The organism is Mucilaginibacter myungsuensis, from assembly GCF_015222005.1.
Lineage (GTDB): Bacteria > Bacteroidota > Bacteroidia > Sphingobacteriales > Sphingobacteriaceae > Mucilaginibacter > Mucilaginibacter myungsuensis.
Map to the genome: position 1 here is coordinate 115,343 of NZ_JADFFL010000009.1, position 57,671 is coordinate 173,013.

40 protein-coding genes and 2 tRNA genes (2 of these 42 running past the window's edge) are annotated in these 57,671 nt (G+C 47.0%); 20 read left to right on the top strand and 22 right to left on the bottom strand.

The genetic code is table 11. The annotated features are described in order from the left end of the window. Positions 1–182, top strand: partial view of a S9 family peptidase gene (locus IRJ16_RS19475; RefSeq protein ID WP_194113318.1) — the end only. 1,972 nt of this gene lie to the left of the window's left edge; the window shows 182 of its 2,154 coding nt (coding positions 1,973–2,154); its start codon lies off the left edge, out of view; the stop codon is at positions 180–182. 179 nt (positions 183–361) lie between these two features. Here IRJ16_RS19475 and IRJ16_RS19480 read toward each other — a convergent pair whose 3' ends face one another. Then, positions 362–1,570 (bottom strand): hypothetical protein, encoded by a 1,209-nt coding sequence (locus IRJ16_RS19480; RefSeq protein WP_194113319.1) that lies wholly within the window; start codon positions 1,568–1,570, stop codon positions 362–364. 328 nt (positions 1,571–1,898) lie between these two features. Here IRJ16_RS19480 and IRJ16_RS19485 point away from each other — a divergent pair, with 328 nt between their 5' ends. After that, complete coding sequence (locus IRJ16_RS19485) at positions 1,899–3,275, top strand: alpha-L-fucosidase (RefSeq protein WP_194113320.1); 1,377 nt, start codon at positions 1,899–1,901, stop codon at positions 3,273–3,275. Between the two features lie 93 nt (positions 3,276–3,368). On the opposite strand, the gene IRJ16_RS19490 is transcribed toward IRJ16_RS19485, so the two are convergent. Then, a complete protein-coding gene (locus IRJ16_RS19490) occupies positions 3,369–3,788 on the bottom strand; it encodes a single-stranded DNA-binding protein (RefSeq protein ID WP_228080336.1) in 420 nt (139 codons plus the stop codon). A gap of 39 nt (positions 3,789–3,827) precedes the next feature. Further along, positions 3,828–4,871: an A/G-specific adenine glycosylase gene (mutY, locus tag IRJ16_RS19495; protein WP_194113321.1), complete on the bottom strand. Its 1,044-nt coding sequence runs from the start codon at positions 4,869–4,871 to the stop codon at positions 3,828–3,830. Between the two features lie 156 nt (positions 4,872–5,027). Between mutY and IRJ16_RS19500 the strand changes: the two genes are divergently transcribed. From IRJ16_RS19500 to IRJ16_RS19520, 5 genes are all read left to right on the top strand, one after another. Continuing rightward, positions 5,028–5,327 (top strand): HU family DNA-binding protein, encoded by a 300-nt coding sequence (locus IRJ16_RS19500; RefSeq protein ID WP_194113322.1) that lies wholly within the window; start codon positions 5,028–5,030, stop codon positions 5,325–5,327. A gap of 15 nt (positions 5,328–5,342) precedes the next feature. Continuing rightward, positions 5,343–6,200, top strand: coding sequence for a tetratricopeptide repeat protein (locus IRJ16_RS19505; protein WP_194113323.1), 858 nt, complete (start codon positions 5,343–5,345; stop codon positions 6,198–6,200). 215 nt (positions 6,201–6,415) lie between these two features. Beyond that, entirely contained in the window at positions 6,416–7,966 is a 1,551-nt protein-coding gene (locus IRJ16_RS19510) for an Rne/Rng family ribonuclease (RefSeq protein ID WP_194113324.1), read from the top strand. Positions 7,967–8,058: 92 nt separating this feature from the next. Then, positions 8,059–8,355: a hypothetical protein gene (locus IRJ16_RS19515; protein WP_194113325.1), complete on the top strand. Its 297-nt coding sequence runs from the start codon at positions 8,059–8,061 to the stop codon at positions 8,353–8,355. Between the two features lie 159 nt (positions 8,356–8,514). Next, complete coding sequence (locus tag IRJ16_RS19520) at positions 8,515–11,382, top strand: M16 family metallopeptidase (RefSeq protein ID WP_194113326.1); 2,868 nt, start codon at positions 8,515–8,517, stop codon at positions 11,380–11,382. 70 nt (positions 11,383–11,452) lie between these two features. Here IRJ16_RS19520 and IRJ16_RS19525 read toward each other — a convergent pair whose 3' ends face one another. Both IRJ16_RS19525 and IRJ16_RS19530 read right to left on the bottom strand, forming a co-directional pair. Beyond that, on the bottom strand, positions 11,453–13,774 hold the full coding sequence (locus IRJ16_RS19525) for a T9SS type B sorting domain-containing protein (RefSeq protein ID WP_194113327.1): 2,322 nt from the start codon (positions 13,772–13,774) through the stop codon (positions 11,453–11,455). A 181-nt stretch (positions 13,775–13,955) separates the two neighbouring features. Next, positions 13,956–14,675: a PKD domain-containing protein gene (locus tag IRJ16_RS19530; RefSeq protein ID WP_194113328.1), complete on the bottom strand. Its 720-nt coding sequence runs from the start codon at positions 14,673–14,675 to the stop codon at positions 13,956–13,958. A 118-nt stretch (positions 14,676–14,793) separates the two neighbouring features. On the opposite strand from IRJ16_RS19530, the gene IRJ16_RS19535 reads away from it, so the two are divergent. Further along, complete coding sequence (locus IRJ16_RS19535; protein WP_194113329.1) at positions 14,794–16,206, top strand: sensor histidine kinase; 1,413 nt, start codon at positions 14,794–14,796, stop codon at positions 16,204–16,206. Here the strand turns inward: IRJ16_RS19535 and IRJ16_RS19540 are convergent. Next, positions 16,178–16,248: transfer RNA gene (locus IRJ16_RS19540), tRNA-Cys, on the bottom strand. The two genes, IRJ16_RS19535 and IRJ16_RS19540, sit on opposite strands and share 29 nt — an antisense overlap. 192 nt (positions 16,249–16,440) lie before the next feature. After that, a tRNA-Ile gene (locus tag IRJ16_RS19545) sits at positions 16,441–16,514 on the bottom strand. Positions 16,515–16,972: 458 nt separating this feature from the next. On the opposite strand from IRJ16_RS19545, the gene IRJ16_RS19550 reads away from it, so the two are divergent. From IRJ16_RS19550 to IRJ16_RS19560, 3 genes are read left to right on the top strand one after another with little or no spacing between them, the layout of a single operon-like run. Then, the gene (locus IRJ16_RS19550; RefSeq protein WP_194113330.1) at positions 16,973–17,329 is read left to right on the top strand and encodes a DUF6249 domain-containing protein; all 357 of its coding nucleotides are present in this window, start codon (positions 16,973–16,975) and stop codon (positions 17,327–17,329) included. A gap of 4 nt (positions 17,330–17,333) precedes the next feature. Then, positions 17,334–17,882 carry an RNA polymerase sigma factor gene (locus tag IRJ16_RS19555; RefSeq protein WP_194113331.1) on the top strand — a complete coding sequence of 183 codons (549 nt, stop codon included), beginning with the start codon at positions 17,334–17,336 and terminating at the stop codon, positions 17,880–17,882. Then, a complete protein-coding gene (locus IRJ16_RS19560; protein WP_194113332.1) occupies positions 17,879–18,220 on the top strand; it encodes a hypothetical protein in 342 nt (113 codons plus the stop codon). The genes IRJ16_RS19555 and IRJ16_RS19560 overlap by 4 nt, the downstream gene beginning before the upstream one ends. 1 nt (position 18,221) lies before the next feature. Here the strand turns inward: IRJ16_RS19560 and IRJ16_RS23070 are convergent, their stop codons facing one another. Further along, positions 18,222–18,944: a PKD domain-containing protein gene (locus IRJ16_RS23070; protein ID WP_194113333.1), complete on the bottom strand. Its 723-nt coding sequence runs from the start codon at positions 18,942–18,944 to the stop codon at positions 18,222–18,224. Between the two features lie 203 nt (positions 18,945–19,147). On the opposite strand from IRJ16_RS23070, the gene IRJ16_RS19570 reads away from it, so the two are divergent. The 4 genes from IRJ16_RS19570 to IRJ16_RS19585 are packed head-to-tail and all read left to right on the top strand — an operon-like array spanning position 19,148 to position 26,199. Continuing rightward, entirely contained in the window at positions 19,148–19,816 is a 669-nt protein-coding gene (locus IRJ16_RS19570) for a hypothetical protein (protein ID WP_194113334.1), read from the top strand. 7 nt (positions 19,817–19,823) lie between these two features. Continuing rightward, positions 19,824–22,598 carry a TonB-dependent receptor gene (locus IRJ16_RS19575; RefSeq protein ID WP_194113335.1) on the top strand — a complete coding sequence of 925 codons (2,775 nt, stop codon included), beginning with the start codon at positions 19,824–19,826 and terminating at the stop codon, positions 22,596–22,598. Between the two features lie 2 nt (positions 22,599–22,600). After that, positions 22,601–23,803, top strand: coding sequence for a DUF4249 domain-containing protein (locus IRJ16_RS19580; RefSeq protein WP_194113336.1), 1,203 nt, complete (start codon positions 22,601–22,603; stop codon positions 23,801–23,803). A 2-nt stretch (positions 23,804–23,805) separates the two neighbouring features. After that, positions 23,806–26,199: a hypothetical protein gene (locus IRJ16_RS19585; protein WP_194113337.1), complete on the top strand. Its 2,394-nt coding sequence runs from the start codon at positions 23,806–23,808 to the stop codon at positions 26,197–26,199. 372 nt (positions 26,200–26,571) lie between these two features. Here the strand turns inward: IRJ16_RS19585 and IRJ16_RS19590 are convergent, their stop codons facing one another. The 12 genes from IRJ16_RS19590 to IRJ16_RS19645 all read right to left on the bottom strand — a co-directional run bounded on the left by IRJ16_RS19590 (position 26,572) and on the right by IRJ16_RS19645 (position 48,687). Next, positions 26,572–29,028, bottom strand: a complete 2,457-nt coding sequence (locus tag IRJ16_RS19590) for a glutaminase family protein (protein WP_194113338.1) — start codon at positions 29,026–29,028, stop codon at positions 26,572–26,574. Positions 29,029–29,284: 256 nt separating this feature from the next. Continuing rightward, positions 29,285–30,295 carry a hypothetical protein gene (locus IRJ16_RS19595; RefSeq protein ID WP_194113339.1) on the bottom strand — a complete coding sequence of 337 codons (1,011 nt, stop codon included), beginning with the start codon at positions 30,293–30,295 and terminating at the stop codon, positions 29,285–29,287. Positions 30,296–30,331: 36 nt separating this feature from the next. After that, entirely contained in the window at positions 30,332–32,122 is a 1,791-nt protein-coding gene (locus tag IRJ16_RS19600) for a hypothetical protein (RefSeq protein WP_194113340.1), read from the bottom strand. A 241-nt stretch (positions 32,123–32,363) separates the two neighbouring features. Beyond that, positions 32,364–33,011, bottom strand: coding sequence for a response regulator transcription factor (locus tag IRJ16_RS19605; RefSeq protein WP_194113341.1), 648 nt, complete (start codon positions 33,009–33,011; stop codon positions 32,364–32,366). Between the two features lie 62 nt (positions 33,012–33,073). Further along, the gene (locus tag IRJ16_RS19610; protein WP_194113342.1) at positions 33,074–35,116 is read right to left on the bottom strand and encodes an ATP-binding protein; all 2,043 of its coding nucleotides are present in this window, start codon (positions 35,114–35,116) and stop codon (positions 33,074–33,076) included. A 168-nt stretch (positions 35,117–35,284) separates the two neighbouring features. After that, a complete protein-coding gene (locus tag IRJ16_RS19615) occupies positions 35,285–37,195 on the bottom strand; it encodes an alpha-amylase family glycosyl hydrolase (protein ID WP_194113343.1) in 1,911 nt (636 codons plus the stop codon). A 149-nt stretch (positions 37,196–37,344) separates the two neighbouring features. Further along, positions 37,345–39,318: a type I pullulanase gene (gene pulA / locus IRJ16_RS19620; RefSeq protein WP_194113344.1), complete on the bottom strand. Its 1,974-nt coding sequence runs from the start codon at positions 39,316–39,318 to the stop codon at positions 37,345–37,347. Positions 39,319–39,334: 16 nt separating this feature from the next. Further along, positions 39,335–40,726, bottom strand: a complete 1,392-nt coding sequence (locus IRJ16_RS19625) for an MFS transporter (protein WP_228080337.1) — start codon at positions 40,724–40,726, stop codon at positions 39,335–39,337. Next, positions 40,723–42,582: a glycoside hydrolase family 13 protein gene (locus tag IRJ16_RS19630; RefSeq protein WP_228080338.1), complete on the bottom strand. Its 1,860-nt coding sequence runs from the start codon at positions 42,580–42,582 to the stop codon at positions 40,723–40,725. Before IRJ16_RS19630 ends, IRJ16_RS19625 begins: the two co-directional genes overlap by 4 nt. Positions 42,583–42,905: 323 nt before the next feature. Further along, positions 42,906–43,982: a SusE domain-containing protein gene (locus IRJ16_RS19635; RefSeq protein WP_194113345.1), complete on the bottom strand. Its 1,077-nt coding sequence runs from the start codon at positions 43,980–43,982 to the stop codon at positions 42,906–42,908. Positions 43,983–44,058: 76 nt separating this feature from the next. Further along, on the bottom strand, positions 44,059–45,645 hold the full coding sequence (locus IRJ16_RS19640; RefSeq protein WP_194113346.1) for a RagB/SusD family nutrient uptake outer membrane protein: 1,587 nt from the start codon (positions 45,643–45,645) through the stop codon (positions 44,059–44,061). Positions 45,646–45,684: 39 nt separating this feature from the next. Beyond that, entirely contained in the window at positions 45,685–48,687 is a 3,003-nt protein-coding gene (locus tag IRJ16_RS19645) for a SusC/RagA family TonB-linked outer membrane protein (RefSeq protein WP_194113347.1), read from the bottom strand. Between the two features lie 236 nt (positions 48,688–48,923). Between IRJ16_RS19645 and IRJ16_RS19650 the strand changes: the two genes are divergently transcribed. Beyond that, positions 48,924–49,139 carry a hypothetical protein gene (locus IRJ16_RS19650; protein WP_194113348.1) on the top strand — a complete coding sequence of 72 codons (216 nt, stop codon included), beginning with the start codon at positions 48,924–48,926 and terminating at the stop codon, positions 49,137–49,139. Positions 49,140–49,534: 395 nt separating this feature from the next. On the opposite strand, the gene IRJ16_RS19655 is transcribed toward IRJ16_RS19650, so the two are convergent. Further along, the gene (locus IRJ16_RS19655; protein ID WP_194113349.1) at positions 49,535–51,997 is read right to left on the bottom strand and encodes a glutaminase family protein; all 2,463 of its coding nucleotides are present in this window, start codon (positions 51,995–51,997) and stop codon (positions 49,535–49,537) included. Positions 51,998–52,319: 322 nt separating this feature from the next. Here IRJ16_RS19655 and IRJ16_RS19660 point away from each other — a divergent pair, with 322 nt between their 5' ends. After that, complete coding sequence (locus IRJ16_RS19660; RefSeq protein ID WP_194113350.1) at positions 52,320–52,880, top strand: dihydrofolate reductase family protein; 561 nt, start codon at positions 52,320–52,322, stop codon at positions 52,878–52,880. Between the two features lie 41 nt (positions 52,881–52,921). Continuing rightward, on the top strand, positions 52,922–54,493 hold the full coding sequence (locus IRJ16_RS19665; RefSeq protein WP_194113351.1) for a L,D-transpeptidase family protein: 1,572 nt from the start codon (positions 52,922–52,924) through the stop codon (positions 54,491–54,493). A 5-nt stretch (positions 54,494–54,498) separates the two neighbouring features. On the opposite strand, the gene IRJ16_RS19670 is transcribed toward IRJ16_RS19665, so the two are convergent. Next, positions 54,499–55,776, bottom strand: coding sequence for a cation:proton antiporter (locus IRJ16_RS19670; RefSeq protein WP_194113352.1), 1,278 nt, complete (start codon positions 55,774–55,776; stop codon positions 54,499–54,501). Positions 55,777–55,906: 130 nt separating this feature from the next. Between IRJ16_RS19670 and IRJ16_RS19675 the strand changes: the two genes are divergently transcribed. Further along, positions 55,907–57,127, top strand: a complete 1,221-nt coding sequence (locus IRJ16_RS19675) for a right-handed parallel beta-helix repeat-containing protein (protein WP_194113353.1) — start codon at positions 55,907–55,909, stop codon at positions 57,125–57,127. A 36-nt stretch (positions 57,128–57,163) separates the two neighbouring features. After that, on the top strand, positions 57,164–57,671 hold the 5' portion of the coding sequence (locus tag IRJ16_RS19680) for a Crp/Fnr family transcriptional regulator (RefSeq protein ID WP_194113354.1). It continues 59 nt past the right edge of the window; the window shows 508 of its 567 coding nt (coding positions 1–508); the start codon lies at positions 57,164–57,166; its stop codon lies off the right edge, out of view.

Here is a 57,671-nt window from a genome sequence, read left to right on the forward strand (position 1 = left end):
ACGTACACTACAACAACGCCGAAATGCTGATCAACGAGCTGATCAAGTATAACAAGCAATTTCAGGTGATGCCGTATCCTAACCGTACGCACGGTATTTATGAAGGTGCGGGCACATCATTGCACTTACGTACGCTGTTCACCAATTATTTAAAACAGTATTGCCCGCCGGGTGGCAGGTAGAATGTTTCTTGGAGTTTTCCATATCCCTTCTTGGGGAGGGGCGCGCCGGGAATGAGCAAAAGCAGGGAGGGGTTAGCCACGATGCATCGTGGCTAACCCCTCCCTGCCATTTCAACACAAGGCCACTTTACCCCTCTCCAAGGAGGGATTTAAACCAATACACTTGGATCGCACCCTCCCTACTTTTGCTGCCCTGCCGGCTCGTAATGATACACCACCTGATATTCCTGCTTTTGATATTTGGCCGATAGCTGACCAATGGGCAGATCATCGGGTTGCAAGGTAGGCTCGCAAACGGAGTAGGCTTTGCCCTGGTAAATGATGGAGTTGCCGACAGGCTTATCGAATTGTACCGCCATGGTGATATGCGTAGGATATAGCATGGCGATCATCGGCAGATCGTATATCTCTTTCACCAAATAAAAGAACAAAGCGGCACGGTCGTCGCAATCGCTGTATTTGTTAAGCAAGGTCTCCCCTGGCGACATGCGGCGTTCCTTGCCGAAGGCTTGCTCATCGGTCTCGTACAGGAAGGCGTAGCGGGTGAAACGCATCAGGTAATCCACACCTTTGGTCTGGTCCATGCCTTTCATATTCTTTTTAAGCATGGGGATGAGCGAGCTATACGTTTCGCCGGTGAGCGGGATATTGAAATAGCTTTTAAAATCCACACCCGGGTAATTGGTGAACAGACTATCTACCTGACGGTTCAGCTTCACCTTAAAGCTGAAGGTCTTTTTTTGGTAGACGAAGGCCAGTTCCTTTTCGAAATATCCGGCAGGGGTAAAGTCGGGCATACGGGTAACCTCGTAAGAGAAAGCGCGGGTAGCGCCGGGTACGTCTATATTGACCGGCATTGGCGGCTCTTGATGCAGGTCGGTATTGGGATAGTCGTGTATGTTAAGGCACATGTATTTTTGCCCCTCTACCATAAAGAAGGGGATATCGGCAATGTCCTCGTCGTTATAGATATAAAAGATCACCTTATTATTGGCCATCGCCAGCCGTGCATCATAACCCGACTTGGCCATCAAGAACCATTTATATAAGGTGTATCGCGCATAGTTCTCCTGCTTAGGCGCAATGTGCTGGGCTACGCGGCGTACCAGTTGGTAATACAGCCAGTCGTTTAGCTCATGTTTTTTTTTATAGCTCACCAATGCTCGTAACAAGGACTCGTAATCGGCATCCTTTACGTTATTGTAAAATTCTTTAATAGCCTGCCTGTTAACCGGCGAATCGATAGCCGGCAACAACGAAGCGTCGGCATCAGCTTCAAAAACATCGTTATAAAGTTCAAATTTGATATGCACATTTTTCCCCTGCGCATGCACCGAAACGGCAGCACCCATCAGCAAGGCAAAAAACATGTACACGAAAGGCCTCATGGCTTGGGCTTTACAAATTGGTTATATCAAATTTACAATTACTTAACGTTAAATTTACAATGATGGTGTGGTTTTTTGATGTTAAGTTTTCAGCAACCATAAGACCACCTCCCTGTAAAACTTAACATTAGTTACATCTTGCAGATGAATAGCATGAGTAGACCTATATCGGATATTATCTCCACAGAAGGTTTATCCATCGTATCGATGCCAACATTGCTGAATAACATACCAATTGCCAATATTAAACAGCAGCGGATCTTGCGTTATTTGCAGGGAGTAAAAACCATTTATTTCGAAGATCAAATTTTCAGTCTACCCTGCTTAAATGAAAAGGATATACATTACCCTATTGTTATTATTATGCCTGCCTGTGCTTTCGATGGCCCAGAATTTGGCCAACCTACAGCAAAAATTTGTCGACCTGCGTTTTGGGATGTTCATACATTTTGGCATCCCAACTTACGCTAATGCTGATTGGCCGGATCCGGAATTGTCGCCCTCGGTATTTAATCCCACCAAATTGAATGCCGACCAATGGGCTAAAGCGGCTAAGTCGGCTAATATGAGTTATGGTTGTTTAACTACTAAGCACCACAGCGGTTTCTGTATCTGGGATACCAAAACTACCGATTACAGCGTAATGAGCAGCCCGCTTAAGCGCGATGTGGTTAAGGAGTACTGCGATGCTTTCCGTAAAAATGGTTTAAAGGTGATGCTGTATTATTCTATCCTGGATACTCACCACAAACTTCGCCCTAACCAGATCACGCCTAAACATGTGGAGATGGTTAAAGCCCAGATCACCGAGTTGCTCACAAAATACGGCAAGATCGAAGCACTGATCATTGACGGTTGGGATGCACCATGGTCGCGCATTACGTATGACGAGATTCCTTTTGAGGAGATATACCTGCTGGTGAAAAAACTACAGCCTGATTGCTTGCTGATGGACCTGAACGGTGCTAAATATCCTGCCGAAGGTTTGTTCTACACCGATATTAAAACTTACGAGATGGGTGCCGGTCAGCGGATATCTAAGGAAACCAACAAGATGCCGGCCTTGGCTTGCCTGCCACTGCAGAATTCATGGTTCTGGAAAACTGATTTCCCTACCACCGCTGTTAAAGATCCTGCCAAAACCGTAAGTGAGACCTTGGTGCCACTAAATAACGCCAGCTGTAACTACATCCTTAACGTGGCCCCTAACCGCGACGGCTTGATGGACGAGAACGCCCTGACCGCCCTGACCGAAATAGGCAAACTATGGAAGAACGAAGGCCCGGTAAAGAAACTGCCTGAGACCGGCGCGCCGATCATATCTACCAACCTGGCCAAAAACAAAGCGGCCAACTCAAGTTGGGGCGATGATATGAATATAATGGACTTTGCTAATGATGACAGCTTCCGCACTTCGTGGCAATCAAATCCCGAGGTGAAAGAACCTTGGTTAGAGGTTGACTTTAAAAAGCCTACCCTATTTAACGCCATTGCTATTACCGAGCAACGCGCTAATATACAAGGCTACAAGCTGGAGTATTTTGCGGGTGGCACCTGGAGGCAGTTATTCAGTGGCGTTACCGAAGGTAAAGTGAAGGTCCACCGTTTTAGCCGGGTCACCGGTACAAAAGTTCGCATTAAGATAGCGAGCTATGAAAGAGCACCCTCTATCGCTGAATTTGGTGTTTATAATGAGAAGCGATAATTTATAAATAGTTTTGAGGTTAACAGAAAGCCCGGCATCGCAAGATGACCGGGCTTCTGTTTGTATCGGCTATGTCTAAATTAAAAAGGTTATTCAGAAAGGGAGGTCGTTGTCGGCCGCCGGGCCAAAATCGGCAACGGCACCATCTTTAGATGGCTTTGCGTGGTTGTTGTCCTCAAAATCGCTTTTGCGGCCAAGCATGGTAAAGTTTTCGGCTACGATCTCGGTAGTATACTTTTTAGTACCCTCCCGGTCCTCGAAAGAACGGGTACGGATCTTACCTTCAATATACACCAGCTTGCCTTTTTGTAAAAATTTAGCGGCTACGTCCGCCAGGCCGCGCCACATCACAATGTTGTGCCACTCGGTCTGTTCTACCTTGCGGCCGTCTTTATTAAAGGTCTCTGAAGTTGCCAGCGGAAAACTGGCTACAGCTACCCCTCCTTCCAGGTGGCGGATCTCGGGATCCTTACCCAGGTGACCTACAAGGATAACTTTATTAATTCCAGACATAGTTTAGAAATAGGGTTGTTTTAGATGGTTTATTAGTTTTTAATTTAAAAATTTAGTTAAAAATAGAAAAATGATTTGAGGCAACGCTAAATTTTTTAAATTTTTTACTTCTGTGAAAAAGTAGCCCTCGCCATATCCGCCTGTTTTTCCATCCACTTTAGTAAAACTAACATACAGGTGCTGATGGGTGAGCACATGCTTATAAACCTGTGATACAGGGCTTAAGGAGACATTATCGGCCATAAACTGTTGCATTTGTGGCAACTCCATTAAGTTATGTAGCTCGGTAGGCCCGGCGGTCTCTATCAAGGGTAGTTGATACATGTTGGTCCATATATCTCCCGCGCCACGTTTGTGCATCAGTATCTCATCGCCGCGCATTATTAATAGATAGTTAAAATAACGTTTACGGATCTTAACCGTTTTTAGTTTGACAGGGAGCGCAATAGTAGCGTTATTTTTGAACGCGTAGCAATCCAAATGTACGGGGCAAATGCCGCAAGCAGGGTTTTTAGGCTTGCACAGCATCGCGCCAAACTCCATCATAGCCTGGTTATGCAAGGCGGGCCTATTTTTATCTAACAGACCATCTGCAAGCGATTGAAACGTCTTTTTACCACCGGTGCTGTTGATGGGTTCGTCAATACCATAATAGCGCGCCAGCACGCGGTAAACGTTGCCATCTACAACCGCTTTAGCCTCATTAGCCGAAAAGGAAGATATGGCCGCTGCCGTATACTCGCCAATGCCCTTCAGACTGATCAGCTGATCATAAGATGACGGGAACTGGCCCCGATATAGTTCCTGCACCAAACGTGCAGTGTAAAGCATGTTACGCCCGCGCGAGTAATAGCCTAAGCCCTGCCATAGGTTAAGCACTTCATCTTCGGTAGCGGCAGCAAAATGGGATACGGTGGGGTACTTTTCCAGGAAGCGGTTGAAGTACGGTAAGCCCTGCTCCACGCGGGTCTGCTGCAAAATGATCTCGGAAAGCCAGATCACGTAGGGGTCGGTGGTGTGGCGCCAGGGCAGGTCGCGTTTATTGGCCTGGTACCATTTAATAAGCTGCGCAGAAAGATCCATGTAAACCGAAATGAGGGCACAATGTAGCTACTTTGTAACGTTTTATAAGCCCCGTTGAAAAAAATGATCTTTTATTTCTCTCTTTCCATTTAAAGCGATACTTTTGCAACCCCAAATAAGTTAAGTATTTACATAAAAAATCAAGAAAGATAGGATATGACCAAGGCAGAAATAATAGCTGAGATCTCGTCTAAGACAGGCATTGAGAAAGTGGACGTGCAGGAAACCGTTGAGGCGTTCTTCAAGGTGGTTAAAACATCTATGGTTGGTGGCGAGAATGTTTATGTAAGAGGCTTCGGTAGCTTTGTAGTTAAAAAACGTGCTATGAAAACCGCTCGTAACATTTCTAAAAATACTGCCATCATTATCCCCGAGCACTTTGTACCAAGCTTTAAACCAGCTAAGACTTTTGTTGAGAAAGTTCGTACCGGTAACAAAACCAAAGCTGTTAAATAATTTACAATTACAGCGATGAAAAAAACACAGATAGCCCTTATTGCAGTGATAGCTGTTATTGTGGGCTATTTGTTTTTACAGCCCGTTAAAGGTTTAGTAAAACCTAAAGAAGAAAAAAGCAACGGGATGGTTGCAGGCGCTAAACCTGCAGAGGCAGCGGCCAATGTCAGTGTAGAGATGATATCGGCAGCGGCAAAAACAGCTATCGGTGCAGACCTGTCTGCTAAGATAGTGGACCTGGAAGGCCAGCTTAAAGCTGCCACAGGTACCGAAAAAACCAAATTGCAGCAAGAACTGGCCAAGCAGTGGGATGACGTAGCTCAGCCTGCGCCGGCCGCTTTTTATTACATGGCGCTTGCCCGCGAGGGTAACCGCTTTGACAACTGGTTAAAAGCCGGTACCCGTTTTAACGAGGCTTACCGCGCTACCCAGGATTCGAGCATACAAGGCGCCATGGTATTGAACGCGGTTGAAGCTTTGCAAGCGGCAACTAAACTACAACCATCTAACCTGGATGCTAAGGCCGGTTTAGGTGTAGCTTATGTTAACGGTGGCTCAGCCAATCCAATGGATGGTATCAGTTTACTGTTGGGCGTTGTAAAAGAGGACCCTAACAATCGTGTAGCCAACTTTAACCTGGGTATGTTCAGTTTAAAGTCGGGTCAGTTCGATAAGGCATTGCCAAGGTTCAATAAAGTGATCGAGCAGGACCCGTCTGCGCTTGAGCCCTACTTTTACCTGGCCGAGGCCCACAAGCAATTAGGACAAAAGAAAGAAGCCATTGCGGCTTACGAGAAATGTAAAGAACTGATGCGCAACAGACCAGATTTTGTTGAACGCATTGACGGCTTTATAAAAGAATTAAAAAATTAATTGAACACTTAAAAAAATTTAAAACTATGCCAAGCGGTAAAAAACGTAAGAGACATAAAATGGCCACCCACAAACGTAAAAAACGTTTAAGAAAGAACAGGCACAAAAAGAAATAAGCTATTTTAAATAGCTTATTTCTCCTGCTTTTAGGGGGTTAGTTTTATTGTTTACCTTAAGTGCCCGGCGCCTGCCGGGCGTAAGAAATGGAGTAGCAGTTGATAAAAGAATTAATTATCGATTCATCGCCCAACGGCGCTACTATTGCCTTATTACAGGATAAACAGCTTGTAGAACTACACAAAGAACACGTTAGCAACAACTATACAGTTGGTGACCTTTATCTGGGCCGGATCAAAAAGATCATGCCCGGGCTAAATGCTGCGTTCGTTGATGTAGGGTACGAGAAGGACGCTTTTTTGCATTATCTGGACCTTGGTCCGCAGGTACAAAGTTTGCTTAAACTTACTAAACAAGTTAAAAGCGGCGGGTACACGGCCAAGTTACTGGACAACTTTAAACTGGAAGCCGACATCAATAAATCAGGTAAGATATCTGATGTATTGACCAAAGGCCAGCTGGTGCCGGTACAGATCGCAAAAGAACCCATTTCAACAAAAGGGCCTCGCTTAAGCTCGGATATTTCGATAGCCGGGCGTTACGTGGTTTTGGTGCCTTTTAGCGAAGCGATATCCATATCCAAAAAAATAAAGAGCAATACGGAGCGGAACAGGCTACGTAAGGTTATTGAGAGCATAAAGCCCAAGCATTTTGGCGTGATCATCCGTACCGTATCTGAAGGTAAGGGTGTTGACGAGATGCAGAAGGACCTGCTCGACCTGATATCCAAATGGGAAACATTTATTACCCGCATGCCGGCAACGGAACCGGGTAAAAAGGTATTAGGGGAGATAGACCGTACCAGCACGTTGCTGCGCGATCTTTTAAATCCCGATTTTCAGCACGTGTACGTTAACGATCCTTCTATTTATGAAGAGATCAAATCGTACGTAAAGGAAATATCGCCCGAGATGGAGAGCATTGTGCGTTTACATAAGCACAAGGACCCCATTTTTGAGCACTACGGGATAGAGAAACAAATTAAAGGTGCATTTGGTAAAACAGTGAACCTTGCGGGTGGTGCTTACCTGGTTATAGAGCACACAGAAGCGTTGCACGTTGTGGACGTGAACAGCGGTAACCGCACAGCAAACAAAGAGAACCAGGAAGAGAACGCTTTCCTTGTAAATAAGGAAGCGGCTAAAGAAATTGTAAGGCAGTTGCGCCTGCGCGATATGGGTGGTATAGTAGTGATCGATTTTATCGATATGCACAAACCTACCAACCGTAAAGACCTGTTCGACTACCTTAAGGCTGAGATGTCTCACGACAGGGCCAAGCACACCATCTTGCCTCCAAGCAAGTTTGGGTTAGTGCAGATCACACGCCAGCGTGTGCGGCCGGAAATGAACATTGTTACCAGCGAGGTTTGCCCAACCTGTAACGGCACCGGTACTATCAGGCCAACTATTTTGCTGATGGACGATATAGAGAACAATTTCAACTTTATATTGGTAGAGCAGAACGAAAAGAACATTACCCTTTGCGTTCACCCTTATATTGAGGCTTACCTTAAAAAGGGCCTGGTAACACGCCAAATGAAATGGTACTTTAAGTACGGCCAGTGGATAAAAGTGAAGTCCAACCCGGCGTACCAGATCACCGAGTTCCGCTTCTTCTCGTCGAAAGATGAAGAGATAAAGTTATAGTCCGGAACAATAGTAAAGAATTTAGAACGAGCGATGAGGTTAGCCTTATCGCTCGTTTTGTTTTTATATGGATTTGTTGGTAGCTTTATAATATGCCTACACCCCAAAACGAAAGCATTCCGGAAAACGATCCGCAGGATCAACATTTCGAGATACCACCAGATCATCTTAAAGACATCCTTCAAGGGCAAGAGGATGTTAAAAATGGCGAGTTCTTGACCGAGGATGAGTTTAAAGAGCGATATAGAAATTATTTGAACGATACTGCCGTCTTCGTTATACCCGAAAACATGAAACAGGGCATCCGTGAAGCTAATGAGGACATCAGAAACAACGACGTCTATTCGATGAAGGACTTTGAAGAGCGTTATAAAAAATGGCTAATGTGATAGTTGCATATAACGGCATTTTCTGAAGACCGACCGAATTGTCGTTTAGCCACTCGAATTCCTATTCCCACGCACACAAAAAATATTCTCAACCCCTTTCCGTTGTAACTTCCCGTACAGTTTTGCATCTTAGTAAAGTACTTATCAAACAAAGCATCCATGAAATTTAACAGGAATTTCTCTGTCCTTGCCCTGGCCTTGTTGCTGGCGGCGGGTAATGTTATAGCGCAAACTCCGCGCAGGCCGGTGCCATCACCGTCGGACCGTGGGCCGAGCATGGTCGATCAGCTCCGTGGCGATGTGTTGCCGATAGACCCGAATGTGATCATTGGCAAACTGCCTAACGGCTTGACCTACTATATCCGCAAAAATGTTCAGCCGAAAGATCGTGCCGAACTTTACCTGGTCAATAAAGCGGGCTCTATTTTAGAGACCGACGCCCAGCAAGGTCTGGCCCACTTTACCGAGCACATGGCCTTTAACGGCACCAGGGATTTCCCTAAAAATGAGATGGTGAGCTACCTGCAAAAGTCGGGTGTAAAGTTCGGGGCCGACCTGAATGCTTATACTTCTTTTGATGAGACGGTGTACCAACTCCCCCTGCCTACCGATAGCGTAAAACTATTTGAGAAAGGTTTTGATATTTTGGCCAACTGGGCCGGCATGGTCAGCTTTGATACCAAGGAGATAAACGCCGAACGCGGTGTGATCCTGGAGGAGCAACGCTTACGCGGTAAGAACGCTGCCGAACGCATGCAGCAACAGATCTTCCCGGTGTTACTGAATAACTCGCGTTACGCTAACCGTCTGCCTATCGGTAAAGAGCAGATATTAAAAACATTTAAGCCGGAAACCATTAAGGCGTTTTACAAGGATTGGTATCGCCCCAACCTGCAGGCTGTAATTGCTGTAGGCGATTTTGACCCGAAACGTGTTGAGCAACTGATCAAACAAAAATTTTCGGGACTGAAAAATCCGGCCAACCCTAAACCACGGGCAACTTATACCCTACCGGCCTTGCCGGGCACCTCGGTAAAGATCGTGACCGATAAGGAATTCCCTTATACCGTGGCCGAGATCTATGTGAAACACCCCGAGACCCACCTGCGCACCGAGACCGACTATCTGCGCAGCATGCGGGTAGGCTTGTTCAATCAAATGCTGAGCGCTCGTTTAGGCGAGCTGATGCAAAAGCCCGAGCCTCCGTTCTTGTTCGCGCAAGCCGGTTATGGTGGCTTTTTAGCTAATCAGGATGCGTTCACTACTACGGTGTATGCCAAATCACCCGAGAAATTGCAGAGTGCTATTAAGGCTGCTTTAGACGAGGTGCAACGCGCGCAAAAATTCGGCTTTACCGAGTCTGAACTTGACCGGGCCAAGCAGAACGCTATTACTTCGATGGAGAACTCGTGGAAAGAAAAAGACAAGACCAAGTCGGCCAATTTTGTGGGCGAATACCAGCGCAACTTCCTGAACGAGGAAGGTATCCCGGGTATCGACTTTGAATATAATTTTTATAAGACCCGCATGGATGTGATCAAACTGGCCGAGATCAATGCCATGGCCGGTAAATTCATCAGCGATAAAAACCGCGTGGTGATCCTCCGTGCGCCCGAAAAAGAAAAAGCCAAACTACCTACCGAGCAAACCCTCCTTAGTTGGGTAAATGCATCAGGCAAGGGATTGACCGCTTATGTAGATAATGTAAGCAGCAAGCCATTATTAGAGAAAGAACCTGCCGGCAGCAAGATCATCAGCGAGACCAAAAACGCAACCATCGGTACCACCAGCTTAACTTTGTCCAACGGCGTAAAAGTAAACCTTAAACCGACCGACTTTAAGAACGACGAGATCCTGATCAACGCCTTCGCTTTTGGTGGCACATCATTGGCTTCCGATGCTGATTATGTATCGGCCAATATTTCTTCAGGCATCATCGGCAGCAGCGGTGTGGCCGATATGAGCGAGATACAATTAGGCAAAAAACTGAGCGGTAAGAACGTAGGTGTATCGCCATACATCAGCGAGACCACCCAGGGCATATCAGGCAGCAGCTCACCTAAAGATCTGGAGACCGCTTTCCAGCTCATCTACCTGTACTTTACGCAGCCACGCAAAGATCCGGATATTTTTGCTTCGCAGATATCACAGACCAAAGCCTTGTTACCTAACCGCAGCCTGGATCCTAACAGTGTTTATTCTGATACCACATCGGCCGTGTTGGGTAACCACCACTATCGCCGCATGCCGCTTACTTTAGAGAAACTGGCTACTGCTAACCTTGATAAAGCTTACGAGTTTTATAAAGCTCGCTTTGCCGACGCAAGCGGCTTCACCTTCACTTTTGTGGGTGCCTTTGATGTTGAGCAAATAAAACCATTGTTAGAGAAATACCTGGGTGGTCTGCCATCAACCAAAAGCAACGAGACCTTTAAAAACCTGGGCATCCACGCCCCGGCCGGTCAGCTGACCAAGTCGGTTTACAAGGGTATTGGTGACAAGAGTACTGTGCAACTGGTTTTCAGCGGCGACTATGAATTTAACTCCGCGAATCACTTACAGGTTAATGCTTTAGAGGAAATATTGAACATTAAGCTGATCGAACGTCTGCGTGAAAAAGAAGGAGGCGTTTATTCACCGGGAGTGCAGGCAGGATTTTCAAAGCTGCCTGAAAGCCGTTACAGCATTACCGTTTATTTTACTTGCGCACCTGCCAACGTGGATAAACTAATAGCAGCGACTTTGGACGAGATCAACAAGATCAAGCAAAACGGGGCCGAACTGAACGACATCGATAAGTTTAAAGCCGAAGATAAACGCGACGTTGAGGTACAGTTAAAGGAAAACTCATTTTGGGCGGCACATTTGGTGCGAGCAACGCAACACAATGATGACCCAACTAAAATATTAAATTACGCAAGCACACTTGACAAGGTGACCCCGCAAAGCACCAAAGAAGCCGCTAACAAATACCTGAGCGGCAACAACCTGATCAGGCTGATCCTGTATCCTGAAAAGAAAAAGTAATAGTCAACAAGTTTGATGTATAAGGCGCGTTCGGTTTACGGACGCGCCATTTTTGTTGGTGATCGACGCGTCATCGCACAATAGTTACGGCGCCGCTTGACCGTTCTGTCGCGCTAAACTCGATCAGATAGTAATAAGTACCCGATGGCAATGGCGAACCATTGCTGGTACCATCCCAAGGCAAGCCATATCCAGCCGAATAATATAACAGACTTCCCCGCCTGTCGAAAACGTGAACCCGGCAGGATGGGTAATATTGCAGGTCGGCGATATTCCACCGGTCGTTAATGTTATCTCCGTTAGGGGTAAAGGCGTTGGGGATAACGATGCTTTGCGCACCGCTGTAGATCGTAAAAACGCCCGCTGTGTGGGTGATGCGATAATTATCAGACGTAGCGCCAGATATACTAATCGGATATTTCCCCGCCGCCGACGTTCCCGTGGCCGTAGTGCTTATTATCGGCAGGGTGAGCAGCTGGGCAGACGTCTCGTTATTTACAAACCCGGTGTAACTGATCGTTAACGGCGGGTTGGGCTTGCCTATGGCGCGCGATATATTATTAGCTTTTATCTCCAGATCCACTTTCTCCACCATAGCATCGGCGGCGGCAGATGTTACGATGGTGTAGTTGTCCGGATCGAAGTTAGGCCCGACCGGGGTGCTGACCTTTACAGCGCTGACATAATTTTTGGCTGTGGCCGCCGGTGGCCCTGCCGGGCCGTAAGTAACGGTCACGCTGGCAATAGCGTCGGTATTTTGTAAGCCGGAGGCAGTGAAACCTTTAAAGCCCGGGCCGTCAGTCAGCGTTTGGCCATACTTTTTGGTAATGGGATGCGCCACAAGGCCCAAAGCCGCCTTTTTCACTACACCTTTGATCGGTGCTTTTGAGTTCAAGCCTCCCCCACCGGTAATGATAATATCGGCTGAGAAATAACCTGCGGGGATGTTTTTAGTAAGGCGGACATACATGGGCACATTGGTAGCCTTATGATCGCCACCGGGAGTTAGGGTAATAGTACTGCTAAAGCTGATGTTATCTAAACTTAATTCCGCACCATTGGGAGCGGTGAACACTAAAGCACCTTTCAAATACGCGCCGTTAACATTGGCTACCGCCGATGCCGAAGCACTCCCATAGGTAGTATTTAGTGACGACAGATCGCCGTTAACACTCACCTGTGGCGGCAAATTAGGCTGCACCGTAATGGTAAATGTTTGCGGCGGACAGGTTATCCCTTCAGACATGAAGTTACCGAACGAGAACGCGTTCTGAGACACGAATATGGGCTTATCTAACGTGTGCGTAGCGGTATTGATAATGCTGATCTGGCCATTGATATTCACTACATACGCTTTGGTCCCGTCGGGTGTTACCGCGATATTTACCGGCCCCTTACCGCCCGGCAGATCGATCACCTTAACAATGTTGCCTGTCTGTACATCCAGTACCGACACCGATACTTCGGCATTATTTACCATATAAAGGAACCTATCGCCGGGTGCGAACGCCATGCCCGATGGGGCGCGGCCTACCGTGATATCATCGACAGCGCCTGTGGCAGTGTTCACTCTGGAAACAGAAGTACCATCAGTATTCCCAACGTACAGCCAGCGGCCATCGCGGGTTATCGCCATCAGTGCTGGGCCCTGGCCAACAAGAATGTTATCTATCAAAGTATTGGTAGCAGCATCAATTACAGCCACTTTGTTTGCGCCACGCTGCGCTACGTAGATCCGGTTATCATCGGGGCTGATCAATACAGCATAAGGATCAGCCTCGATATCTACTTGCTTGATCGGCTTGAAAGTTTTGGCATCAACAACCCTAAGGATACCGGTGTTGTTAATGGGGTTTTTAGTGGCTATGTAAACGCGGCTATCGACGCTATTGATGGCTATGCCACGTGGCGAAGCGCCGTTACCGAATTTTATAGGATCGTTGATCAGCAGCGTACCATCCGTGGCGAACATAGCAGCGTCATTCGTAGATGAGGTGGTTACGTACAAATAATTTCCATCGTTACTGATAGCCAAACCATAATCGCCATAAGGCATACCAAAGCTCTTAATAAGTTTGGCCGCGACAGGGTCAATGATAGACAGGTTCATATCTGTACCAAAGATGTAAGCTCTGGCCCGGCGCACAGGCGTAACGGTAATAGTTGCTGTAATGTCGGCGGTGCTTTTATTAATAGCCTTAAAAGCAGGGATATTGCCGTTACCACCGGCAGCTAAACCAATAGAGGGGTTAGAGTTGGTCCACTTGTACACGCACTCGCCCGCACCAAGGTCTACAGGTCGCGTTGTGCCACCGTCGGTAACGGTCTGGTTTTGCGCCCGGGCATTGGTGATCAGTAAGAGCAGGCTTATGATCAGTAAAAGCTTCGTCATACAAGGTTTCTGCTATATTACAAAAACCATTTGGTTGTTACGCTTGGCGCCAAATATGTTAATGCGGTAATATCAGCGTGCCGGCAGTGTACCGGTACTAAAGCCAGTACGCAAAAAACAGGCAGGAGGTTGTTCGCGAAGCGACATTATTGCCTGGCCGGAGATACGATAAGCGCTATCGCTACTCCCAGGTAAGCCACATCGATATCTTATTTTGCGTAGCGCCCGAACCATTGATCAAAGATGCCCGTGCCGGGTAGTTGGTGTTTTTCTCGGTCAGCTCTACCGGTTTAAATGTAAAAGTATTAGTTCCGTTAGCACCCGCCGGGTAGCTTTTACTATCGCCCGGCAGCTTGTAAAACAGCTTAATGGTCATATCGCTATGCAAAGCGATGGTTTGCTTATAACTCCAGGCTGCCTTGGGGTAATATTTTGTGGCAGATGGCGGCAAATAATAATCGCCCAGAATGATGCTGTTCTGTTCAGAAGTGACCGATGCAAAAAAGTACATTGGGTTAGCCACCTCAACAGCCGAATCTATAGATAGCGATGTGATGGTCATTTTAGTTGGCCCTATAAGGATCTGTTTTTCAACATTGGCAGCACCACCCAAGCCGTTAGCGGTAAGCTTTACGCTGTATAAGCCTGCTTTAGCAAAGCTATGTTTAGGGTTAGCCACCCTGGATGAAGTGTTATCGCCAAAATCCCAAACATACGAGTCGGCATTGCGCGAGGCATTGGTAAAGTCAACCTCCGAAGGTAGGGATGAGGTGAGTATTTTATATTCAAAATCGGCCACCGGCGCTGGGCCTGCGTTGGTCGACTTTTTGGAGCATCCAAAAAGCATCATAGCAAAGGCACATAGCACAACAAAAAATACCGGTTTAAAAATTTTCCTCATTATGCTTAACTCTTATCGTGTTTAAATATAAATGATCTGATCTTACTCCAATAATTTAAGATCATTAACTTTAAAATAAAAGATCTACCTTGGCATACGCATTTGTTAAGCCACCCTTATGGCATCTATCTATCCACCTGGCTTTGATCGTTCAGCCGTTCACAGCCTCCGAACTTTTTGGCGGCAGCTGATCGGCGACCGGTCCGACTTTGAATTAGAGAGCCGGATCTTTCACTCTATCAGTATATGCCTGGTCTTGTTAACGGGTTTTTACGTACCCTACAATCTATCGGCCGGCCTGTACATAGCAGCCTTGTCTACACTAACGCTAAGCACTGTTTTTTCGTTCCAGTATTATTATTCCCGGTTTAAAGGGAAAAAGCACAGCACCATTTTGTTCGCAACTATGGGCTTAATATTGTTATGCGTCAACTACTTTGCCAACTCTGGCATACATGGTTCTACCGACTTGATGTGGGCATCGTACCTGCTGTTGCTTTTTGCTATATCCCCCTATCGCCAGCATTTGACCTGGCTCATAGCTTGCCTGGTCACCTTTGTGACGTTGCACCTGATCGAGTACCATTATCCTCAATTAGTGAAACATCCGTTCAACATCGGCCTTGGGCAATTGATCGATCGTACTACCGCCTTCCCGCTACCCATCATAACGATCTATATCATTATTAAGTACATCAAGCGTAGTTACGATAAGGAGAAGCGTTTGGTTGAGTCGCGCAATCAGGAAATTTTACACCAAAAGGAATTGCTGGAGCAAAGCAATGCCGAAAAGAATAAGCTGATGTCTATCATATCGCACGATATGCGGGCGCCGCTCATCAACATACAAGGTTACCTGGAATTGCTTAACGCGGATGTGATACGGCCCGAAGAGCGGCCCGCGTTAGAGAAGGAATTACTGCTGGCCAATAATAATACCATGCAAATGTTATCCAACATGCTGTATTGGACCAAAACCCAGATGGAGCAGCCGACCATCCATCTTACCGACATTGGGTTACTAAAGATCATGCAGACAACGCTGGGCATGCAACAAACGCTGGCACAAAAGAAAGGCATCACCCTTACTTACAACATTAGCCCTGATATTAACGTGCACGCCGATATTGACATGTTGCAGCTGGTTGTACGCAACCTGGTAAGTAATGCTATTAAGTTTACGCCAAAGGATGGTTCGATAACCGTTAGCGCCGAACAGGTGGGCGACGAATGCAAGATCATTGTAGCAGATAACGGTATGGGCATACAGCCCGGCCAGCAGGAAAAGCTGTTCCGCATCACTACCGAGCCTACTTATGGCACCAACCACGAGAAAGGCGTTGGCCTTGGCCTGACATTATGCAAGGAGTATATTGAACGACAAGGCGGCAGGATAGGTTACGAAAGCGTTTTTGGCCATGGTGCCAGCTTTTTTGTTTTTATACCAATGCCCGCTGCCGCAAGGCCGCGGACCGAATTTGTCCGCGACCGCGAAAATTTAGAGGTCGGTACCGGGATCGAACCGGTGTAGGCGGTTTTGCAGACCGCTCCCTAACCACTCGGGCAACCGACCATATTAAAGAATAATCTTTACCGAATTACACAACATCCCCTTACCCCAAAGCCTTGGGGCGGGTGTCGTGGCAAGCGTTTATGATGCTTGCAGTGGTATCGTTATTTCTTTGTTTTCCTGCCCGGGGTCGAACCAGGATCTGCCGGACCAAAACCGGGCGTGCTGCCATTGCACCACAGGAAAATTATTACGTGGAAATAAAAGGACTTGAACCTTTAACCGACACCGTATAAGGGTGCTGCTCTCACCAATTGAGCTATACTTCCTTAAAAAACAGTAGCGTAACCCGGACCCGACCGAGCCCCATGTATTCCAAATTGGTGATCTGGCCAATTGATATACTACGCTAAATGCCCGAAAACAAAAAGTCCCCTTAGAGGCATCTAAGAGGACTTTTATATATTTCGATATCGTTCTATCAATACATAGCTATCCCCTCCGATGTTTCGGTTGCGGTGTACAGCTTTGTATCGTTGTTGTTTTCATGCTGCAATTATACAAACATTATTTTGTAAATCAAGAAATTTTTCTTTATTTTTGTTTAAATAATTTTTCAACCTTCTTTTATCACCTTATCCGCTGCTTTCGCATTACTCCCATTTCATGTCCTGCAAATAAATATTCGGGATTTGTAACCTATTTTCTTTCGCGATAATCATATGGGTGTAAGCGATCGGCAATGGAGCTATCGCAAAATTATTTATCATTTTAATACCTTACACACATGAGTGACAACAACATTGGCAAATTCTTCGTCATCGGACTAACGTTCGCCATTATACTTTTCTTCTTTTTAGCCTGGTTCTTTTCGCACCGTGCCCGCCATCGCGAAACGATGCTGATGATAGAGAAAGGCATGAATCCGAACGATCTTAAAAGCAGCAACCGCTGGCCGTTCGCTTTACGTAAGATCGCTGTAGTGATCCTGGGATTTGCTGTCGGGTCGGTATTGTTCTGGATCTTGGATGAGATGGAAGTGAGAAGCGTTAATTCAGATCCGGGTACGCTTACCGTGTTTGCATTCGGCGTAGGCGGCGCGTTGTTTTTGGATCAGCGTTACGGATCTAAAAAAGAAGATTAACTGCATGGATGCCCTATATATACGCAAAGTGCTTGATGGGGACAGCGAGGCATTCAGGTATTTTTTAAAGGAATATAAACACATGGCCTTCACCATTGCATTAGCGGTGGTGAAGGACGAGTTTACGGCCGAGGAGGTAGTGCAGAACGCTTTTTTAAAGGCCTTCCGCAATCTGGACAAATTTCACCAGCAGGCTAAATTCAGCACCTGGTTCTACCGGATAGTGACCAACGAGGCCCTGATGATGCACAAGAAGCAAAAGCGCGACATTGTAGACCTGATACCCGAATATGAGGAGGAACTATTAGATGAAAGCGCTATCCTTACCATGCAGCAAGAAGAGCAACAACATTTGGTGAACGAGGCCTTAAAACAATTATCATCAAAAGAGGCCCTTGCGCTGCGTTTGTTCTATCTGGAAGAAGAAAGTGTAAAGTCGGTTGGCGAAATAACCGGCTGGACCACCGCCGATGTAAAGACCACCATGCACCGCGCCCGCAAAAACCTGCAAGGCGTACTTAACCAATTATTGAATAGAAGCCTAAAAGTATGAAGCCGCAACAACCAACAAATGATCTAACAAGCCACCTGCTAAAAAGCAAAGTGGTAGAAATGCCCTTCAGCGATTTTGAGGACCGAATGATGCAGCGCATTGTTCAGCAGGCCGAGGTGAGCAAACAAGCGCACAAAGACATTAAAATGTCAACGCTGTGCTTTACCATTGGGTGCTGCCTGGGCATAGTGGCTACGGCCTGGGGCTATGCCTACCAATGGCGAACCTCGTCATCGGGCGATACACCGCTATTCGTCCCAGTAGTGCTGGTGGGCATTTTAGCCTTGCTGCATTACCGCTGGCCCGAACTTAAACGGCGCCTGGGTCAGGCAAAATAGGTTATTGCCAGCTAACTGTTAGCCTTACACTATTGCCTTGTTGCCCGCTGCCATTCTGCAGTGTAATATCGGTAGGGTGCGCGTTATTACCTGTGGTAAGTTGGGCAGGCACCATCTTATAGACGCCTGCATTATCAAAGCCTACAGGTACCGGATTAGGCCTTCCGGGCAATCGATAAAACAAATTCATCTCTAACGTATCCTGCACCGGTACGCCGTAAAACCTTTCGCCACCCCACACCGCAAATGGCCTCTTTCCTCGGTCCGCTTCAGAATGTTCGTAACCTGGCAGCGTGTAGCCCCCGCCGTCATATTTAACTACGGCAAAAAAAGTGGCAATATCCGGCGCATTGGCCACCTGATCTAACGAAATATTTCTGATCAGCATGGCTTTTGCACCTACGGTAAGCTGATATTTTTCTTGCCCTGTCCCGTCAGGTCCGGTAGCATTTAAGGTTACTACGTAAGTGCCGGCCTTAGTATAAACATGCTGGGGGTTTTTCTCGGTAGATGAGGAATTATCGCCAAAATCCCATTTATAAGATGTAGCATTAGTGGCATGATTAGAGAACTCAACCCGCGACGGCGGGATAGGATCTGTTACAATGTAAGTAAAATCGGCCCCCACCTTTGGCGCAACATCTTTTTTGGTGCAGCCCCAAAAGACCATTACCATTCCTGTCATTAAAGCAGCTAATGATATTTTAACGGATCCCGTTCTCATAAAATTAAAATTGGTTGATCTAAAGTTAAACAATAAGATGATATCTTAATTCAGCAATAAAAATATATAACGATCTTATTAATTTTTAATTTGCCTGTTGTAACATTTTTTCGCGTTTTTTTGTAACTTAGGCATTACTAACTACCTGAACTATCAAAACACTATTAACTATACCCCTGTCGCTGTTAGGTTTTGTGCTCCACGTGTCTGCACAAACGGGTAATAGCATCGTATCGCCTGCTCTTAATAATAAAGCCATTACTATCTTCCAACAGTCCGTAGGCGATCAGTCTCTGCTGTATAATGGTCCCGGCTATTTTTTCCTGCGCCCCGAGTTAAAGACCAACCCTTGTTTGGATGACGCCAAGGTTCTCAGCCCGGGCAGCGTGGTTTACTATGGTTATGCATATAACAACATCCCGTTGATGCTGGATATAGAGCGCGACCTTGTTATTACCACCTGGAACGATGACGAATCGCTAATGAGCCTGCACAGCCAAAAGCTGAGCGAGTTTAAGCTGCAAGGCCGACATTTTATCCGCATAGAGGCCGACCCGGCCAATACGACCACTCCGGCTGTGGGCTTTTATGATGTGCTGCACAACGGCAAAGTGCAGTTATTGGCCAAGCGCAGCAAGATCCTGCACATTATGGATGTGCAAAAAGGCCCTGATGACCGTTACGAGTACAAAGTAAGCTATTACTTGAAAAAGGGCGGCAAGTATCTTTCGGTAAGTGGTCGTGTAGATCTGATCAGCACCCTGGGCGATCACGAGGATGAATTAAAAAAACACCTGAAGACCATCCGGTCTGACTTTGCCGAGGCCGATATGGCCAAACTGGCAAGCTATTACGATACCTTAACAAACTGAACCTGATATGAGAATATTTCTACTACTGTTTTTCGGTTTGTTAATTTCATCGGCGGTATCGGCCCAAACGGGCAACAGTACACCTGTTAGCGTAAATTACACATCGGCCGGTATAGAGGCCATAGTTACCGACCTTGAAAGCAAGACCAATTATCATTTTTATTATGATAAACCTGTTTTTGATAGCTTGAAGGTGACGTTACGTATAGAGCGGCAGTCGTTCGCGGCTGTGTTGGAGCAAATTTTTGCTAATACACCCTATCAATTCGCCATAGCGGGTACTGATGTGTTTTTGACCAAGGGAACCGCGCTGCAAACCACACTTGTCCCCGGTATTTTTGAGCCTGTCCCCGCCGACTATATTGCCCGCAAAGCGGCAGCAGCTACGGGTACGCGTAAATTCGCTACCGGTAACGAGGTTGTTCCCGTGGCTGTTATCGAGAATAAGACCTATGTTGTAGGTACTCGCACCAATACTATTGGCAAGGGCAATGCTACCATAGCCGGTTACATTAAGGAAGCAAAAAATGGCGAGCCCATTATCGGTGCGTCTATCTACGTGGTAGATACCAAGACCAGTGCAGCCACCGATCGGTTCGGGTATTATTCGCTAACACTGCCTAAGGGACAGCATACCATACTTATTAAAGCTATTGGCAGCAATGATACCCGCCGACAGTTCATATTATATGCCGATGGTAAGCTTAACATCGAAATGTCCGAGCGGATAGAAAAACTGAGAGAGGTAGAGATATCGGCAGAAAAGGTGGCCAATGTGCGTTCTACGCAAATGGGTGCGATAAAAATGAATATCAAAACCATGAAAGAGATACCGACGGTATTTGGCGAGACCGACGTATTACGCGCGGTAACATTGTTGCCCGGCGTACAAACGGTAGGCGAATCTACCACTGGTTTTAACGTACGGGGCGGCGCTGTCGATCAAAATTTGATCTTACTTAACGGAGCTACTGTATATAACCCGGCCCACTTTTTTGGTTTCTTTTCGGCCTTTAACCCCGATGTGGTAAAAGATGTAGAGTTGTATAAAAGCACCATCCCCGAAAAATTTGGGGGCAGGCTGTCATCTGTACTGGATGTTGCCGATCGCGAGGGCAATAAAAAGAAATTTACCGGTACGGCCGGCATAGGTTTGCTCACCAGCCGGGCAAGTGTTGAAGGGCCTATCGGCAGCAGCGAAAAAACCTCTTTTATTTTTGGCGGGCGGGTAACGTATTCGGACTGGCTTATCAAATCGTTGCCTAAGCTCTATAACAAAAGCTCGGCATCATTTCATGACCTTAACCTGGATATCAGCCATAAATTTAACGACAAGAATGACCTTTACATCTATAGCTACCTAAGCAAGGATGGATTTAGTTTGAACGATAGTTCTGACTACGCCTATGGGAACCGCAATGTAGCTATTAAATGGAAGCACAATTTTAACAACAAATTTTATGGTGTGGTATCGGGCGGGATGGACCATTACAACTACAGTATAGCTGATAAAGATAACGTGGTGACGGCGCAAAGGATCAAAATGAGCATTGATCAAAGCAACTTTAAGACCGACTTTACTTATTACGTAAATACCAAACACACCGTCACATTCGGAACATCGGCTATACTATATGATCTGGCCCCTGGTAGCCGCAGCCCAAGTACTTCCGGGTCGCTCATCATCCCCGACGCTGTCCCCCAACAAAAAGGCTTAGAAGCGGCGGTTTACCTCGGCGATAAATTTGATGTAACGGATAAACTGTCGCTTAGCGCCGGACTGCGCTTTTCGGGCTTTGGATCTATGGGGCCGGCGATCGTAAATAATTATATTCCGGGCTTACCAAAAAGTGAGGCCACGTTTACCGGAACTACCGTTTATGATGGTGGAAAATTTATTAAGACCTATGGTGGCCCCGAGGTGCGTTTATCCGGCCGTTATACCCTGGGCGACAATACATCCATTAAAGCGGGTTACAACACCATGCGCCAGTATATTCACCTGCTGACAAATACTACAGCGATATCGCCTACCGACGTTTACCAGTTGAGCGATGCCAATATTAAGCCTCAGTATGGCGATCAGGTGTCATTGGGGTTGTACCGAAATCTTAAGGCCAACACCGTCGAAACATCTGTAGAGGTTTATTACAAACGCCTGCGTGATTATCTGGATTATAAAGATGGCGCAACGCTGTTCCTTAATCATAACATAGAGCGTGATATTATTAGCACAACGGGCAAAGCTTATGGTGTAGAATTTTTGGTGAGGAAGACGGCAGGCACACTGACCGGGTTGGCCAGCTATGCCTACTCGCGCACATTTTTAAGGCAGGATGACCCAATGGTAGCATCGCCGGTGAACCGCGGCGAATACTATCCGGCTAACTTTGACAAACCGCACGCCTTTAATTTTACCGGCAGCTATCATATTACGCACCGTTACAGCGTAGCACTTAACATGACCTATAGTACCGGCCGCCCCATCACGGCGCCGGTAGCTAAATATTATTATGCCGGATCCGAAAGGGTGTTTTACACCGACCGTAACGCGGTCCGCATCCCCGATTATTTCCGTACCGACATTTCGGTAACGTTCGATGGTAACCACAAGATCAACCAACGGTTCCATAGTTCAGTAACGGCGGGATTATACAATGCTACCGGAAGGGCAAATCCTTATTCAACATTTTTTGTACAAGAGGCCGGCAGGGTGAACGGATATCAGATGTCCATATTTGCAACGGTGCTGCCTTTTATCAACTATAACGTGAGGTTTTGATCATGAAAAGAACTTTCTACATAAGCTCGTTTATCATTATCGCGGTAGCCGCTTTGGCTACCTGCCGCAAGCCCTTTATGCCTGATGTTGCAGATACTAATTTAAATGTACTGGTTGTAGAAGGGGTAATAAATAATGGCCTTGATTCTACCATTATTAAGTTGACCCGATCTATGGAATTGGATTACCGGCTCCCATCCTACTCTTTAACTACTTATATACCCGATAAGACGACTATCAAGCCCGAATTGAATGCTACGGTTACCGTAGAAGATGAACAGGGCGCAATTTACACGCTTACCGGTCTGGGTAAGGGCAAATACGGCGCGCCTGCCGCGGTGCTTAACGCGTCAAAAAAGTACCACCTTAAAATAGTAACGTCTGCCGGAGTAGTATATACATCAAATGCCGAGGAAGTTAAAGATGCACCGCCGATAGATACATTAAGCTATCGCATTGGCTCAGGCCTGTCTTTTTATGCCAATACGCATGATGGTACCAACAAAACAAAATATTACCGTTGGGAATATGAAGAGGCCTGGCGGTTTAGGATGCCGATCAGGTCAATGTTCGTTACAGATGGCCGCCAGATCATCCCAAGGCCCTATTCGGTCGAATTCTGCTTCGGTCATAATAACTCGGTCAACATAATGCTTGCTTCCACTGTAAAACAGACCAACGATATTATTTTAGAACAACCTATAACTACGGTTGCATCCAACGAAGAAAAGCTGACCATACGTTACAGTATTCTGGTAAAACAATACGCCCTGTCGCAAGCGGCTTACGAATTTTGGGATAATATGCGCCGCAATACCGAAAATTTAGGCGGGATATTCGACCAGCAACCTTCGGCTCCGGTCAGCAATATTCGTTGTGTTACCGACCCGGCTTTACCCGCGCTTGGCTTTGTTAGTGTAGGGGCCGTACGTACCAAACGGATTTACATTAACAAGATACAACTCCCATCATCCTGGCAATATCGCAACCCCAATACCTGCGGCACATCTGCACGCTATATATACGACCTAAGGACCAAGACAAATTCTGTTGAACAAGATCTGGTACCCTATGGCAGTTTTGATGTACCGGTAGATACCTTAAGCGATGGTTTAAAAGTTATAGGATACTCGGCCACCAGTATATTTTGTGCTGATTGCACCACCAAAGGTGTTGTTACCAGGCCTTATTTTTGGAGAGACTGATCATGAACAGACCATACCATCACATCAAAAAACTAACGTTACTGTTATGCCTGACAGTAGTATGTTCGTTTAAAACGAAAGCACAGGACCTCAGCACCATTAAGCAGGGTTTTGACAGATATACCCAGACCATACCGCACGAGAAAGTTTTTGTGCATACCGACCGCCGTTTTTACCTGGCCGGCGAGGTGATCTGGTTTAAGACCTATACCGTTGATGCCAATACCAACGCCCCTGCCGATATGAGCAAAGTGGCCTATGTAGAGGTACTTAACGATAAGAACGTACCGATACTGCAAGGCAAAATAGAACTGAAATATGGCACAGGCAACGGATCGTTCTACATCCCGGTAACGGCCGGCAACGGCAATTATAGATTACGTGCCTATACCTTATGGATGAAAAACTTTAGTCCCGACCTGTTCTTTGAGAAACAGCTGACCATTGTTAATTCTTTAGAGATACCTGAGGCCCCGTTAAAACAACCTGTGCTGAGTTATGATATCCGTTTTTTCCCCGAAGGGGGGCAGTTGGTTAACGGCGTGAACAGCACCGTTGGTTTTAAAGCGGTAGGCAGTGATGGCAAAGGTGCCGATGTTAGTGGTGTGATACTTGGTCAGGCTAACGATACGGTGGCCAGGTTCAAGTCGGGTAAGTTTGGGATGGGGCATTTTAGCTTTACCCCCGCTGCCGACCGCAGCTACAAGGCCATTGTAAAAGTGGCAAATACTACGGTTACTAAAGACCTGTCTTCGGTAGCCGCCAACGGTTACGTAATGCAGGTGACCGATGGTAAAGAACAAGTACAGATCAAGATCAGCAGCGATGCCGCCGCGGATGCCGAAAAACCGGTTTATGTGTTAGCCCATCAGGGTGCTGCTATAAGCCTTGCCCAAAACATAAAACTGAACGCCGACCACAGCTTTACCCTACAATTAGATAAGAGCAAATTAGGCGACGGCGTTAACCATATCACGCTATTCAACGCAGATCAGCGCCCGGTGGCCGAACGTTTGGTATTTAAAAGGCCATCATCGCTTAGTGTTAAGGCATCAGTGCAAACGCAATACGGTTTGCGTAAAAGAGTGAATTTAGATGTTTCCGCAACGACCGCCAACGATCAACCGCAGGTGGCCAATATGTCGTTAGCGGTGTACCGTTCGGATAGCTTTAATGGTATCCCTGATGCTGATATCAGTAGTTACTTAGGGTTGACATCGGAGTTGAAAGGCCATATCGAATCGCCCGGATATTACTTTGCCAATACCGACACTGCTACTGATGCCGCGCTCGATGATCTGCTGCTGACCCAGGGCTGGTCGCGCTTTACCTGGAACGAAGCTTTGAGCAACCTTAAGCCAACCTTCCGCTACCTGCCCGAGTATAACGGGCACCTGATCACCGGTAACGTGACCAACAGCAAAGGTTTGCCGGGGCGGTTCGCGCTGGTTTATCTGGCGGCGGTTAGCAAAAAGGTGCAATTGTATGGCGCTAATGCCGGCACAACCGGTACATTACTGTTCAACGCGGGTAACCTGTACGGCCCAGCCGACCTGGTATTGCAAACCAATCCTAAACTGGATACCAATACTTACAAGATCAACATCAATAACCCATTCTCTGAAGAGTACGGGGCTGATAAACTGCCACCATTCTATATCAACAAAACAAGTACGGCTTTAATAGAGAGCAACAGCATTGGCATGCAGGCACTAAACCTTTATCGCCCCGAAAGGTTGAATACCTTTAGTGCAGTAGATAGCACAACATTCTACCGAGAAAAATTCAGCACGTTCAAGCTGGATAATTTTGTGCGCTTTATCACGCTTGAAGAAGTTTTGCGCGAGTTCACTACCAACGCCAACGTGGCCAAACGCTCGGGCCATTTCCATGTTAAGGTAATGGATCCGCAAGGATATTATATTGACGAGGGCAAAGAAGATCCGCTGGTATTGTTAGACGGTGTACCGGTATTTGACCTTGACAAGGCCTTTAAGGTTGACCCGCTGAAACTGCAAAAAGTAGACCTTATTAACCAAAAGTATTTTTGGGGACCTATCAAAACTAACGGCATACTATCGCTTACCAGCTACAAAGGCGACCACGGCGCTATCCCGATGGACCCTAAAGCGCTGGTATTAGACTACGAAGGCCTGCAACAAACACGCGAGTTCTACTCCCCTGTTTACGACACACCCGAGCAGCAAAAAAGCCGCCTGCCCGATCAGCGCAACCTGCTATACTGGTCGCCAAACTTAAATACAGGTGCCGATGGCAAAGCGCAAGTAAGCTTCTTCACTTCAGACAAAGCGGGTAAATACATCGGCGTGGTACAGGGCTTAACTGCTAAGGGCTTGGCCGGCAGCGGTGTGTTTACTTTTGATGTGGTGAAGTAGAACTAAGTCCGATACCACAACATCATTGCAAGTTTTCTTTTGTAGAACGTTGAAGGTCAAGCTGAGGTCTTCCCGCTTGAGCGGGGATGCACTGACAGATCGTAAAGCAGAACCTTTCATAGGGGTGTCTGCTTTTGCCGACCTTGCAAACGGAGGACACACCCCTGACCCCGCTCAAGCGGGGAAGCGAAACTTTTTGCATTGTGGGTAGCATATCATGCATAGCGCGTCTCTGATCCGCATTATGATCACCATTGTACGAATAGCTACCCTATTACGGAAGTTCGTTGTATTGGCATTGACATTCTCATAATCAAAAAAGCGCCGCTCTCCATCCGGGAAGCGGCGCTTTTCATATACAAAAGATCAGAATTACTTCTTAACCATGATGTCTTTTAAAGATTTCATCCAGTAGCCACCGATAACCGAACGAGCCTGGAAACCTACCATTTTACCGGTAGTGGTCTCGTGCCAATCGTTGATCGGTACGCGGGATGGTGTCTCTACAACAAATTTGTAAACTGGAGCTAACAGGGCGTCAAAGTCGCTCTTTTTGTCGCTCATGGCGGCGGTCCACATGATCCAGTCAGATTTGGTGTAGGTTTTACGGCTATCCAAAGGCAGGCCGTATTCGTTCTGTTTTTTCAGGTAGAATGCCATCTCGGTATCATAAACCGCTTGAGGGAATAGGTTCAATTTTAATACCTTGTCCCAAACCATGTTGTATTTTTGGCTCCAGGTATTCTTGTCGTCAAAAACCAAAGCGTAGTGGTCGCCGGCATTATCTTTTTCTATCCATTTGTTGGCATAATCTTTAGCCATAGCGCCATATTTAGCAGCCGCTTTGGTATCGCCTAAAGCCTGTGCCATTTGCGCGTATGATCCAATAGCCACAATAGCCTTTACAGATAGATTAGCGTTATGCGCCAAGTGACCGGCAAAGTCATCGGTACACAATTGGTTGCCCGGATCAAAGCCAACCTCAGCCAGGTAATCAACCCAGATACCTAAAGTTTTCCAGTGTTTTTTAGCGTAAGCAAGGTCGCCTTTTGCTTTAACAATGGCAGCTGTTAGGATGATCATGTTACCACATTCTTCTACCGGCATATCCTCGCCGTAAGTCTGTCCGTTGGCGATAGGGTAAGTACCCAAGTCGTGCGCGGCAATAGGTTTTGTCCATTTACCGCTTTCGCTGTAGTAGAAGATACCGTTCAGCATACCAGCCATCAGGTCGGGATTGTAGATGAGGTATAGCGGGGCAGATGGATAAGTAACGTCTACAGTGTTGATCGACCCGTTACTGAAGTTCTCTTTAGACAACCACAAGATCTCGCCCTGCGGGCTTTTCACCAAAGCGTGGGCAGAAATACTTTGACGGTACGACTTAACGCACAGTTGCGCATAGGTCTCGCCGCCAGATCTTAAAGCATCCTGATAAACCTGAGTATCGGTAGCATTACATTTAGCTATTAAAGATGCGTAGTTAGCACTGCTTTTAGCCAACATGCTCTCCGGCGTAGCGCCCGGCGTGTTACGCCACCAAGGGCGAAGGTTGGTACCGAAGTATTGGATCGAGTAGATCTCGTCGTAACCTACCATCGTGTATTTACTCACTGCCGACGTACCTACCATACCAAATGGCAAGACCGTATTCAGCATTAACTGTTTGCCTTTACCTGCTACGTTATCATATTTAGCGTTAAGGAAAGATGAAGGGCCATTACCCTCGGTAGTGTTGTAAGTTTTAGCGCCATTTGATGCAGGGGCAGCTACGTACAAGTAACCCCAATCTATACGCAGATCATCGCCGCGTTTCTTTAAGATAGGCTGCTCAACAGTACCTGCTTTTAAAATGCGTATGCCGTTCTTAGTGTACGATTCTGCAATTACCGGTTGGCCGGCCTGATCAACAGCTAACGTGCTGCTCACACCCTGGTAAACGCTGATGTTGTGCTTTTTGCCATCGTTAGCTTTTGCCTTGTAAGTGATGTACGATACCGGGTTACCAACCAAATTAATGTCCGACAGAATGATCGGCGAAGTGAAAGTAACATCTAATGTAGCTTTACCAGCTTTAAAGGTGTAGATAGTTTGGGTAGCGGTAACTTTAACATTGGTCTGCTCGGCTAACTTTACTTTCTCTAAGCTTTTGTCCACGATCTCTTCGGCAAAACCGGCATCCAGGTAAGTACCGCCCGCGGTATTGCGGATGTGGATAGCCAAAGTATTTTCGCCCGCTTTCAGCGATGCATCAACAGGGAATACTTGCAAGCCATTGTTCCAGCCACGTTTGCGGAAGATCTGTTTACCGTTCAGGTAAACCTCAATGTTATCATCATGAAATAACTTCAGCAGCAACTTGCCTTTAGGGGCTTCGGTCACTGTGAATTTGCGGCGTGCCCAAATGTCGCCACTGCGCCAGTTGGTACCGCCAATAGCACGCTCATCACCAAATGGTGCCGCGCCTGTCTTCCAACCGGTGGTAGCAAAGTCGGCATTCTCCCAGCCATCGGCAGGTTTTTCGGTCACGTAGGTAAAGTCGTATTTGGTCTCGTCAGCCGCGCCCAATATGGTTTTGTATTGCTGTGCCGGTTCGCCCATAAAGCGGTAAACTTCGTTATCGACTTTAACTAAGCCAATTAAAGACTGATCTTTGCCGGTCCAGTGGTGGGTAACAGACTCGTTCAGTTTATCGGTACCGGACCAGACACTGAAATAAGGATTGTGCGTAATGAGCGGATAAGACGGCATTTTATCCTGCGCGCGACCGCTAAGGCCAGCGAACAGCATTAAACAACCGGCTAAAAGGGAGTAGCGTTGTTTTTTCATTATGGTGTTTGAAGTATTTTGGTTTGTTAATTATACAAGTAATATTTGGCTTAGGCAAAACTTATTAAGTAACAATCTACTAACCAATCAATTATATATTGTAAATAATACACCAAGGCTTATTGTAACTGTAACGCTAAGTACATCTTTATATAACCAAAAAAGCGTGCCCCCCATTTAAAGGGGCAACGCCTTATCAATACACACACCATATAAACGGTGACTGTATTTTTATATCTTAATATCAAAAACAGCTCTAATTAGCCGATACTCCTACATATCCATCGCCGGTAAAACTCCAGCCAGTGCCTGCTGTACCCTTTGCCGGATCAATGATCACACAATAAGTGTAGTCGCTTGGTACACCTCTTGGGAAGGTGAATCTGCCGTAACTCAGGATCAGGCGACCGCTGCCATCAACCCAACTGATATCGGGTGTTACGCTTGGGATAGCGCCCGGCCCGGTAGTAGGAACAGTGTAAGTATATGCCAGGGTTGATGAGGTGCCTCGTGTAAAAATGTCCTTCACACGTACCTCGTACTTATCGGCCGTAGCAGTTTTGCGTAGGAACGCGATCTTGGTAGCATCTGCCGATAGGATAACCCTGCCAACGATATCCGCCTTGGTTTCGTTCTCTAATACCTGATAGCTTTCCTGCTCTAAAAATTTGCCGTCTTTCAATTTGGCGAAATAGCCGCTGCTTAACACACCGTTACCTGATGATGCGATGCTGCTCTCCCTAACATCTGCAAAAGACCCTAAAGAATTTACATTTGCCTCGCCTGTGCCATCGGCTTTGATCGAGTAAAAATTCTTTGTCGTAGTTGCGCCGTTGTAAAGTGTGGTACCGTAGTAAACCATATCATTAGGCAATCCTTTTACAAAGTTTAGGGATATACCGGCCGGTAAGGTCTTGATCACTTTTTTACCCGTGCCATCAGCATTAGCCACAATTATAGTAGGCTGACTTTGGTAACCGGTGGTATATCCGTATATCAATTTGCCCGACCCCGGCATAACCGAGAACGATGTGATATAATTGTTTTGCGACTTCAGATCTTCGTCGATCAACAGCTTACGGTTACCGCCCGACAGATCGGTCGAGTAAATACGGAAGGTATCGATGTAATAAATGCTGGTACTGGTACCCGATGTTACCGGCGGCGTTGGCGTTGGAGTTTCCGTAGTTCCTTTATTGCAACTTGTGATAGCGAGTGCAACAGCGGATAATAGCGCTAATGCGGATAAGATCAATTTTGGTTTCATGGTTATATCTATTTAGATGTTATTGATCGGTTTGGACTATTGCAGTGCCCATACTACATTATAGTCGCCATTGGCGGTCTCTTTTGCTTTTATTTCTTGCAAGCCTTTGCGGAATGTGGCCAGCAGATCTGACTGGCGGATGATCTTTTGCATATCAGCAACAGTGATATTACCCGACGGGAAACGAACACCTTTGCCCACCAAGGTTGCAGAGCAGAACTTAGTATCGAACAGGTCGCCATTCTTAGCGCCTAATATCTCGAAGGCCAGTTTAGGGATCATTACCGGGTTGCCTTTCTCAATAGCGATCTGCAGATCAAAGGTAAACTTCATCATACCTTGTGTGCCGGTCTGCTTAAGTAAGCGCATAGTGCCAGAGTTGGCACTAAATCCTTCGGCAAGTGGTAGGTAGGCCGACAGCATTTTAGTGTCTTTATAGTTATGGAAAAAACTAACGTTGGTGGTCTCATCATCCTTGCTGTAAGGTTCCATATCGCGATAAGCCTCGGCACCTGTAACAGCTGTTACCGGCACTAATGATGCCTGCAATTCTTGTGTAGCCGCAGTAGTAAAATCACTGTAAAGATTGTCTAACAAACCAGCCCAAACATCGTCAGACACCTTCGGGAAAGTAGCCCAGGTAGATGTGGTGGTAGTAGTGGTATAGGTGGTACTTCCTACCGAATAAGAGCTGGAACTTTTTGAAGACTTACCCTGGACATATGTGGTACCACGCACCGAAAACGACATTATGCCCATATTTTTAAGCTGACCGAATGGGCGGCTCAAAAAAGCGTTAGGTTTAAAAAAGTTGTACTCAACTTCTCCCGCGGCAAATTTTTCTTCGCCTTTGGCGGTCAGGCCTAAGTTCAGGGCCGGCTCGCCGGTCAACGTTAAGTAGCGGCCGTCTGTAGCAAGTCCGGTAAAGTCCAATGGCGGTATAACGCCCGATACATTGGTAGTTTTTAATGGTTGATACCTATCAATAGACAAATAGCAATTTTTAAAGCTATACAATGCCTTGCCGCCCGGAGTGATGTTGATGTTACGGAAAGCAGCCGCCGGGATAACCAGCTTATCGGCTCCCTTGAAGTTAGCCACTGGATAGAAAGCACGGATACCGATCTGCGTGATCACGATGTTGGCACGCATAGGGATATTTTCTGACCCCGGTAATTTTTCAAATTCGATGACCATATCTTTGGTCAGGTCGGCAGTGACATTATCGCCGGTTTGCCCGTTGATAGACTTGATCTTGACCGTTGATGGTATCAGTGGCACGGTGAAGTTGGCTTTTTGACCGCTTTTGGTAGTTATTTCTACAGAGGCCGGCTTGCCATTATTCTCCGTAAATGCAAGATAGATACCGGTGCTCACGTAATCTGCCGGGCGACCGTTGATCATTACATTTCCGTCTACCTTAGCTATGCCCATTTTACCTTTTTGCGTAAAAAAGACGGTGGTTAAGTTGCCGTTAGACTTCCATCCATTAAAAAAACTCATCTCGGCCGTACCTACCGATGCCGGAGCCAGGTTAACACTGCTTGATACCATTGGTGTAACCGAGTTAAGGTCATCTGTAGTCACCAACATGCCGGTGGCGCTCATTACCAAGCCGCTGCTGGCCTTGGCCACTTTAATGATAGCTTTACTAAAGAAATTGCCGCCACCTTTTTCTTTCTCCACTTTTTTGTTGGAATCGGCTTCAGCGGTTTTAGTGGTGTCTTTTTTGCCGCCAAGCATGCCTTTCAGCTTGCCAAATTGGGCGTTTGCACCTACACTGAGCGTTAAAGTGCAGATGAGTAGTAGGTAAAATTTCTTTGTCATGATTTGTTATGTGTTTGATAACACAAAGGAAGGCCATAGCACAAAGCAGGTAAATACGCAGAAATGCGTATTTGGTGTGGAGGGAAAAGAGGACGATCTGCAATCCTCCCTTGGGAGGGGTGCGTTAGATATGAGCGCAAAGGCGGGGAGGGGTTCACCTCGATGCTCGGTCGCATGGCAAACCCCTCCCTCCAGCCGCACGGTCAGCCCGCCCCTCCCCAAGGAGGGAATAAAAAAATACCTATATCAATCTATTTGCCGACGCTTTAGACAAGGCACTTACCTTGTTATTGACTTGCAATTTTGTATAGATATTATTGATGTGTTTACGCACCGTACCCGGACTTATAAAAAGATTGGCGGCGATATGCTCATAACTTAAGCCGTTCTTCAATTGTTGCAGCAATTCTATCTCGCGGGCGGTGAGGCCAAAGTTCTCGGTGGTTTCGTGGCCTTTAGGGATGACAGGGTTACGCAAAAGATTGAGCACTTTAGAGGCGATACCGGCTGACATGGGTGCGCCGCCATCAATCGTATCTCTAACAGCTTTTACAACACCTTCGGCGCTTTCTTCTTTAAGCAGATAGCCTGATGCACCGGCCATTATGGCGTTGAGGATATTTTCGTCATCATCAAAAGTAGTAAGCATGATCACTTTGATCTGGGGGTGCTGTTGTTTTACGCGACGGGTGCATTCAATGCCGTCCATCACCGGCATCATAATGTCCATCAGGATCACGTCTACCGCGTGTTGCGATAGTTTACCCAGCATCTCGTCGCCATTAAAAGCGGTAGCCACCTGCTTAAAGTCGGGTTCGGTGGCCAATTTATTGATACAGGCACGGAGGGCAAAACTGTTGTCTTCGGCAATGGCGATCTTTACGGGCATAGTTTTTATTTGTTACCTCAAACCTCAGCAAAATAATAGGGCATCACAATACGCATAAATGCTTATCCTACCGGAATATTTACTTTGACAGATGTGCCCTTGCCGACGGCCGAAAATACCGCTAATTTTCCACCGGCTTTCTCTGCCCTTACCTCCATACTGCGTATCCCAAAACCTGCCGATGCAACAGTAGTATCAAACCCACCACCGTCATCGCTAACGATCACCGATACCCCTCCACTACCTTCGGTAGGATGCATGTCTACCAAGATCTGCGAGGCATTAGCATATTTGATCGCGTTATTGATCGCCTCCTGCACGATCCTGAACAAATGCGTGGCCGCTGCTGATGAAAGCTGCACATCAGCAGGGACGGTATTATTGATATTGACCGCCGTGCTGCCGATACTTAAATATGGTTTCACATATTCGCGCAAGCGGATGGCAAAATCATCGGCAGTAAAGGTTGTGTTATTGATGAACCAAACGGTCTGCCGCAAGTCGCGGATGGTCTTTACGGCTATCTCTTCAGCCTCTTGCAAAACGGCCTGATCCCTGCCGCCCTCCTGGCTGCGGATATTCTGTATCGATGAGTGGATAAAGGTGAGTTGAGACCCTATATTATCGTGCAGTTCGCCGGATATACGCAGCTTCTCATTTAGCATGCCCTGCTCCGCTTCCGCAGCAGCCAATGCTTTTTCCGATTCCAGTTTGCGGGCTTTTAAACTCATGTTACGGCCTACCAATCCGGCTATCACCAGCAATATTGTGACCGACCCGCCTAAACCTCCTAACAGGCGGTTCTTTTTGCTTATCTGGATCTTATTATTCAGATCGGCAAGTGCGTTCTCCGCTATAATCTTATCTTTATGCTGCGAGTCGTATTGCTCATGGAGAGCAGCTATTTGTGCATGCTTTTCGGCGTTATAGGTACTGTCCTTTAGTGATATCAGCTTGTCGGTAAACTCCATCACCTTTTTATAGTCACCCGTTTTTCTGTAAACATTGGCCGTTTGCTCATACATCGCCATCAACACGGCGGGGCCGCCAACCTGCACCGACTTAGTGTAAGCCGTGTCCATCAATCTTTGGGCCTTGTTGTGATCTTTCAGCCCGGCCATGGCGGCACCGGCGGTGATGTAGGCATAAGCTTCACTTTCCGTGTCTTTGGCTTCACAGGCAAATTTCAAACCATCTATACTTGCCTTGTAGGCTTTATTATATTGTTGCAGATCGTTATAACAAGCGGCAAGGTTATTCAGGTCTAACGCTATGCGTGCTTTATCAGCCATCGCCAAGTGCTCGTTATAGGCTGTTAACAGATACGGCAACGCTTTAGCTTGTTGTTTCAAGTTTACGTACGCCGAGCCGATGTTGCCATTAGCGGCAGCTAACATACTTTTTTTACCGGCGGCTTTGGCCGGCTCCAACATGCGCAAGTAACTCTCTAACGCTTTTTCAAAGTTGCCACTACGCTCGTAAACTATGCCAATATTATTATAAGCTTTGGTAATGCCTGAATTGTGCTTTAATTCCTGACTGATCTTTAATGACCTGATATGATAAGTGATCGCCATTTCAGGCAAGTTCATGTTTGAGTAGCAGTTGCCCACATTTGTATAAATTATTCCCAAATGCGGCTTATCATCTATTTTTTTATAAAGCGTTATCGCTTTCAGATTCAGTTCCAACGCTTTTTTAAATTCCCGATCCTTTTTTAACACTACTGCATAGTCCTGATAGCCGGTCGCCGCTGCACGTATCAGGTTTTTTTGCTCTGCCAACGCTATCCCCTTTTTGTAATACATAACGGCTACAGATCGCTTGTATAGCAATTCGTAAAAATATGCTATGTTGTACCAGGCTTCGACTTTCCCCTCATGATAGTCAATGGCTTCTGACCTTTTTAATGCCTGTTTAGCGTAATTGTGCGACAATGCTGTGTCTGTTTCAACCAGCTCGTAACTCAGGTCGTTCAACGCTTTTATTTTCAACGTATCTGCCGCTTTAGATGTTAGCACAGCTCGGAGACTATCAACCTTTTTTTGCGCCGACACCTCGACAGCAAATAAAAAGCATAGCACTAAGGCAAAGTATCTTATCATATTTATAAATGAAGGTATTTTGGTTTAAACTACAAGGTATCGGCTATTTAGGATGGGACAGACCAATATAGCGTATTATTTCTGATAAAATAATTACTAAAAAAAGCAACAAAAAAACGCGCCCCTTACAAGAGGGCGCGTCCGCAACAGATCAATTGTTAAACTATATTAATTTAAGGCCTTGCTACTATATATATGATACTCGCCGGGAGCCAATGTGGCTGTATACGGCAAAGTAACGTTAATTGTTGTCCCGGTCATGTAGTCGTACCACATACCTGCCGATGGGAAAGCCACCGCTGCCGATTGCGTATTCACATCAAAGTTACCGACCACCACCACACTCGTACCACTGCCGGTCAAAATGATATTCTTCACTGAGCCTGAACTGTTCGAGGTAAATGTAGGCGTGCTGAACACCGGGTTATTGATCTTCATTTTGATCAGTTTGGCGAACGTGTTGAATAGTTTTTTACGATCCGCATTATTCTTGTATTCCCAACGGATCGGTTTCTCGCCTGTTCTACCGTTAAAGTTGATATCTACATCATAACCTAACTCGCCAAATTGCCAGATCATTTTAGGACCCGGTGCTGTCAGTAAGAATGCCGCGGCAGCCTGCTGACGAGTGAGGGCGGTTGCCAGATCTTTCACACTATATCCTGTCACTACGTTGCCGTATTGCAGGTTTTTGTACATCAGGCGCTCCTCGTCATGGCTCTCCATAAAACCTACGATATTATCCGGCTGAGTAAAACCTGCATGACTGGTGTAATACAAACGCGAGAAGTTAGAGGTCGCGATCCAACCCATGGTGGCCTCGTTAAAATTATAGTTGTAATTGCCCCAAACCATCATACCCTCGTCGGTCAGGGCCTTCTCTTCCTGATCTACCGCAAAGTGCTCCAGGATGGTATAGAAGTTATTATTGTCGATGCTATTGATAAAGGTTTTGTATTCTTTCCAGATCGCCACACGGCTGGCATCGTAGGCCGACATGGTGCCGTCATCGGTACTTACCTTCTGGGTAAAGCCTTTAGAAAGGTCGAAACGGTAACCATCGATCTTATAGTTCTGCATCCAGAATTTGATCACATTCTTAGCGAAGTACTTAGTGTAGGCACTCTCGTGGTTAAAGTCGTAGCCCACATTATAAGGGTGCTTGGCATCTACGTTAAACCACGGACTATTAGCAGTTGGCTTATTGGTAGACCCATCAAAATACATTTGCACCATTGGCGATTGACCGAACGAGTGGTTCAACACCATATCCAATATCACCGCCATACCGCGCGAGTGGCATTCATCAATAAAAGCCTTCAGATCATTCTTGGTACCGTAATACTTATCAGGAGCGAAGTAGAATGACGGGTTATATCCCCAAGACAGGTTGCCCTCAAACTCGTTCACCGGCATTAGTTCTATCGCGTTAACGCCGAGGGTACTCAGATAGCTCAGGGTGTCTTTCAGCGTTTTATAATCGTGTGACGCGATGAAATCGCGTACGTGCAATTCATAGATCACCAACTTATTTTTCTCCGGTCGTGTGAATGTGGTGTTCTTCCAGGTGTAGGCCGGTTGGTTGGCTTGCATCACGCTCACGATCCCGCTCTGACCTGTAGGGTAAGCTTTCAGGTTTGGATATACCGATGCAGGAATGTACTGATCGTTATTAGGGTCCAATACCTTTTCGCAATACGGATCGGCAACTTTTAAAGTGCCGTTCACTAAGAACTGGTAAGCGTATTCTTTGCTTGCATCCAGTCCGTCGATCTGTACCCACCAGTTGTTGCCATCGGGCGTGTTATTCATCGCGGTCGGCGTCCAGTTATTGAACTCGCCTATCACCGCTACCGAACTTTTGCTCGGGGCGATCAGGTTGAAAACAGCTGACGTGCCGTTGTTAATGAACGTTACACCATCGCCGGCACCGCTTGGTAATGGCTTGCCGTTGGGATTGGTCGTTCCGCCGTTGCCATTATCTACCGGCGTTGGGTTTTCGATCGTGCTTTTCTTACAGCCAACCATGCCGCCCATCAGCACCGCTATTACACTTGTTATTATAAATATCTTTTTCATATACGTTAAGTCTAAGCCCCCAGCCCCCTAAAAGGGAAGCGAAGGAACTGATGTTTTATTCCCCCTTTAGGGGATTAGGGATAACCAATGCCCCCGGCCCCTAAAGGGGAGCTGTTAAATTCCTGTTCCCCCTTCAGGGGGGTAGGGAGCTATTGATATAATATAAACCCAGTCGTCCCCGGCACTTTTATTTCGCCTTTCATTTTGCTGATGCCGGCTTCGCTGATCTTCTCGCCGTCACCAACCTGTGTCCAATTACCGGCAGGTAAAGTGAAAGTTGTCTCGGCAGCATTGCCGTTCAGTACCACCAAAATGTTTTTCCACTTATCGCCGTTGGCATTGCCTTTAATTTGATAGGCGATAGTCAGCTCGCTGCCGGTATCCAAAAATTTCAGATGCTGTTGGATCATAACCGTAGTAGCCATGCGGAAGGCCGGGTGGTTCTTACGCAGATGCACCAGATCTTTATAATAGTTATAAACTGGCAGATATTGCGCCTTGCGATGCCAATCTATCTGGTTAATGCTATCAGGTGATTGATAAGAATTAGCCACGCCTTTTTTGCTGCGTAGCATCTCCACACCTGAGTGCAGGAAGGTAACCCCTTGCGACGTTAATACGGCGGTATTGCTCAGCTTGTCCATTTTGATCAACTCCGCTTCGGTGGCGTTAGGGTTAGCCACCCTTAGGCGATCGAACAAGGTGTTATCATCATGGCAAGACACATAGCTGATCGCCTGTGTGGGCTGCCCTGCCCATGGCTGTTTAGAATAATTTACTTTTTGATAATTGATCTGCGGATGCTGCACCGCACCGGCTATGCCAAATTTTACGCTCTCGGCCAGCCCGAGTTGGGCGCTTACAAAACCTTTAGCTTTTACATCGCTGAATGCGCCTTTCAGACCATCGCGCATATCATCGCCAAAGGCGGCTATTTTGTGCAACTTAAGTGTGGCTGCCTTTACGGAGCGGTCACCTTCGGGTAGTGGGGTCGCTCCTGCTGTCCAGCCTTCGCCGTAGATGAAAACGCTTGAATCGTATTTATGCAGGGCATCGCTAATGGCGTTCATCGTAGTGATATCGTGCGTACCCATCAGATCAAAACGGAAACCATCCAAATGATATTCCTTAGCCCAATATAATACCGACTGCACCATAAAACTGCGCATCATCGGCTGTTCAGATGCTGTCTCGTTACCGCAACCTGTACCGTTGGCGTAGCTGCCATCAGCATTTTTGCGATAGAAATAATCGGGCGCGAACTGCTGGAAATTGGAGTGGTTGATATCGTTGGTATGGTTATATACCACATCCAGGATCACCCGCAGGCCGTTGGCGTGCATGGTCTTCACCATCTGCTTAAATTCCTTAATGCGGATGTTGCCATTGAATGGGTCGGTAGAGTAGCTACCCTCAGGCACATTATAGTTCTGCGGATCGTAGCCCCAGTTGTATTGGCCTTCCGCAGGTTTGGTCTCGTCTACCGTAGCAAAATCGAATGATGGCAGCAAGTGCACATGTGTAGCGCCTAACTCTTTAATGTGACTTAAGCCGGTGGACAGGCCGTCCGGACTTTTAGTACCGACTTCGGCCAAGCCTAAAAATTTGCCTTTTTTGGTGATGCCCGAGTTCGGGTCGACAGAGATATCGCGCACATGGGTCTCGTATAAAACGATGTCTGTTGCGTTCTTCAGTGCCGGTCTTTTATCGGTAGCCCAACCTGCGGGATTGGTCTCGGTAAGGTTAACTACCATACCGCGTTTACCATTCACCCCTACTGCTTTGGCGTAGATATCGGGTACTTCTAACGACCATTTATCGCCGTTAAGCATTTGGAAGGTATAGTACTTATCCTTTAGGTTACCGTTGACCACGGCCATCCAAACACCGTTCTCCTGTTTGATCAGGTCGATGTTCTTTAGCGCTTCGCCACCCAGGCCTTCGGCATACAAACGCAATTTCACTTGCGTTGCCGTTGGCGACCAGATCTTGAACGTGGTTTTAGCAGCGGTATAAGTTACCCCCAGATCGGTGCCTGTATAAACAGGCGCGGCGGCTGGTTTAAACGATACAAATAATATCGACATTAAGATGAATACATTAAATACGCGTAATAGCTTCATAAGGTAGATAGAACTATTATTTGGTTATTTTGGTATTACGATCCTGCACATACAGTACCGACACGGCCGCGCAAAGCATGAACAGACCCGCCAGCACAATGGCATAAATAGCCTGCCCGTGGAAAAGCGCTTTCACGATCCAACCACCGAAAAAGCCGTTAACCACCTGCGGCAAGGTGATGAACAGGTTAAAGATACCCATATACACCCCTATCTTTTTAGCAGGCAATGATCCCGCCAACATCGCATAAGGCATACCCAGGATACTTCCCCAGGCCAAACCGATACCCACCATTGGGGCAACCAGCGTGTTTGGGTTGGTGATAAAAAATATCGATATCAAGCTGACCCCGCCCATGATCAAGGAGAACGCGTGGGCCGCTTTACGGCTGGTCTTTGCGGCGATAGTAGGCAATACCAACGCATAGATGGCCGATACGCCGTTATAGATACCGAAGCAAATACCTACCCAGTTACCGGCATCGGCAAAAGTGGTTGACGCGGTATCCCCGGGGGATACATGGTAAATGTGTTCGGCAACGGCAGGGGTCATAAATACCCACATGCTGAACAGCGCGAACCAAGAGAAGAATTGTACTAATCCCAGCTGACGCATGGTGGCAGGGATATTCTTCAGATCGGTAAAAATGGTCATCAAGCCGCCATGGTTTTCTTCCGCTTCCTGATGGTCAAATTGTTTATAAACCTCAGGGGGATACTCTTTGGTGGTTAATATCGTGTATAATAAACTACCGATCAATACTGCCGCGCCTGTATAAAAAGAGTACAGGATATTTGGCGGCACCTGACCTTCGGGTGCAACTTTAGCTACACCAAAGTTCTCGGCCAGAACGTATGGCAACCAGGATCCTATCACCGCGCCAATACCGATCAGAAATGTCTGTACCGAAAAGCCTGTGCTCCGCTGTGAATCCGGTAAGTTATCAGCTACCAGTGCGCGGAATGGTTCCATAGCTACGTTAAAGGTAGCATCCATGATCATCAGCATACCTGCGCCTACCATTAGTGGCGGTAAGAACATCAGCATAGATGAGTTTGGCATAAATACCAAAGCTATAGCCGCCAGCAATCCACCTACAAGGAAGTAAGGTTTGCGTCGGCCTAATTTATTCCAGGTGCGGTCGCTATAGTGACCAATGATCGGTTGTACGATCATGCCCGTAATTGGTGCGGCCAACCAAAATAAGGAAAGGTGTTCTACATCAGCCCCAAAAGTTTGCAGGATGCGCGAGGCATTACCATTTTGCAAAGCAAAGCCAAATTGTATCCCCAAAAAGCCGAAGCTCATATTAAATATCTGCCAAAAGCTGAGTTTTGGCCGTTCCACTACCTTGCGCTTTGCGGCGCTTGTGGTAGCGGGTGAAATATCTTTGTTAGCCACTATCATCTCTTCAATTCAATTACAAAAGTTGATTTAGCAGGTATGGTGATCTGCTTTAAATTGGTTATTGTTTTACCGCTGATCACGTCCACGCCGCTGTTAAAGCCGGTCATACGTTCGGTGAAAAAGCTGGTATCTAAAGTGGTCTCCTTATCGTTTCCGTTATAGCAGATCATCACGGTCTTTTGCGCATCGTAACGGAAGTAGGTGTAAACACCCTGACGCGGGATATACTGCATCAACTTACCCGTTTGCAGGGCAGGCGTGTTTTTACGGTAGTTGGACAAGGTGCGCACATAATTGAAAGCGTCGTTCTCCTTATCGGTCCTGCCGGCAGCGGTGAACTTATCTTTTTTATCACCTTCCCATCCGCCCGGGAAATCACTGCGGACCAAGCCATCCGGATTAGATATGCCCGTCATCAATATCTCGTTACCATAATACACCTGCGGTATGCCGCGCATGGTCAGTAACATGGCCATAGCCGACTTATACTTGGTGATATCCTCGTTCAGCACAGATACCATACGGCTCATGTCATGATTATCCATAAAGATCACGTTGCGGGTAGGATCTTGATACATAAAGTCCTGCGCTACCACGTTGTATAAACGATAAACGCCGTCGGTCCAGCCTTCTTTGCCGTTCAGGGCTTCGTAGATCGCATCTTTGATCACCGCGTCGGTGATGCCCGGCAACTGGGTATCAAAACCACGATTAACGGTATTGCCTTGCGTAAAGAAAGCCTGGTTAGCTACCGACCATACCAGCGTCTCGCCGAAAATGGAGAAGCGCGGGAACTCAGCTTTTACCTTCTTAGCCCAGTCGGCCATGTAAGCGGCATCGTTATACGGATAAGTATCCAAACGGAAACCATCTATACCGGCATACTCCACCCACCAAATATGGTTCTGTGTCAGATAGTTCTGAACGTAAGGATTGTTCTGGTTAAGGTCGCCCATACGCTTATCGAACCAACCATCCAGCATCTGTTTCTTATCAGCAGCAGATCCGTGCGGATCCATCACTGCCGCGTCGCGGAAGTTGGAATTGGTGTATTTTGGCCACTGATGTACCCAGCTTTTCATCGGCATGTCCTTCATCAGGTAGCTGTCGATACCGATGTGATTATGCACCAGGTCCTTAATCACTTTCAAGCCTTTTTGATGGGCCAGAGCAACGTATTCTTTATAAAGCTCGTTAGTGCCGTAGCGGCGGTCTATCCTGTAATAATCGGTAACTGCATAGCCATGGTACGATGCTTGCGGCTCGTCGTTCTCTATTTCCGGTGTCATCCAAATGGCGGTCACGCCCAGATCTTTCAAATAATCCAGCTTGTTCATCAAACCTCGGATATCGCCACCATGGCGCGAGTACATCGAATCGCGGTGCAAGCCGGTCTCCAGCATGTTCTTGTTGACGTCGTTAGATGGGTCGCCGTTAGCAAAGCGGTCGGGCATCAGCAGGTAGATCAGATCTTTATTGGTTACGCCCTGCGCCCATTGCGGGGTGCGGTTGCGCAGTTTTAGCTCGTAGCTGTAAACGATATCTTTTGTCCCTGCTCTTTTGAAAGTGATCGGGAATTTACCCGGACGGGTAGATGCCGCTATCTCCAGATCAAGGAACAAGTAGTTAGCGTTCTCTACTTTGTTAACCTTTGTCAACTTTACACCGGGATACTTCAGGCTGACATTGCTGCCGCCGATCTTATCGCCGTGAACGATCAACTGCACTTTAGGGTTTTTCATCCCTACCCACCAATTGGCTGGCTCAACACGATCTAATGCAGGTACCTGAGCCATGAGGCCGGTCGTTGACATTAATAGAAGCGAAAGCGTGATAACCGATCTGAATTTCATCATTTTTATAAGATATATAAGGACAATATGATCCCCGCCTGCCGTAAGAACGACGGGTAGAACTGTAGATAATTTTAGGGGAGACGGATCAAATTTCCGGCAATGGGCCGGCCACGGGTCGCAAAGTTTTTCCGATCAGTTAAACTTAAATATGCCGATGCTTTTTATCTCTGCCTAAACCGGTTACGTTCCACCATAAACGTTCACCAGTTGATACCAAGGCAGGGCAAAACACATCACCCGGGCCGGACTTATTTGCCGGTCAATATTTTTCAAAGAAGAACCAACAGGCTGCCGCTGATGTGGCAGCAGCCCGCGGGAATATTTTATTGTTTTACCAAGGTGTAAGCTGCGGTGGCGTTAACTTTCGTTGTTTGGCCCTCAACTGTGTAAGTTGGTGTAAAAGTGATCTTGTAAGTCCCATTGCTTGGCACCGGGATATCGCCACCATTAGCGCTGGTCAGCGTTTTGCCATCAGGCGTGGCCGGGAGGCCAAAACTTGTACCCCAATCATGGTTCAGGCGCACTTTAAATTTGCCGCTTGCAACCAGCGTAGTAGTTACCTCCCACGCGCCGGTAGCATAGTTGTATTTCATGTCGGTATCAGTCCCCCAACCGCCTACGGTAGCATCGCCAATAACACCAAAGTAGAATGCAGGTGTACCAAAGGTGATGGTGTTATTATTAAGATCCACAGTTACCTGGGTGATACCTGCTTTTGGAGCCGGGATATCGCCACCTGAGGTGCTGATCTTGTCGCCGCCGGCCGAACCGTAAGCAACATCCCATTTCTTTTGCGGGGTAACTTTAAAGTTAAGGTTACCGGCAGTAAAATTGATGATACCGGTGTAAACGCCATTACCCGTCGCCGATTCTAAACTATCGGCAGAGGCCGGGTTCCAACCTTGATAAGCACCCGGTACGTAAATGTAGCTTACCAACGCGAACGGAGTTGCAGTGATGGTACCCACATTAGAATAGGTGATGCCTGATGTTGCACTTAAAGCCGACTTTTGGCGGATCTCTACCTGTGCCACGGTATTTGTTTTAAGACCCAGACCTAACAGTACGTTGTTCAATTCCTGCACAGTAAAAGTTTTGGTAAAAACACCGGTACCAAGATCTATTACTGTGGGTTTGGCAAAGTTGGTACCTTTAACGGCCAGCTCAAAAGTGTAAGTTGGGGCCGCTTTGTAACCATAATCCTGGGCTTTACCTGTAAGCGTTAACGCGTTGGTGGTCAGGTTGGCCTTCACCAAAGCCGGAGTAGTGGTTGACAATGTTAGGGTAGTAGAACCTGCCACCGGCGTAGCTACCACCTTTAGCTCGTCTTTTTTGCAAGATGATAGCAGGGCCACGGCCAGGCCGCTTAGTGCTAAAAACTTAGTAATCAATGTCTTCATCTCTTTGTTAAGTTTAATATTGGTTTAAATAGCGCCGGCAAAACTGTTTGTTGCGGCTTGCCGGCGCTGTATGTTTTTAGTAACCTGTGTTCTGTTTCAAATTAGGGTTAGCGGTCAGATCGTCGAGCGGGATAGGGAAAATATTGCGGAACGATTCAACAGCCCTGCCGTTAGCAACGCCACCTTTAAATGGCCACAGGTAAGTAGCCTCAGTAAATTTACCGTAACGCACCAGGTCGGTACGGCGGAAACCTTCCCAATACAACTCGCGGCCACGCTCATCAAGGATAAAATCTAAAGTCAAAGCCGATTGAGCGATATTGCCCGAAGCGTTACCGTAAGCGCGGGTACGGATCTGGTTAATATAACCTAATGCAGTTGCAGTGTTGCCACCACTTCCACCACGTAAAGTAGCTTCGGCATAGATCAGGTACATCTCGGCCAAACGGAACAGCGGGAAATCCACATCTGCATAGTCTAAGCTTTTACCGGCAGCACCGCTACGGGTCACATTCTTGTATTTAGTTACAGCGTAACCATCGGTGAACACGGTCTGATCTTTGATCTCTAAAGATTGACCTGAAGTGTAGAACTGCGCACGTTTATCGGCAGTACCGTTAGCATCAGGGAACAAGTTCACCAATGCTTTTGTAGTACGGGCACCGCCCCAACCACCTTTAATACCATAATCAGATGCCGGCATCAATCCGCCAACAGGCGCGTGAGTTAAGAACGTTGTACCGCCAAAGCTTTGTGTACGCAAACCATCGTAATTAATGGTCAGGATGTTCTCGGTATTGTTTTGATCGTTATCGGCACGCATAATGCCCGGGTAGTTAGCGAACAAGCTATAACCTGCGCCTATCACTTTGCTTGCATAGGTAACCGCGTCGGTATAACGTGCAGTGCCGGTATAAACCTGAGCGTTCAGGTATAATCTTGCTAATAAGGCCCAATCCGCACCCTGGTCCGCGCGACCATACTCGTTGGCCTTTGGAGCAGACAGTAATGGCTCGATCGCTTTCAGTTCCGATTCGATGTAGTTGAACACCTGCGTACGACTGCCTTGTTTTGGGATAGTACCGATCAGATCAGCCTCGGTAGTGAACGGAACATTACCGTAAGCATCTATCAATACCCAGTATTGGAACGCGCGCAGGAAACGGGCCTCGGCGCGGAACTTACGGATGTTATCAGCATCTGCACCGCTGATGCCACGTTTGCTTAACATATCATCGGCCGATTGGCGGATGAACTCGTTAGCCAGGGTGATCTGATATTCAGAACGGTAGTACAAACCTTTCAAGAAAGCGTTACCTGGAGTCCAGTTCATATTGTGGAAATCCTGGATACCTACGTCGCCCCAGGCAATTACAGCCTCGTCTGTAGATAATTCCTGTGTTTTCCAGAATAGACGTAAAAAGTCTGAATACCCTTCGTCTATACCTTGCACGTCGCCGTTACCTGCCGGGCCGTTGTTACCTGTCAGCGCAAAGGCTGCGTAAACTTTAGCAGCAGATTGTTTGTAACCCGCGGCGGTGGCGTATACCGTTTCGCTGGTAATATCATTGGTAGGCACCAGATCCAGGTTCTTTTTGCAAGAGACCAGGGCACCCGAAAGCATTACTACGGTAAATGCTTTAACTATAAATGTCTTCTTCATATTGCTTGGTGTTAGCTATATATCTATTAATATGAATTATTAAAACTTAACGTTCACGCCTAAAGTGAAGGTACGCGGACGAGGGTAAAAGCTGTTATCGATACCGTTGCTTATCTCCGGGTCGATGCCTTTGTATTTGGTGATCACGAATACGTTCTGCACGTTAGCGTTCAAGGCTACACTTGCCGATGAACGGAAGACCTTACCAAAGTTGTAGCCTAAGCTGGCGTTATCCATTTTCAGGAACGACGCGTTCTGTACGTAGTAATCAGACAGTCTGCTCCTATCGCCTGAACCTGACAGACCGCTCTCCAATACATTGGTAGATCCGTTATTGATGTAACCCAGCGGGTTAAGGATATTGGTACTGGTACCAGTGGCTGACGCTACGTTATTGTACATGTAGTTACCAACGTTAGCACGCAATACGGTAGCAAGGCTCCATTTTTTATAATTCAGGTTGGTAGAGAAACCAAAGATGAATTTAGGATCTGGTTGTTTGTACAAGTAAAGGTCCTTATCGTTAATGATGCCATCGTTATTACGATCAACAAACACATTATCAAGTGGTTTGCCGTTGGCATCGTAAACTTGTTGGTAAACGTAGAACGCTGCACGCGGCTGTCCTAAAAAGAAACGCTGAACATTAGTACCGGTACCGCCTGATACACCACCAGTAGCTAAACCAACGCTGCTTGGGCTATCAAAACCCGATAACTTGGTCACCTTGTTCTCGTTATAAGTAACGTTAGCGGCAATATCCCAGGTCAGATCTTTAGAGCGGATGGCTTGTCCGTTAATAGCGAACTCGATACCGCGGTTGGTCATGTTACCAATGTTGGTCACAAACTCGTTAGAGAAACTTGCACCGGCAGGTAGGTTAACGCGGGCGATCAGATCCGTAGTGTTTTTGTAATAAGCATCTACACTACCGCTGATACGGCCATTCAGGAAACCAAAGTCGATACCGATGTTGGTGGTAGCACTTTGCTCCCATTTACGACCCGGATCATAGCCTGACGGGCGATACAATTGGTAGTAGTTGCTACCTAATTGGTACGATGCCGTATTTTGGCTCAGATTGTAGTAAGAAATATAAGCGTAATTATCGATAGCGTCTTGCTGACCGGTGATACCGTAGCTCACGCGTAATTTCAGATCAGATAATACCTTAGCATCTTTTAAGAAAGACTCTTCTTTGATCCTCCACGACGCTGCCGCCGAAGGGAAGAACGCGGTACGATCAAGCGGGCTGAACCTTGATGAAGCATCGCTACGCAGCGTACCGGTCAAGGTGTATTTATCAGCATAAGTATAATTTAAACGACCGTAGTAAGATAATAATCTGTTACGCGGGATATCAAAAGCATTATTCTGGGTGGTTATCACGGTTCCGTTCGCTGCGCGATCCGGGAACAGGTAAGCGGTGGTCTTATAATCGTAATAAGCATAACCCGCAACCGCGTCTATACGGCTATTGATAGATTTGATGTCCTTAGCGTAGTTCAGGTAAGCTTCAAAAGTGGTATTCAACACCTTGTTATGATACTCGTTGTTGGTACCGCTTTGCAAATTTGTCGTCTCGCCGCCCCTGTTGTATTGGAAACCGGCTGCCGGGGTAGCATTAATGGTACCACGGCTGTCGGATATATCGTAACCCAGGTTAACGTTCAGGTGCAGATCCGGCAGGAAGTGGAATTTATAATCCAACTGCGCGTTACCGATGCTGCGTTTAACCTCGCTGTTATCAAACCTTTGCTCTAATAAACTCAGCGGGTTACGTGGTGCTAAAACTTTAAGACCGGTAGCCGATGAAGGGTCCAATATCTCATAGTAGCCCATATAGTTTTGGTTACCCGAATACACAGGCACCGTAGGGTTAAAAGAAACCGCGGCACCAATAGCGCCTTGGTTGGCAAAACGGGCACGGCTTAACGTACCTTTTAAGTTAACATCAACTTTTAAATGGTTATCCAAAAACTTAGGCGATAAGTTAACACCTGCTGATGTACGATTCAACTCGTCTGTTTTTAAGATACCACGCTGGTTAAGGAAACCTACCGATACACGGTAAGGCAGTATGCCTGCTGTACCGCTTACGCTCGCGTTATTATCATTAGCTACAGCGGTTTGGTAGATCAGTTTTTGCCAATCGGTGTTCTCGGTACCTAAGTAGCCTTGATATTGTGCCGATCCGTTAGCTTTAACATAATCGCGCATTTGATCGCCTGTTAGAACGGCCACTTGTTTGATCAGCTTAGATACAGATATATTTGAGTTAAGGGTTACCTGCGGCGTACCGGCAGTACCTTTTTTGGTAGTAACGATGATAACACCGTTAGACGCGCGTGAACCGTAAATGGCGGTTGCAGAAGCGTCTTTTAACACGGTAAAGCTCTCGATATCGTTAGGGTTGATCAAGGCTAAAGCGTTAGGGGCACCGGCAATACCGTCGTTGCTCAGTTGCACACCGTCGATCACGATCAATGGATCATTACTCGCGCTCATAGATGCACCACCACGTACGCGGATAGTGCTACCTGCACCCGGCGCACCGCCGTTTGGTGTGATAGACACACCGGCAACTTTACCGGCGATCAATTGCTCGGGCGTGGTAATGGTACCTGTTTGGAAATCTTTTGATGATACCGTAGTGATAGAACCCGTCACGTCCTTTTTGCGGGCCGTACCATAACCTATCACCACAACCTCGGTCAGGTTTTTGGCTGATGGCACCAGATTAAAGTTAGATGTAGCGTTCGCATCACCTACCGTCACTTGCTGGGTAAGCGCGTTGTAGCCAATAAAGGTAGCCGTTACCGTATAGGTGCCGGGTTTTACGCCGGTAATTTTAAATACACCGTTGGCATCGGTAGAGGCGGCTAAGGTGGTGCCGCTCACAGCAACGGTAGCTCCCGGTAAAGACAGGTTGTTCTCATCAACCACTTTACCTGTAATGCTTCTTGTTTGCGCAAACACCATCGCTGATGTGAACAGCAATGCAAAAAAGAGCATATACTTTTTTAGATAATCGTTTCTCATTTATTTGTTCTTTAGTTAATAATGGGCATTGGTTAGTTTCATTGGGCCGGTTCTTCTTTTCCGGCGTTTTGGCGTAAGGTCGGTCGGTTGTTAAGTAAAGTTTCTTTTCATTCGTTCAAACTGGTTCGGTGTGGTTTATTGTTAGTTCCTTTTCTCCTGACCACCGGCTTCATCTACGGCAAACTTAAAGCCAATGCGGCCGGCGATCGTTTATCTGTTTTTGTTAGAAAATATAATTGGTTTTAGTCGCTTCAAAAACCCGTGGTGGTGTAACCAGCTTAAGGCATTGCGACAAGACAAAGATTGGTCAGCATAATGGCTTAACCTATATATTTATCAAAAATTTAAAAAAAAATCAGCTTTTTAAAAATCAATTATTTGAAATTCAATTAGTTAAAAAACAACATCGGGCAAAAAATTTAAACGGAATTAAGGTTTTTTCAGGTACTTAGTGTATCGAGTTTAAGTTATTGGTGTATGATATCTGGTTTTGGATAGCAATTTTATGCATGCATAGCATTACGTTTTTTAAAAACAGAGGGTCTTAAAAAAAGTTGGTATCGGGCTGACAAAATTTTCCAGCTCATGGTCGGGCGGCATAATGCAGTATGATGCTATTATTCCCCGATCGTGGAGTTGGGGAATTTTGGGTAGGAATTTATTAAGAGGTGATCAGATCGATATGTGGTATCCGACCATAGAAGGTGCTACAGATCCGCAATGTGCTTAAAAAGCAAAAGCCATGATCAGCATCCCGGCAATGACAACATCATCTGCACAGAACTGATCACGGCTTTAATACCAATCGCGGTAGCATTTGCTCCGCGATGGTGTATCGAAATTTTACTTACTTCTTTTTCTTGGCCTGCATTTTATCGTGCAGGGTCTTCATAAAGTAACCACCCACTACCGAGCGGGCCTGGAAACCTACCTGGTTACCGCTTACGGTCTCGTGCCAGTCACTCAATGGTACCCGCGAGGTAGTCTCTTGCGAATACTTGTAAATCGGCTCGATCAGCGCATCAAATTGGGCTTTTGTAGGCGCGAAGGTAGCGGTCCAAACGATCCAGTCAGATTTGGTGTACTCTTTACGGCTATCCAGCGGCAAACCATATTTGTTCTGACGGGTGAGGTAGTACTTGGTCTCGGTATCGTAAACCGACTGCGGGAAGATGTCCAGGTTAAGCACTTTGTCCCAAACCAGGTTATACTTTTGACTCCAGCTGCCCTTTTTATCGAAGGCCAGTGTATAGTGGTCGCCGTCATTAGCCAACTGCATCCAGCGTGGCGCCATTTCTTTAGCGATAGCGCGGTATTTGGCAGCGGTCTCTTTTTCGCCCAATTTTTCGGCCATTTGCGCATAGCAGCCAATACCTACAATAGCTTTAACCGATAAGTTGGCATTACGTGCCAGGTGACCGGCAAAATCGTCCGTACATAATTGGTTGGCCGGGTCAAAGCCCTCTTTGGTCAGGTAGTTCACCCAGGTGCTTAGGGTCTTCCAGTGTTTTTTTGCATAGCTTGGGTTGCCTTCGGCAGCAGCGATAGCGGCTGTCAGGATGATCATATTGCCCGACTCCTCTACCGGCATGCCCTCGCCATAGGTTTGGCCATTGGCGTGCGGATAAGTACCCAGATCGTGCGCTGCGTAATCGTGACCGTATTTGCCTGTCTCGCTAAAATAGAAGATACCGTTCAACATACCTTCCATCAGTTTAGGGTTATAGATCAGGTATAACGGGGCGGACGGGTAAGTAACGTCTACCGTATTTACGAAACCACCGCTAAAGTTCTCTTTAGAGAACCATAAGATCTCGCCCTGAGGGCTCTCTAATAACTGATGCGCAGCGATGCTTTGGCGATATGCCAAAACGTTCAATCCGGCGTAAGCTTTACCGCCTGCTTTTAAAGCCTCGGCGTACATGCTTTTGTTGAACGCGGTACATTTTTGCAGGATAGTAGCATACTCCGTAGCCGCTTTGGTCATTTGGCCTTCAATGGTCTCTTTGCCGCTCTTGTTCCACCATGGGCGTAAACGGGTGTTGAAATACTCCATCGACCAAACCTCATCGTAAGCCAATTCTATAAATTTGGATACGGCGGTCGGGCCTACTTTGCCGAAAGGGATAACCGTATTCAGCGCTAACGTAGTGCCTTTAGTCTCGGTAGTAGCGGTTTTACCCTGCCGGAACGAGCTAACAGCGTCGATCTCTGATGTGATATATTGTGTTGCGCCAGATGCTTTAGGGGCAGCTACATAAACGTAACCCCAGTCGATACGCACACCGTCACCTGCTTTTTTCAGGATCGGTTGCTCATCGGTACCGGCTTTCAGGATGCTTAATGATGCCGTGCTATATTTTGACGCGGTGACCGGTTGTTTAGCCTGATCTACAGCCAGATCGGTAGATGCGCTGAAGAACACTTTCACCGAGTGCGTTTTGCCATCGTTAGCCTTTGCCTTGTAAGTGATATAAGACACCGGGCGCGACAGGATGCTCAGGTCGGTCAGCAATAATGGCGACGTAAAGGTCACATCCAGATCTACCTTACCTGCTTTAAAGTTGTAGATAGTTTGGGTAGGGTTGATGGTGACATTCTTTTGCTCGGCAACAGCCAACTCTGCCGTGATCGCGGGCTTCAGTTTGTCTACAAAGCCAGCATCAGCACGCGTACCGCCACCGGTATCATGCACGTGGAAAGCCAGGATATTCTCGCCCAGTTTCAATTTCTTTTTGTCGACAGGGATAAACTCGTAGCCCTTGCTTACACCAACTTTGGTGTAAATGGTCTCGCCATTCAGGGTAACGTCGATATCGTCATCAAAAGTAGTTTTCAGGAATAACTCGTTAATGTCATCGATACGTGTAACGTTGAACGCCCTGCGGATCCAGATATCTTTTGAGCGCCAACGGATCTTGTTCTCTCGGCCATCACCAATTGGCGACATGCCGTCGGTCCAATCGGCAGCGGCAAAGTCAGGTTTTATCCAGTCAGCACCAGGTTGTTTTTCGGTGTATTTTACGGCGTAGCTTTTCTCGTCGCTGGCAGGCAGGATAGTTTTGTAGCGCACAGGCTCTTTACCCATAAAGCGGTAATCAATGCCGTCCACGTTAACTATGCCTATCAGCGACTGATCAACACCTGTCCAGTGCGTGGTGGTACCATCGGTCAGTTTATCCGTGTTAGACCATACGCTGAAATAGGTATCATGCGTAATGATCGGGTAAGATGGCGCCTTGTTCACCTGGGCCGAGGCAGTGAAACCTGTCAAGATCGCGGCGATCCCAAAAAGCAGTCGTTTTTTCATGAATGTAAATTTTCTAAATATCAATTGGTAATGGTGGATACCCTGCACGAATTAGCGGATGCAGAAATTTTACTAATGTAATAAGATCCGTTTTAATTATTAGTGTACTTTTTACAAAAAGGTATCAGAATCTGATCTCGATATTTTGCATAGACACGATACCTCGTGTCTAACATCTCAAAGGTCAACAGTACACACCCGCTCTGCATACGGCAGACACGAGGTATCGTGTCTCTACAAAAAGCCCCGTCTTTTGTCGCGATCGCCCTTCGTTATCATCATCTCATCCTATTAATTTTGATAAACTTTAAAACCTCCTACCATGAGAAAGATAGTCTACGCCATGAACATCAGCATCGACGGTTGCTACGACCATACCATGATCGATGGCGATGCCGAACTGCACGAACACTTTGCCAATCTTGGGCAAGATGTTGACCTGACCATCTACGGCCGTAAGATGTACGAACTAATGGTGCCCTACTGGACCGAAGTAGCCAAAAAAAAGACCGCCGTAAAAGGCACTGATGATTTTGCTAAAACTATCATTGAGCTGCCTAAGATCGTTTTCTCTACCACGTTGCAACAGGCAGATGTCGACGGCAACACCACCATTCTTCGTGGCGACCTGGAAGATGAGGTGCGCAAACTCAAAGCTTTGCCCGGCAAAAATATTTCCATCGCCGGGATGACGCTGCGGTCGCAGTTAACGGCGGCGGGTTTGGTAGATGAGTATCACTTTGTTATTCATCCCCTACTGATCGGCGGCGACGGGCCCCGGCTGATGGCCGGTATCGGATTCCCTGAAAAACTAAAACTTAAGCTTCTCAGTTCAACAATATTAAGATCTGGCGCGGTTGGCCTGCATTATATAAAAGCGTAGTTGCAAAGCGTACCGATCCCTAACTTTACTAACTTCGGTACATGAAACGTCCCCTGCTTTTAGTCATCATATTCATCGCCATTTTAGCTTCCTGTAAACAACCGGCCAAAAAGAAAGCCGTAAAAGTTAACCCCAAAAAAACCTGGGACAAAACCATCCAGGGAAACTTCAGCGCTACATCGGAGTTGAAAGTCGACACCCCGCTGATCGATACTTTTTTTAAGCAATATCCGGATCTGGCATCATCAGCCGAATTGGTGAAGGATTTCTACCGCAACCGCAAGCAAGCCTATGCCTGGTTTAGCAAGGGCAAACTGATCGAGCAGGCAGGTAACTTATCCAACCGGGTAATGGACCTGCAAAATGAGGGCATCTACAAAACCACGCCCTACCAAAAAGCTTTAGACTCGCTCATCCACGGCAACCAAAAGAAAAAAGCCGACCTGAACCTGGAACTGATGCTGACCGCACAATACTTCAGCTTTGCCAAAATGGTTTATGGCGGCATGGACGCGTCGGTAAGTAAGGCGACCAAATGGTATGTCCCGCGCAAAAAGTTGGCTTACGCCGAGTTACTGGACAGCCTGATCAAAGCCCCGACATCGGCAGCAGAACCGGTTTATCGCCAATACGAATTATTGAAAATAGCACTCGGCAAATACCGCAAACTGGAAGCGCTGAACGATTGGCCTACGATAACATCCGGCGATACTTTAGCCATCAGCAAGCGGTTGACACATTTAGGAGACCTGAAAGCAAATACATCGGCAAATATTTCTGCCGATACCCTAAAAGCTGCCATTAAACAGTTTCAAGGCAGGCATGGCCTGGCTACGAATGGCAAAGCAGGCAAGGAAACATTGGCGGCATTGAACGTGCCATTGAAAACCCGTATTATCCAACTGATGGTAAACATGGAACGTAGCCGTTGGCTGCCGGTAAGCATTAAGACCGATTATTTAGCCGTCAATATCCCCGAATTTAAACTGCACGTTTACCATGCTGATAGCCTGCTGTGGAGTACCCGTGTTGTTGTGGGACAAACCACCCACCCTACCACGGTATTCTTCGGTGAGGTAAAATATGTGGTGTTCAGCCCGTATTGGAATGTACCCGAAAGCATTGTCCGTAACGAAGTTTTGCCGGGCATCCGCCGCAACCCTAACTACATTGCCGCGCACCGTATGGAGATCACCGGGAAAGAGAACGGCTTGCCTGTCATCCGCCAAAAACCGGGAGAGAGCAATTCTTTAGGATTGGTCAAATTCCTGTTCCCTAATAGCTATAATATCTACCTGCACGATACGCCTTCGAAATCCCTGTTCGGTGAATCGGCACGGGCATTCAGTCACGGCTGCATCCGCGTAAGCGAGCCTGCTAAACTGGCCCGTTTCCTGTTGCGGAACGATGCCAAATGGGATTCGGTCAAGATAGATAAGGCCATGCATCGCGGTAACGAGCAGTACGTCACCCTAAAAGATAAAGTGCCGGTGTTTTTAGCTTACTTCACTTCCTTTATCGACCGCGACGGGCTGCTTAATTTCCGAAAAGACATTTACAACCTGGATGGCAAACTGGCCGAAACATTAATATCCGGATCGGGGAGTTATTAACATGTTCAGTTAGACGGCGATGCCGTCCCGACGGGTTCATTCTTCTCATCGGCAGGCAACTTTTGTCCGGCTACCACTGTTGAATTCGCGATCTGCTTAGCCGCCCGTTCGGTAGCGAAAGATGCGGTCACGCAAGTCACCAGGATAAGAATGATAGTGCCGTTCAGGATATTCTCGTCGATGATATTGGCTTTAAAACCTACCAAAATGATAGCCAGCGTAGCCGCTGCGTGCGATGCGCTTAGGCCGAAGATCAGCCCGCGCTGGGTGGCCGTGTATTTGAATACCTTTTGCGTTACCCATGCTGCTACCCACTTACCAATGAGCGCGGCAAAGGTTAGGCTGATCGCCACGATGATAGCCGTTGGTCCGTTGAATAAAACCCTTAAGTCCACGATCATACCTACGCTGATCAGAAAGAAAGGAATAAATATAGCGTTACCCACGAACATAATATTCTCTTCTAACGCCTTAAAAGGTTTCACCAGGGGGTTAAGCACCAACCCGGCAGCGAACGCCCCAATAATCGGCTCTACCCCTGCCATTTGAGCCAAAAACGCTGAGAAGAACACCACAGCTAACACGAAAACGTATTGCGATATCTTCTCGTCGTCGAGTTTATTCAAGGCCCATTTAGCGATACGCGGGATGAGCACGAACATGATCGCTGTAAATATGGCCAACGATACGCCCAGCCTGATCCAGAATGCCGAGTTAAGGCCATTGGTATTGGCATCCATGATCACCGCTAGGATGATCAGCACGGCGGTATCGGTCAGGATCGTACCACCTACCGCTAATGCGACCGCTTCATTCTTGGCCACCTTATAACGGCTCACGATCGGGTAGGCCACCAGCGTATGCGTAGCGAACATACTTGCGGTCAACACCGATGCCATTAACGGATAGCCTAACAAGTAATAACATACCGGGAAACCGATCGCAATGGGCAGCGCAAATGTGAGCAAGCCAAAGATCAAACTCTTTTTGCGGGTCTTGCTAAAGTTCACCATATCCAAGTCTACCCCGGCAATGAACATGATGTAGAGCAGACCGATGGTAGCGAACAGCTCGACCGCTGAATTTTTCTTCAACAAGTTCAAACCATTTGGGCCAATGGCGATACCTGCCAAAATAAAACCGACGATGCCCGGCATCCGCAACCTCCGCATCAGGAAAGGGGCCAGCAGGATGACCGCCAAAATGAGCGAGAAAACAAGTACCGGATTAGCTAATGGTAAAGTAAATTGTTTTAAAATATGTTCGGGAATGATCTGGTGCATGGGGTAGATGAGAGAAACAAGCAGGACCGCTTTAGAATTACTAATATAGCAAAAATAATTGGTAACGCCAAATCTTATATCCCGGGATGCAGTATTATTTTGATCTGCTATCTTTAACAAAAACCTGATTATGAAAAGCCGCTTCCTTACCACCCTGCTTGGCTTACTGCCGGGTATATTGTTCGCCAAAACCCTGCATGTGGGTAAGGGCCAACCGTTCGAGAGCATCGCGATTGCAGCAAGGTCGGCAGCACCCGGCGATTCCATTTTGGTGCACAACGGCACTTACCGAGGCGGGCAGTCTCTCGACAACCTGAAAGGCGCGGCAGGCAAATGGATATATATTATTGCCGAAAAGCAGGGCGAAGCGATCATTGAGGGCGGCCATGCATCGGTACAAGGTAACGACTTGGCGTACGTTCAATTTGAGAGCCTCACCTTTACCAAACAGACCGACAACGGCGCCAACTTTAGCGACGGTGCCACGTACGAAACCCCAAGCCACCATCTAACTTTCAAAAACTGCACTTTTAAAGACATAGCCGCTACAGGCAATAACGACCTGCTGAAACTGTCGGGCGTGGATGAATTTACGCTAACAGGCTGCACGTTCCTCAACGGATCTAAAGGCGGCAGCGGCGTTGATATGGTGGGCTGCCACAAGGGTCTGATCACCCAATGCCGTTTCGAGAATATGGGATCTAACGCCATACAAATGAAAGGCGGCACCAGTGATATGCGCGTAGAGCGTTGCCTGTTCAAGAACGCGGGCGAGCGGGCCATCAACTTGGGCGGCAGCACAGGTCTACCATTTTTCAGGCCGATGGATGTGAAATGGGAAGCCGCCGATCTGAAGGTTTACAGCAACGTGTTTATAGGCGGCGAGGTGCCGGTGGCATTCGTCGGCTGCACCCGGTCCGAGGTGGTGAATAATACCATCTACAAACCTAACCATTGGGTTTTGCGCATTTTGCAAGAGAATAAGGATACCACGCGCTTTGTTAAAAGCGGGCATAATACCTTTGCTAATAATGTCATTGTGATAGATCAGCGGGTGCGGGTGATCTGCAACATTGGCGGTGATACAGCTCCGCAAACTTTCACTTTCACTAACAACGCCTGGTGTAATGTAGATGCACCAAACTGGTCGGCCACGCAATTGCCGGTAATAGAAAAGAATGCAATGTTCGGCAAAGATCCGTCGTTTGGAGATGCTGTTAAGGAGGACTTTAGCATCGGCAAAGATAGTCCGCTTATAGGGGCCGGATCAAAAGTATCGCAGCCTGAAAAAGACTTCGACAACAGACCATTCAAAGCTAAACGTGCCATCGGCGCATTCGAGGTGAAATAGCTAACTTCGGCAGCATACAATTACCTGCCGCTACCCATGGATAAATTACGCCAACATATCGAAGAGTTATCCCCGCTTACCGATGCGGAGTTCGACCTGATCAAACCTTACTTTACTTACAGACGGATTAAAAAGCATCAATATCTGACCCAAGAGGGTGACCAGTCGGTGGCTGAATATCTGATCTTATCCGGCGTGTTCAGGATGTTCCATTTGGATGCTGACGGCAAGGAATACATCGTACAATTCGCAGGTGAGAATTGGTGGGTAGCTGATTACCAGGCCTACTTTAAAGGCAAACTGGCTACGCTACATATCACCTGCATGGAAGATGCCGAGGTGCTCTGCCTGAACCTCAATGGCCGCGAGAAGCTGGCTACCGAGTTCCACAAGATGGAGCATTTTTTCAGGATGAAACTTACCAACGGTTACGTGGCATTGCATCGCCGGATACTCTCCTTGCTATCCAGCACACCTCAACAGCGATACGAGGAATTCGGTCAGCTTTATCCGCAGCTGATGCAAAAGATCCCTAAAAAATATA

Excerpts from the sequence above, each read along its gene's own strand:
- IRJ16_RS19600 (WP_194113340.1), bottom strand. The coding sequence starts at position 32,122 with ATGACAAAGAAATTTTACCTACTACTCATCTGCACTTTAACGCTCAGT.
- IRJ16_RS19525 (WP_194113327.1), bottom strand. The coding sequence starts at position 13,774 with ATGACGAAGCTTTTACTGATCATAAGCCTGCTCTTACTGATCACCAAT.
- IRJ16_RS19585 (WP_194113337.1), top strand. The coding sequence starts at position 23,806 with ATGAACAGACCATACCATCACATCAAAAAACTAACGTTACTGTTATGC.
- IRJ16_RS19560 (WP_194113332.1), top strand. The coding sequence starts at position 17,879 with ATGAAGCCGCAACAACCAACAAATGATCTAACAAGCCACCTGCTAAAA.
- IRJ16_RS19590 (WP_194113338.1), bottom strand. The coding sequence starts at position 29,028 with ATGAAAAAACAACGCTACTCCCTTTTAGCCGGTTGTTTAATGCTGTTC.
- IRJ16_RS19555 (WP_194113331.1), top strand. The coding sequence starts at position 17,334 with ATGGATGCCCTATATATACGCAAAGTGCTTGATGGGGACAGCGAGGCA.
- IRJ16_RS19500 (WP_194113322.1), top strand. The coding sequence starts at position 5,028 with ATGACCAAGGCAGAAATAATAGCTGAGATCTCGTCTAAGACAGGCATT.
- IRJ16_RS19575 (WP_194113335.1), top strand. The coding sequence starts at position 19,824 with ATGAGAATATTTCTACTACTGTTTTTCGGTTTGTTAATTTCATCGGCG.
- IRJ16_RS19485 (WP_194113320.1), top strand. The coding sequence starts at position 1,899 with ATGAAAAGGATATACATTACCCTATTGTTATTATTATGCCTGCCTGTG.
- IRJ16_RS19490 (WP_228080336.1), bottom strand. The coding sequence starts at position 3,788 with ATGTCTGGAATTAATAAAGTTATCCTTGTAGGTCACCTGGGTAAGGAT.
- IRJ16_RS19665 (WP_194113351.1), top strand. The coding sequence starts at position 52,922 with ATGAAACGTCCCCTGCTTTTAGTCATCATATTCATCGCCATTTTAGCT.
- IRJ16_RS19655 (WP_194113349.1), bottom strand. The coding sequence starts at position 51,997 with ATGAAAAAACGACTGCTTTTTGGGATCGCCGCGATCTTGACAGGTTTC.
- IRJ16_RS19635 (WP_194113345.1), bottom strand. The coding sequence starts at position 43,982 with ATGAAGACATTGATTACTAAGTTTTTAGCACTAAGCGGCCTGGCCGTG.
- IRJ16_RS19535 (WP_194113329.1), top strand. The coding sequence starts at position 14,794 with ATGGCATCTATCTATCCACCTGGCTTTGATCGTTCAGCCGTTCACAGC.
- pulA (WP_194113344.1), bottom strand. The coding sequence starts at position 39,318 with ATGAAGCTATTACGCGTATTTAATGTATTCATCTTAATGTCGATATTA.
- IRJ16_RS19615 (WP_194113343.1), bottom strand. The coding sequence starts at position 37,195 with ATGAAAAAGATATTTATAATAACAAGTGTAATAGCGGTGCTGATGGGC.
- IRJ16_RS19505 (WP_194113323.1), top strand. The coding sequence starts at position 5,343 with ATGAAAAAAACACAGATAGCCCTTATTGCAGTGATAGCTGTTATTGTG.
- IRJ16_RS19550 (WP_194113330.1), top strand. The coding sequence starts at position 16,973 with ATGAGTGACAACAACATTGGCAAATTCTTCGTCATCGGACTAACGTTC.
- IRJ16_RS19640 (WP_194113346.1), bottom strand. The coding sequence starts at position 45,645 with ATGAAGAAGACATTTATAGTTAAAGCATTTACCGTAGTAATGCTTTCG.
- IRJ16_RS19580 (WP_194113336.1), top strand. The coding sequence starts at position 22,601 with ATGAAAAGAACTTTCTACATAAGCTCGTTTATCATTATCGCGGTAGCC.
- IRJ16_RS19630 (WP_228080338.1), bottom strand. The coding sequence starts at position 42,582 with ATGATGAAATTCAGATCGGTTATCACGCTTTCGCTTCTATTAATGTCA.
- IRJ16_RS19645 (WP_194113347.1), bottom strand. The coding sequence starts at position 48,687 with ATGAGAAACGATTATCTAAAAAAGTATATGCTCTTTTTTGCATTGCTG.
- IRJ16_RS23070 (WP_194113333.1), bottom strand. The coding sequence starts at position 18,944 with ATGAGAACGGGATCCGTTAAAATATCATTAGCTGCTTTAATGACAGGA.
- IRJ16_RS19670 (WP_194113352.1), bottom strand. The coding sequence starts at position 55,776 with ATGCACCAGATCATTCCCGAACATATTTTAAAACAATTTACTTTACCA.
- IRJ16_RS19610 (WP_194113342.1), bottom strand. The coding sequence starts at position 35,116 with ATGATAAGATACTTTGCCTTAGTGCTATGCTTTTTATTTGCTGTCGAG.
- IRJ16_RS19530 (WP_194113328.1), bottom strand. The coding sequence starts at position 14,675 with ATGAGGAAAATTTTTAAACCGGTATTTTTTGTTGTGCTATGTGCCTTT.
- IRJ16_RS19595 (WP_194113339.1), bottom strand. The coding sequence starts at position 30,295 with ATGAAACCAAAATTGATCTTATCCGCATTAGCGCTATTATCCGCTGTT.
- IRJ16_RS19605 (WP_194113341.1), bottom strand. The coding sequence starts at position 33,011 with ATGCCCGTAAAGATCGCCATTGCCGAAGACAACAGTTTTGCCCTCCGT.
- mutY (WP_194113321.1), bottom strand. The coding sequence starts at position 4,871 with ATGGATCTTTCTGCGCAGCTTATTAAATGGTACCAGGCCAATAAACGC.
- IRJ16_RS19480 (WP_194113319.1), bottom strand. The coding sequence starts at position 1,570 with ATGAGGCCTTTCGTGTACATGTTTTTTGCCTTGCTGATGGGTGCTGCC.
- IRJ16_RS19675 (WP_194113353.1), top strand. The coding sequence starts at position 55,907 with ATGAAAAGCCGCTTCCTTACCACCCTGCTTGGCTTACTGCCGGGTATA.
- IRJ16_RS19520 (WP_194113326.1), top strand. The coding sequence starts at position 8,515 with ATGAAATTTAACAGGAATTTCTCTGTCCTTGCCCTGGCCTTGTTGCTG.
- IRJ16_RS19625 (WP_228080337.1), bottom strand. The coding sequence starts at position 40,726 with ATGATAGTGGCTAACAAAGATATTTCACCCGCTACCACAAGCGCCGCA.
- IRJ16_RS19515 (WP_194113325.1), top strand. The coding sequence starts at position 8,059 with ATGCCTACACCCCAAAACGAAAGCATTCCGGAAAACGATCCGCAGGAT.
- IRJ16_RS19660 (WP_194113350.1), top strand. The coding sequence starts at position 52,320 with ATGAGAAAGATAGTCTACGCCATGAACATCAGCATCGACGGTTGCTAC.